A 57,671-nucleotide genomic window follows, 5' to 3' on the forward strand; every position below is an offset into this window, starting at 1 on the left:
ATGGAACATCAGTAACAGCGAAGTACAAACCTACAGTTACAAAAGTAACACCAACAGGAAAAGATACAACATCAACAGGACTTCAAGGAAAAGTACAAACAGGAACACCAGTGTTCACACCAGGTTCTCCAGAAGTACCAATGGATGATGAGTCACCAGCAACATTTGAAGATGGAAATGTAACTAAGACAGTTGATAAAGTCGGAACATATACAGTAGCAAAAGATGGTACAGTAACATTTACACCGGATAAAGAATTCGTTGGCGAAGCCCCAGAAGTAACGGTTAAACGTGTAGATAAGAATGGAACAGCTGTAACAGCGAAGTACAAACCAATAGTAGCTAAAGTATTACCAACAGGTGAAAGCTCAGAAACAGAAGGTGCAAAAGGAAAACCACAAACATCAGCAGTTATCTTCGATAAGAAGGATGAAGATAAATCAACAGTAAACTTCAATAAAGGTGATGAAACAGTAGCATTAAATCCATCAACATTAACATTAGTTGATAAAAATGGAAATCCATCTACGGAAGTGAAAGTCCCAGGTGAAGGAACCTATACATTAGCCAATAATGTTATTACATTCACACCAGAAAAAGACTTTGCTGGTAAAGCTACTGGAGTAACGGTGCAAGTTAAAGATATTAATGGTACATCTATTGAGAAAACTTATACACCTACTGTTCGTGCTGTTACAACGTTTGTAGATCCTTCAGGTAACCCAATTACAGTTGATAAGAACAATAAACCAGTTGAGTCTGAAGTAGATGGCTCTAAACAACCAACGAAAGATATCTATGGATATAAATTTGTTCGTACAGAAACTGATAATAAAGGCAATACAAAACATATTTATGAACAAGCTGAAGGTAAATCAGTTAAAGTAACTTATGTATCAACTACTGGTGAAACATTAAGTGATGCACAAACAGTAGAAACAAAAGATAAGTTCATTGGAACAGATTACGATGCATCGATTGAAGCATTGAAACTTGAACGTATTGAAAAAGACGGAAAAGTATATCTGTTGAAAGAAAGAAAAACTGATTCAGCTTCTGAAAATGGTAAATTAAGTGATCAAGAACAAACAGTTACTTATGTATACGAAGAAGTACAAGAACCAGCTTCAAATCAAAAATATGGTAATGTGGTTGTTGTCTATAAAGATAAATTTGGACGTCCAATTTCAGGTACTACTGAATCTGGTAAAGAAGTTACAAGCACAGTAATTGATACACCAAACTCTCCAATAGCGACTAAATATGATACGACTGATCATAAACCTCAAATGATTACGACAAAAGATGGTAAGAAATACAAACTAATTAAAGTATTGAAATCATCAGATGCAGAAAAATCAGGGGTTAAAGCTAGAACTTCGGTCATTACGTATGTTTATGAATCATTAGATAATACAACGGAATATCCTGAAGCACATATCGGATTAGTATTAGTAAACTATTTAGATGAAGAAGGAAATCCAATTGCTGGTAAAACACCAGAAGGTAAGGAAGTACCAAATGTTGTAATAGATACAGAAGCTGACCTGGTTGGTAAAGATTACGATACAACTGATCATAAAGTTTCAACAATTATTGTTGAAAACGGTGATGTATATGAACTTCTAAAAGTATCAGAAACATCAGTTGAAAAAGGTAAACTTACTGAAGGTGCAACAAATGTTAATTATATTTACCGCAAAGTAGTTACAAAATTTGTGGATGAAAATGGTAAAGAAATTAAATCATCTGAAAAAGGTAGAACAGACAAGAAAGATATTCCTGAATATACTTTCAAAGAAAGTAAGAAAGATGAAAATGGTAATACAGTATATGTATATACTAAGAAAACACCTTCAACACCAGAACAAAATAAAATAACAATCTGGACAGATAAAAATGGAAATCCAATTAAAGTAGAAAAAGGAATAAAAGGACATGGAACAGTTCCAGGATATGAGTTTGAAAGAACAACAACAGATAAAAATGGAAACACAGTACATATCTTCAAGAAAGTCTCATCTACACCAGAACAAAGTAAAATAACAATCTGGACAGATGAAAATGGAAATCCAATTAAAGTAGAAAAAGGAATAAAAGGACATGGAACAGTTCCAGGATATGAATTCGATAGAACAACAACGGATGAGAATGGAAACACAGTACATATCTTTAAAAAATCTACATCAACGATTTCAGTACCAACAAACTCACCAGAAGAAAAAGTTACATCTAAAGTTCAAACAAAACGTTTAGCAAATACTGGAACAACAGAAACAAATACTGGAGTAGCCGGATTAGGTTTAGCTATACTTGGTGGTTTACTAGCTGCAACAAAACGTCGTAAAAATAAATAGTTGCAATTAAAAAGCAAAAAAATTAGACGATAGAAATATCGTCTAATTTTTTTGGTCAATAAGAAAATAAGTGTCAAATAACAAGGTATATTAAATAAGAGCTCTTCGCCTAGTGCGGAGAGCTCTTTCTTTATCTACAAGTTTTTTTAATATTGGCAAATAAGTCTCTAAAATGTAAGTGTCTATAAATACAAGGTATCTATAATCCAAATGTAAATTCCTTTAAAAACACTATTAATTTTTTTGATTTTTAATTTTCATTATTCATTACAATTATTTATAATTTTTTGATTTTCTCTAACTTTTTTTCTACGTTTTTTCCATGTGTTTGCAGAGAAGAATACTATTAATGGCATCAGTTCTAAACGACCTAATAACATTGATATAGATAATACTATTTTTGTGAAGTAAGGTATCTGAGAAAAATTACTCATAGGTCCGTAGTGATTAAATGCGGGTCCTGCATTACTGATAGATGTAACAGTTAAAGAAATTGCATCTTCAAAATCGTTTATTTGGAATGTTACTAAAAATAAAATTATAACATATACGAAACCAAAAAGTAGTAGATAGTTAGAAAGTGGAGTAGTATCTTTAATAACTTTTCCATCTATTTTAAACATCGTTATTTTTCTAGGGTTTAGAGCTTTTCCGATACTTTGTTTAGCATTTTTTACGAAGAAAATTAGTCTAGGTATTTTTATTCCCCCAGCAGTCCCCCCTGTACAACCACCGACAATCATTAATATTAAAATTATCATTTTAGAAAATACAGGCCAAATATTAAAATCATTATAGGTAAAACCTGTAGTAGAAACAACTGATGAAACTGTAAAAAATACATCAAGTAAACTATGATTTGGTGTGTCATAAGATCGATAAATATCAAGGAACATTATAATGGAAAGTATAGAAATCATTCCAAAAAACCAACGTAATTCTTCACTTTTTAGTACTTTAAAGTATCTTTTGAATACGATAAAATATATTAAACTTAAATTCATGGAGAAAATAAGCATAAAAATAGCTATAACGACTGTTATATATGTACTATTATAATATACAATTCCTGAATTTTTTACTCCAAAACCACCTGTACCAGCAGTTGAAAATGCTAGATTTATACTATCAAATATACCTATGCCTCCTAAAAGAAGAAGACAAAATAGAATAATGGTAAGTGCAATATAGATTCCATAAAGATATATGGCTGTTTGTTTCATAGATGAGACAACTTTACCGAAATAAGGACCAGGTACTTCTGCTTTAGCAATATGTATTGTGTGAGGTGAACGAGGTAAGATTGCTAATGCAAAAACGATAACCCCCATACCACCGATAAAGTGAGTAAAACTTCTCCAAAAGAGTAAACTATTATTTAATTTTTCTACATCTTCAAGTATTGTTGAACCAGTTGTAGTAAATCCGCTAACTGTCTCAAAGAAACTATCAATATAATTAGGAATTTCTCCAGAAAGATAAAAAGGAAGAGCACCTAAGAGTGAAAATATTACCCAAGTCAAAGTCACAATAACATAGCCTTCTCTTTTGTAAAAATCACGTTCCTCGACATCTTTAGTTGTTAAGTGTAGTATGAATGATAATACAAAACATATTAAAATAGTGCTGAAAAAAGAATTGGTAACGTAATTAGGTTCTTTATAAATAATTGATACTATGGTTGGTAGAATCAATAATCCAGCCAAAAATATTAACATTTTTCCAAGTACATGAAAAATCATTTTAAAATTCATATGTTACCTCCCAACAAGAATATCATCGATATGTTCAAGTTTTTGTTGGTAATTAACTACTACAACATTATCGTTTACTTTTATTTCATCGTCCCCGTTTGGGAAGATTTGTTTATTATTTCTAATAATAAATGCGATTAACGTATTATTATTTATATTAAGATCTTTTAATTTAGTACCAATAACTCTAGAGTGATCACTAGTTATCTTAAACTCAATAACTTCAGCTTTACTGTTAGCAATACGATAGAAGTTTTCTATATCAGAAGCACGACTACCTTGTAATGATTTTGTATATTTTTTTATTATATTTCCAACGATTTCTTTAGGTGTTATATAGGAATATTGCTCTATATCTTCAGCAATTTGCTTTAGTGAAGCACGATTAACTTTTGCTACAGTTTTTTTGATACCGAGTTTATCAGCATATAGGTTTATAATAATATTTTCTTCATCAAGTCCAGTAAGTGAGATGCAACTATCAAATGTCTGAATTCCTTCTTCTATTAAAGTATCACGGTCACTACCATCAGCCCAAATGACATCAATTTCTGGATAAGTTTCACTTAAAGCTATTGCTTTTTCTTTGTCAATTTCTATAACTTTCGTATAGAATGATGCTTTTTGTAAGAAATCAACAAGATAATATGCTATCTTACTAGCTCCAATGATTAGAGAAGATGTTATTTTTTTCTCAAGATTATCTTTATTACCTAAAAGTTTATAGAATTTTTTTAAGTTTTTATTAGAAGCAGTGATATGTACCTTGTCTCCTACTTCGAATACATAGTTACCACGTGGTACAAAAACATTACCATGACGTTCTACTAAACAAACTAGAGAAGGGAAATCAATATAATTTTTACTTTCAATAAGAGAAATTCCCTTTAGAATACTGTTGTTATCTATAATTACCTCTAATATATTAAATTTATTATTAGAAAAACTTTCTACCTTAATAGCGGTAGGATATTTTAGCATATAAAATAATTGTTTAGCAGCTTCGAATTCAGGGTTAACCATAAGATCGATACCTAACGATTGTTTTATGAATTCTTTAGTTTTAGAATATTCAGGATTACGTATTCTTGCTATAGTGTATTTAGCACCGATTTGTTTCGCTGCTATACATGCAATCATATTGATTTCATCACTTGTAGTAACAGATATGAACATATCAGCATTTGCAGCATCAGCTTCTAGTAAAATATCAGAATTTGCACCATTTCCAATCAAACCGTTAATATCATATGTTTCAACAAGTTTTTCGACTCGTCTTTCATTTGTATCGATAATTGTCACTTCATCAAATGTGTTAGAAAAATCAGCACAAAGAAGTTCGCCAACTTTACCACCACCGACTATAATTACTTTCACATCTATGCTCCTTTTTTTTATGATATTCATATTATAACCTAAATTTGTGTAAAATGCTATACGTGTTCTTTTAAAGTATTTAGTTAAAGGTAAATAAGTGTATTATATTAGTATAAAATAAACATATTCTTTAAATTATATAATTATATTATAGAAATTGTAATATGTTATTTTAATATTTAACGATATATAGTATTAACATAATAATTGTAATTTTATATATTTTAAAAAAATATCAAGTATAGACCGATATGTAAATAATAAAATATTCTAATGATTGTTAAGTTTAACTTAATGATAGTATAATAAATATTATATGAAGCTATGTAAAAAAGCTACATTATATGTTATAATTATTGTTGGGAGATTATCTATTGATTTTATTCCTAATGGTAAATTGAGAAAGAGGAGGAGCAAGATGGCGAAATTATCTAAAAAGGATATAGACTATATTTTTGATAATATTGATATAGTTAGTCTAGTTAGCGAATATGTAAAGCTAGAAAAAAGAGGACAAAATTACTTAGGATTATGTCCGTTCCATAATGAAAAAACTCCATCATTTACTGTTTCTCCAGAAAAAAGAATAGCCCATTGTTTTGGATGTGGTAAAGGTGGTAATATATTCCAATTTTTATCACTGATTGAAAATATTACATATAATCAGGCAATCGTAAAGCTCGGCACGAGACTAGGACTAGATATAGAGTCAAATATTAATTTAGAAGCTGGTTACGATTTAAATAATGAGCTTGATTTGATGTATTATGGGCATATGCTGTTGGCAGATTACTATAACTACATTCTTTTAAATACGAAAGAAGCTGAGATTGCTTTGAAGTATTTATTGGATAGGGGATTAAGTATTGATGTTATTAAACATTTTAATATAGGATATGCGCCACGAGAGAATAATATTGCTCTAAACTTTTTCAATTCGAATCAAATCGCTTTAAATACAATGGTAGAAGCAGGATTATTAGGAAAAAATGACAATGGAGATTATTATGATGTTTTTAAAGACAGAATAATGTTCCCGATAAAAAATAATCAGAATCAAGTTGTAGCATTTTCAGGGAGAACTATGTCTTTAGATAAAAGTGTTCCTAAATACTATAATACACATGAAACAAAAATTTTTGAAAAGAGAACTGTCTTATATAACTTCTCAGATGCTCGTTCATTTATTGCTAAAGAAAATGAAGTGATACTTTGTGAAGGGTATATGGATGTAATTAAAGCTCATCAAAATGGTATAAAAAATGCTGTTGCTTTAATGGGTACTAATATAGACAGTAATAAATTAAATGAAATTCTATCGCTTGTTAGTAAAGTTACGTTGAGTCTAGATAATGATGAAGCAGGTTCCAAAGCACAGATAGAAATAGGTAATAGAATTATCAAAAAAACTGATAATGTCTATAAGTTAAAATTTTCAGGTGCGAAAGATTTAGATGAATTTTTAACTGATAAAAATTCTAAGAATCCAGATTTTGATATTGTTAATTATATAAAAAATAATAAAGATCACTTTATAAATTATAAAATTGATTATTGTAAAAATGATTCGAAGACAAACATAGAACAGCGTATTAGTTATAAAAATGAAATTTTAACTAATATTGCGTATATTGAAGATGAATCATTAAAATACATATTACTTACTAATTTGGCAGAGGAGTTCGGAATCGAACGTCAAGTTCTTCTTAAAGAATTAGGTCAAGTAAATGTGAAAAGAAAAAAGGCAGCTGAACTGTGGGTAGCACCAGCTAATACAGAAAAGTTGTTTAGAACAATAAATTATGATAAAAAAGTTTGTAGATTATTTAAATACTTTTTTGTCAATAGGGCATTGTTTGTAGAAAAATACAATGAATTAGAAAAATGCTATTTTCCTCAAGATATTTTTGAGAATTTATTGGATTATCTAGTTATTTATTATAATAATAATTTAGAATTTCATATACATAAATTTATTCATAGTATAGAGGATGAAGAAATTGTTAGACTTGCAACATATATTGATGAAACTGATTTTTTAATTGAAGAAAATCCAACGAGTGAAGTTGTAAGTGATTATATAAAGTATTTTTCTAGAAAAGAAATAACATTAGAAGAAATAAAAAATAGACTGAGAGTTGCTATTCAAGAAATGGATCTTGAAACTCAAAAAGAACTATTATTGCAGTTGAAAAATTATAAGAAATAGAAGGAGAAGAACATGGCTAAGAAAGTAAAAGATTTTGAGACAATAAAAAAAGAATTGTTAGAAAAAGGTAAAAAACAAGGTGAGCTGACACAAGAAGAAATTGTAGACGCATTATCAAAATTAGACATTTCTTCTGAAGCGATGGATGATTTTTATGAGGAACTAAATAATGAGGACATTATATTAATTAATGAAAATCACGTAGAGGAAGAGGAAGAGGAACTTGACTTAGAAGATTTATCAGTTCCAGCAGGGATTAGAACTAATGACCCTGTGAGAATGTATTTAAAAGAAATTGGTAAAGTGCCGCTATTATCAAAAGAAAAAGAATTAGAACTTTCTAAGATTATTGAGACTGGTACTGAAGCCGAAAAAGAGCAGGCTAAAAAAGATCTAGCAGAAGCAAACTTACGTCTTGTAGTAAGTATTGCAAAACGTTATGTAGGACGTGGTATGTTATTCCTAGATTTAATTCAAGAAGGAAATATGGGATTAATTAAAGCGGTAGAAAAATTCGACTATTCTAAAGGATTTAAATTCTCTACATATGCGACTTGGTGGATTCGTCAAGCGATTACTCGTGCTATAGCAGATCAAGCTAGAACTATTCGTATTCCTGTTCATATGGTAGAGACTATTAATCGACTAATTCGTATTCAAAGACAATTGTTACAAGATTTAGGACGCGAACCTAAACCTGAAGAAATTGCTAAGAAAATGAATATGACTCCAGAAAAAGTACGTGAAATCCTAAAAATAGCTCAAGAGCCTGTTTCATTAGAAACACCAATTGGTGAAGAGGATGATTCACATTTAGGAGATTTCATTGAAGACAAAGAAGCACAATCTCCAGTAGAGCATGCAGCAAATGAATTATTAAAAGAACAACTAGAAGAGATTTTAGAAACACTTACTGACCGTGAAGAAAATGTTCTAAAATTACGTTTTGGTCTGAAAGATGGTAAGACTCATACTCTAGAAGAAGTTGGTAGTGCATTTGGTGTAACTCGTGAACGTATTCGTCAAATCGAAGCAAAAGCTATAAGAAAATTAAAACACCCATCGAAGTTAAATAAGCTAAAAGGTTTTATGGAGTAAGTTTTGGCATAATCAATTTTATGGGAAGTATAATTTGAAAAGTTATTATGAATACTCATAGACATAGTGATTTATTGATATTTAAATTCATTTTTATAAAAAGTTTTTAGATATATAGTAAATTTTGTGGGAGTGACTTAACAAAATCGATTTCTAAGAAATCATGATTTTTGAGTCACTCCCTTTTTTTATTTCTTGGTTGTCTATATGCTAAATTTATAAATTTAATATATATTTAGTTATGAATATATATTAACTGGGATGTTTTTTTATTTACATATTATAGAATATATATAAAGTAAATATTAATATAATAAGGTAAATATAATTTTGTTATAAAACAAATTATAATAATTATATAAAAATATATCTTTGTAAACAAAAGTACTTGATTTTCAATGGATGAAATGTATTGATTTTAAAAAGGTGTTATTATACAATAAAAATGAAGATTGAAATAAAAATTTAAGGAGGAAATTATTATGGAGAAAGTAGAAAAAATGAAACATCCTAAAGGTCTTCATCTTGTGAATATAACTACTGTTATACAAAATTTTTATGCTTATGGAATAATAGGTTTTTTAGTATTATTCTTTACTACAAGTACAGCCGAAGGTGGTCTTGGTTTAGAAAAAGGTTTTGCTGTAACATTATATGGTTACTATGCAGCAGCAGGATATATGATGGCACTTGTCGGTGGTTGGTTAGCGGATAAGTACCTAGGTCTTCAGAAATCAATTATATTAGGGACGGTATTTAGTTGTGTTGGTTATATTGCTCTTTATTTTTCTACTGGTGAATTATGGACGGTAATAGCGAGCTTGATTTTATTACTTGTTGCAGCTGGTATAGGTAAAGGAAATATTAGTGCGATAGTTGGAGCATTGTACGAACGTGATCAAGTAACCTTGAAAGATGCAGCATATAGTATTTTCTATATGGCAATTAACATTGGTAGCTTATTCGGTCCTATTGTATTTGGATTAATTACGGATAGTTGGTTTGCTAATGTAGCAAATGATGGAAAAATCATTGCTTATGGGTATCGTGTAGGTTTCTTAGCAGCAGCGGCATTAGCATTTTTGCAGTTTGCAGTATTCACATTTTTTGCACCTACTTGGTTAAAAGATAAAGGAAAATACCCAACAGCTAGTAAAGGTGCTAAAAAATCTGTAAATCATCCATTAACAAAAATTGATATGGATAGAATGAAGGCTATGGCGGTAATGTTTGTTTTCTCAACGTTATTCTGGGCTGCTTGGTTCCAAACACAGACATCATTTACAATCTTAACTCAAAAAGCTGTAGATAGAAATATTTTCGGTTGGACAGTACCGACACCGTGGTTAGTATCATTTAATGGTTTATTGTGTGCTATTTTAGCTCCTGTATTTGGTGCTTTTTGGATTAAATTAAGTAAAACAAAACGAGGAGATTTAGATACTGGTACGAAAATGGGACTAGGAATGATTATTTCAGGATTAGCCTTTGTAGTAATGGTTTTAGGATTAAATACTATTAACGGAGATGTAGAAAGTGGAATGAAAATCAACATAGTATATATTCTTGTGACATATGTATTATTAACAGTTGGTGAATTATTCCTTTCTCCAATAGGTATGGCGATGTTTAACAAACTTGCACCAGCTAAATATGCTTCATTAGCAATGGGTATCTGGTACTTAACGTTCTCATTAGCAAATATTATCTCAGGATATTTAGCAAGTTTAACTGTAAAATTGAATTATACACAAGTATTTACATTTATTGGAGGGGTAGTAATTGTACTTGGTGTAGTTTTAGTTTTACTTAAAGGATATCTTAATAAATATATGCATATCGATAAACTAGAAGAAGAAGCTAAGGAAATGGCTGAAACTGAAGAAGTAGAAGTAACTGTAGAGTAAGAAATTTAAATAAAAATCAAGGTAGAAATGATATACATACATTTCAGTGGTTTATCCAATGAAAGAATATATATCATTATGAATACCTTGATTTTATTTTTTTATATAAATTTTGTATTATGTGTATTATTAATTAATAATGAATAAAAATATCACCATGTTCATTTGCTGGTTTGAATAATGTTATTATAAACGTAAAGAAAGCTATTATTGATGGTATAAAAGTCCAACAAAATAAAAGGCACATTATCCCTTTAAAGTTTTTTCCAATATAAAAGTATTGAATACCAATATGACCTAAAAAGAAAGTGATAATAAGAAAAACTACTTTATTAACATATCTTCCAGGAATATAACCTCGGTTCATGTTTGGATCGTAATAATATTTGGTCATGAAATGTCCTCCATTTAGGAATTATTTAAGGATAATACTAACACAAAATATAATAGTATTCAATAGATAGCTAGGAAATAATTTTCAAGTTTTGTTGATTAAATAATACATAAAGAAAAAGTACTTAACCAAATGAAATAGTTAAGTACTTTTTAGTATTTATCTTTTTGTTTTTAGATTTTCTTTCCAATCTTGAAGACCATTTTTTAACATGTATACATTAGTATAACCGTGCTTTTTAAGAGTTAATGCAGCACGAGGTGCTAAAGTTCCGTTTTTATCACAAAGATAAATCGGTTGATCTTTTCTTAAAGATGTATATAGGAAATTAAATTGAGATGAAGGCATATTACGAGCTCCATTGATATGAGCGTATTTAAAATCTTCTTTTTCTCTAACATCAATTAATTGAACTTTTCTAAGGTCTTTTCTAAATTCTTCATAAGGAAGTTTTGTAACTGCACCTTTTAATCTAAAGTAATTAAAAAGTCCAACTGCTCCTAAAACAACCACTAAAACTATTGTTGATAGTAAAAATGATGACATAATGAACTCCTTTATATTGTAATATCTGTAAATGAATTATATCATAATTTGAAAATTTCTTCAACATTGATTATAATTATATATGAATACTAAAAGTACAAAATTAATTTATTTGGAGATAAAATGATTACATCAGTAAGCAATAAGAAAATTAAAGATATACAAAAATTAAAAGAGAATAAAAATATAAAAAAATATGGATTATATTTGATAGAAGGGAGGCACTTAGTAGAGGAAGCGATAGAAGCTAATGTAGTAGAAGAAATTATTATCTCGGAAAATTATGAGGAATTTTCTTTGATAGAAGCTTTCAGTGGAGAAATAACAAAAGTATCAAATAGTGTCATGAAAAACATATCTGATACTATTACATCACAAGGAATAATAGCTATATGTAAAGTAGTAAATAAAGAACTAGAAATTAATAAATATAGTAAAGTTTTGATATTGGATAGGATTCAAGATCCTGGTAACTTGGGAACTATTATTAGAACAGCAGATGCATTTGATTTTGATTGTATAATACTTGGGAAGGGAACAACGAGCTTATATGGACAAAAAGTTATAAGAAGTACGCAAGGGAGTAACTTCCATATTGATTGTTTTGATAATGTTGAATTGGTAAAATTATTAGATGAAATGAGTGAATTTAATATTTTTGCAACAAGTTTGAAGGCAGATAAATATATAGAGCAATTAAATAATATTAGTGGAAAAGTTGCAGTAGTATTCGGAAATGAAGGTGCAGGCGTTAGTGAAGATATTTTAGAAAAGGTAAATAACTTACTTAAAATATCTATGCCAGGTCGAGCGGAGAGTTTAAATGTTTCTATTGCAGCTGGAATTGTTATGCATTATATTTCCACTAATTTGAAATAATAAATTTACTATTTATAGTAAGTGTGGTATTATTGTTAATGTGAAAATAATAAGAGAGGTGAAATCTAATGTTAAAAACTCTAGCAGTAGATAAAAAAGGAAATATTCTTACAGAAGTAAGTTTAGAAAGACTTAAAGAGCAAGATATAGCGTGGTATTGGGTTGATTTCGATAGTCCAACACGAAGTGAAATTAATTTACTATCAACATTTTTCAAGTTCCATGAACTTTTAATTGAAGACTGTTTAACTCTTTTACAAAGACCAAAAATTGAAATAACAAGACAACAAATATTCTTAGTATCGCATGTACTTAAAAATATTGATGATGACTACGAGACATTGAATATGTTTGTTGGTAAAAATTATATTGTAACGTTCCACCTCTCACACATACGTTACGTAAATAAAATAATACCAAAAGTACTTCAGCGTGGTGCAGAATATTCACCTTTACATGTAATGCACATGCTTGTATCAGAAATAGTAGAAGGATATATGCCGATTATCTCAAAAATTGAAAATCGTTTAGATGAAATCGAAGAGTCTGATTCATATACAGCAGGAAGTAAGATTATGGATGAGGTATTTGATCTTCGAAGTGATTTATTAAAACTAAGAAGAGGTTTATTACCAATGCGTGAGCTTATTCATAGATTTTTAGTTTCGCGTCGTGTAGAGATGACAGATAACGATAGAAAATATTTCCACGATATTTATGATGACCTTGTTCAACAGACAGAGATAATTGAAGCGAACCGTGAATTAGCCAGTGATATTCGTGAAAACTTCATGACATACAACTCACTTAAATCTAATAATATTATGATGACACTAACTGTTATATCTACGATTTTCTTACCATTAACCTTCATTGTAGGATGGTATGGTATGAACTTCAAGTATATGCCGGAATTAGAATGGGAATATGGTTACTTCTTAGTTGTAGCTATAATGTTTGGTATCGCGTTTGGTATGTTGTGGTTCTTTAAGAAAAAAGGATGGCTTGATATGTTTAAATAACATTATCAAGTAGGTTGAAACAATGCATATTTTTAAATTAATGATTTTATTTTTTATGATATTACTTGCGAATTTTTCAATGATACGAATAGATTTTGGGAAGTTTTTCAAGAAAAATAGTACAAAAGAAATCAAAGTTTTTGTGATATTAATTTCTTTTGCACTAGGGTATCTAGGATATATGACAATTATTACAATTTATGAGTTGTCTTTAAATTTAGTAAAATAATTTTAGGAAGGGGAATTATATGGGAAAAAATTTGGATAAACAGAAAGATGAAACTAGATCAGAAGTGTCGCGTGAAGACAAACTATTAGCGTTTATTGGTGGTAAATTTATAATTTATATATTACTAATAGTTATTTTATTAGGTATAGCAATATATCTATATACGGAAATTTCTTATATCTTCACACCTATAAGCACAATAGTATCAAGTATAATAACACCTATAATAGTAGCCTATGTATTCTATTATATGCTGAATCCACTAGTTAACTTTTTTTCTAAAAAAGTATCTAGATTTTCGGCGAGTTTATTAGCAATTTTAGTAGGTATAATTACAATTTTAATTGTTATCATTGGTGTTGTTCCAATAATTGTTGAACAAACGCAAAATTTGATAACAGCATTACCGAGGTATATTGAAATAGTAAAAGGTTACTTGGAAACATATTCAGATAATGCTTATGTTCAAGTAGTTGTAGAATATGTTAATACAAATTTAAATGTATCAAAAATAAGTGAAAGATTAGTTGGTATAGCAACATCTATTGCACAGGGAATAGTATCTTCAATTTCCTCTACTGCATCAGTATTAGTAACAATGCCATTTGTGCTTTTCTTCTTATTAAAAGATGCATCTAAGTTTAATAAATTCGTTATAAGTTTATTGCCAGCTAAATTAGAGAGATCAGTTGAGGAGACGATTGATGAAATTAATGAAAAAGTTGGATCTTATATTCAAGGGCAAATGCTAGTTTCATTATGTATTGGAGTTATGCTATTTATTGGATATAATATAATAGGACTACATTATGCGTTTTCTCTAGCTACAATAGCAGCATTTTTAAGTATAGTTCCTTACTTGGGACCGGTGATAGCTATTACGCCTGCTATGTTAGTTGCTGCATCAACAAGTTGGGTTATGATAGTGAAAATGCTTGTTGTATGGGGAATAGTCCAGTTCTTAGAAGGGAACATTATTTCACCTAATATTATGGGTAGAAGTATGAATATGCATCCTCTTACTGTGATTTTTGTAATATTGATAGGGGTCAATATTTCGGGTGTTGTAGGAGCGATTTTAGGAATTCCTGTATATTCTATTTTGAAGGTTTTAATTGTTAGGTTATTACTTTCATTGAAGGAAAGATACAATAAATTTTATGGCTAGGGACAAATAATAAATTTAAATTTTAAATATAATTTTAAGCAACTTTAGAAGTATAGTTTTCAACGAAACTATAATTTGAAAGTTGCTTTTTATTTATACTTATATTATTAAAGTTTGAATAAATATTGATCCAATAATAAAATTGGTTTGAAAATATTATATTTTAAAGTAGTAAATCAGTTTCAAAACATATGAAAATATGATATAATGATGTAGTTAAATATAAGTAAGTTGAGGTTTGAGAATATGAGTATGATGAAAAAATTCAATAATCTTTTTGTGAGTGAAGATGATTTTGAAGATGAAGTAGTAGAAAAAGAAGAAGTTAGAACAGAACAACCAAAGCCAAGAGTTGTTAAAAAGGAGAATCCAGTGGTTAGCAAACAAAATATTCAAAGTCAACCAACAGGTAGAACTAATAATGTAATACTAACAGAACCATTAGTTTTTGCGGATAGTAAAGATATTGTTGATGACATTAAACGCAATAAAGTAGTTATTATTAATCTAAGTAAACTAGATGTTGAGACTTCTGATAGATTATTAGATTTTATTTCAGGGGGGATTTATGCGCTAGGTGCAAGATTAAAAACTATTGGAGAGGATATTTACCTTTGTGTTCCTAATGGAGTTGAAGTATCAGGTGACTTTTACGAAGGAGAGTATTAATATTGCTAAATATAACAGAGTATTATTGGGTATTTAAATTTATAAGATATTTATTTAATTTCTATGAATATAGTATGTTTGCTTATATCTTAAGTTCATGGGTTCCACAAATAAAAAATAACATTATAGTAGAATTTCTTGAGGTAATCTGCGAGCCATATTTGAAATTATTTAGAAAAATTATTCCACCAATTGGAATGCTTGATATTTCACCAGTTGTTGCTCTTATAGTGTTAAGCTTGTTGCAAAATTTCATTGTAACTTTATTATTTAAAACAGTATAGATTTATGAAGAAAATAAGTTTTTTACAACAAGCATCTATTGAAGAAAGAGAAGTAGTGGAAAAATTACTTCAGAGTATTAGTTTTGTTGATAACAGAAATACTGTTACTAAATTTCTAACTAGTTTTGAACAAGTTATTTTAGAAGAGATAGTGGCATACAATTATCATGATTTTAGTGTGGAATTTTTTGGTGGATTTAAAGAAGCTGAAAGAAAAAGAGCAAAAATAATTTCTAACGAATATTATGATGTTGATTATGATATAGTTTGCTTAAGGGCAAAGTTTAACAATAAGTTTAATACTGTAGAACATAGAAATATTTTGGGAGCTGTTCATAATCTAGGTGTAAACTTTAATAGATTTGGTGATATTATAGTTTTAGAAGATGAAGTATATATTTTTGTAGATGAGGAAATTGCAGATTTTGTAGCGATGGAATTCACAAAAGCAGGAAGAGTTAATTTGAATTTTGAAAAAATTAATCTTACTGATGTAAGTATCGAGAAAAAATATGATGATTTTGAAGTAGTAAGTTCTTCTTTTAGAATTGATTCTATCGTTGCTAAAATTACGAATAAGTCACGTAGTAAGGTTAAAGAGTATCTCGAACAAGATTTTATAAAACTTAATCATGTTGTTATAAAAAATGGTGAAAAAAATTGCAGTATCAGTGATATAATTTCAATAAGAAAATATGGAAGATTTATTATAAAAGATCATAAGCAAAATAAGAAAACTCTAAAATACAGAATAACTATATCTAAATTAGTTTAATTAAAAATTGTAAAATAATATCCACTGTGGAACAGGTAATTATAATTGTTTCATAGTGGACTTTTTTATGTTAAAATACGCTTTTTAGAATAATATATATGAAGAAAGTATGGGATTCAGTGTTAAAAGGATTTAAAATGATATTATATGTCTCTATTTTTTATTTTTTATGTAAAAATACGAATATTATGCTTTACTATATGAAAATGTGTGGTATACTCATAGTATAAAAAAATTTTTAAAAATAAGAGGTAAGTAAAAATGAAAAAATTATTTTTAGCTATTTTTTCTGTTGTCTTAGTATTTTCTTTACTAGGTTGTTCACAAAAAAGTTCAACTAAAGAAGAAAAGGTTTTAAAACTTGGGGTAGTTCCTAGTAGTAATAGTGAAAAATTGGTTGACGATTTAGAACCATTTGCAAAAGCTTTAGGTGAAAAACTAGGAATGAAGGTAGAAGTATTTACTGCAAGTAGTTATATTGGTGTTATAGAAGGAATAGGAAGCGGTAGTGTTGATTTTGGTTTAGTTCCACCATTCTCTGCTGTTCTTTCAAATAAACAAAGTAATACTAAAAATATACTAGTAGGAACAAGTAGAACGGGAAAACCTGGATACTATGCTGAAATCTTTGTGAGAAAAGATTCGAATATAAAAAGTTTAGCTGATTTAAAAGGTAAAAAAGTAGCTTTTGTAGATCCATCTTCAGCATCTGGTTATATTTATGCTGGAGCAATGTTAAAAGATGCAGGTATTGATTTGGAAAAAGATATACAATATCAATTTAGTGGTGGTCATGATAAGAGTATGCAATTATTGTTAAATAAAGATGTAGATGCTATTGCTAGTTATGAAAATCTTATAAAAAAATATATAAAAGAATTTCCTACGTTAAATGAAGATATACATCCTATTTCAAAAAGTGAGTTAATTCCTGGTGTGACGGTGGTTGCTTCGAATAACCTTGATGAAGGAATGAGAAATAAAATAAAACAAGCTTTATTAGAAGTTCAAAAGGATAAAGAAGCACTTAAAATAATAACTGATCTTTACAATATAATTGGTTTTGAAGAACCTGATGAAAACTCATATAAAGCAATTGAGAACATATCTGAAAAGATGAATATAGATTTAAATAAGGTTAAATAAAGAAATAAAATTTAAAAGTTTAATTAATTTTATTAGGAATTAAATAACAAATCGTAATGTTAGGGTGACATTTCAAAGTTATTTAATTTTGTATAAAATTAAATTTAAAAATAAGATAAATTCCCAAAGTCAGTTCCGGTAAGAAATCAAAGTGGAAGTTACATTTGGAAATAAGGAAAATAACAATAAAAATATTCCCAAGGTAACTTCTGTTCAAAAAATAGGAAGCTATACTTTGGGAGTTTTTTTGTAAGGAATCAAAATAAATAAAGATATGACAAATAGACCTGCCAATCACTATTTGATGGTTAAATTCTAGTTTTTTATTTGAACAGAAATTTATTATGCTAACTAACAGCTATTTTTTTATTACTAATTTATGAGCGTTTTCATTTTATTTAAGGAAATAATGTGATATACTTTGCTTTATAAAACAAAATATATACAAATATGAGGTAAATAAAATGAAAAAAATATTATTGACTATTTTTTCTTTTTTATTGGTATTTTCTTTAATTGGCTGTTCTCAAAAAAGTACAACCAAAGAAGAAAAAGTTTTAAAACTTGGAGTAGTTCCAAGTAGCAATAGTGAAAAGCTAGTAGATGATCTGACACCATTTGCTAAAGCACTGGGGGATAAACTAGGGATGAAGGTAGAAGTCTTTACAGCGAGTAGCTATATAGGGGTTATAGAAGGAATAGGTAGTGGAAGTGTAGACTTTGGCTTAGTTCCTCCCTTTTCAGCAGTTCTTTCTAATAAGCAAAGCAATACAAAAAATCTTCTAGTGGGAAGAAGTACTAGTGGTAAACCTGGTTACTTTGCAGAAGTTTTTGTTAGAAAAGATTCTAATATAAAGAGTATAGCTGATTTAAAAGGTAAGAAAATAGCATTTGTCGATCCATCTTCAGCCTCTGGTTATATTTATGCGGGAGCAATGATGAAAGAAGCTGGTATTGATTTAGAAAAAGATATTCAGTACCAATTTAGTGGTGGGCACGATAAAAGTTTACAATTACTACTAAATAAAGATGTTGATGCTGTTGCAAGTTATGAAAATGTGATTAGAAAATACACTAAAGAATTCCCAACATTAAAAGAGGATATTCATCCAATTGCTAAAAGTGAATTAATCCCAGGAGTAACAGTAGTTGCATCAAATAATCTTGATGAGGAAACTCAGAAAAAAATTAAACAAGCTTTATTGGAAATTCAAAACGATAAAGAAACTATACAAATTTTAACAAATTTATTTAGTATTACAGGTTTTGAAGAACCAAATAATGATGCATATAAAGCTATTGAAAAAATCTCTGAAAAAATGAACATAGATTTAAATAAAGTTAAATAAAAAGGTTAAATAAAAAATAAGTTTAATTATTGTAAACATAATTAATAGATAATGAGGCTCTTAAACTTTGAAATATCAAAATTTAAGAGCCTTTTTAAAAATAAAGATTAGAAAACAGAAAAAAAGTTATACAAAAGTATTGACATTATGTTAATACTTTTGTATAATAAATATTGTTCATTAGGAACACAAATATTTATCCACAGTAGCTCAGTTGGTAGTAGCATCTGACTGTTAATCAGAGGGTCGCAGGTTCGAGTCCTGCCTGTGGAGTTGGAGTAGTACTCAAGAGGCTGAAGAGGCGCCCCTGCTAAGGGTGTAGGTCGGGAAACCGGCGCGAGGGTTCAAATCCCTCCTGCTCCGTTTTTTTTATTGGCCCGTTGGTCAAGTGGTTAAGACACCGCCCTTTCACGGCGGTAACACGGGTTCGAATCCCGTACGGGTCACCATTTGAATTAAATACATTGAGAATAAGAGTTAGGTCCCGTGGTGTAGCGGTTATCACGCCTGCCTGTCACGCAGGAGATCGCGGGTTCGATTCCCGTCGGGACCGCCATTTTTGCCTTGATAGCTCAGTTGGTAGAGCAATGGATTGAAGCTCCATGTGTCGGCAGTTCGACTCTGTCTCAAGGCATTTTTTTATTTAAACTTAATATTTTGGCGGCTGTGGCGAAGTGGTTAACGCATCGGATTGTGGTTCCGACATTCGGGGGTTCGATTCCCCTCAGCCGCCCCATTTTATGAAATTGATTGAAGAAGTAGTGTAAGAGACATTACTTCTTTTTTTATGACTGACTTATAACTTTTTTCATAATTTATAAGCAAAAAATTAGCATAATTTATAAAAGAGGAGTAAAATTAAATCTATAAAATATTAGGAGAAAAAAACATGGAAAAAACATTTGAAGAATATCTAGAAAATTTTAAAGTAATTGATTCAAAAACTGCTTTTGATAAAATTGATTCAAAAGAAAAATTTGTATTATTTATCGGAAGATCATCTTGCCCGTTTTGCAGAAGATTTATGCCAAAATTAAGTGAAGTAGTAGTTTCTAATAAAGTAGAAGCGTTCTTTATCGACTCTCAAGATTTTTCTGATGCATCAGGTATAGAATCATTACGTGATAAATACTCAGTAAGAACTGTTCCAGGTTTATTAGTTGCGGAAGCTGGAGAAGTTAAAGTAGTTTGTGATTCAAGTTTATCTGTCGACGAAATTACTACATTTATTAAATAATTTGTGCGCTCGTCTATTTTATGTAGGCGAGTATTTATTTTAATTTAATATGAGAATTTTAAGTTTTATGTTAATCGTTTAAATATTAAAGAAATTATAATAATAAAATACTGAAAATTTATAGTTTAAGTGATATAATAGTAATTATAAAATTTTACTAAGTAGTTTTACTTATCTATTTTATAATTCATTATTTAACTATGAGGTGATGATGTGAAAAATGAAAAGTTAGAAGTTAAAAATTTAGTTTTTAACTATGGGATGAAAAATATATTAAACGGTATATCGTTTGATGTGCCAAAGGGGGAGTTCATAGCGATAGTAGGCAAGAGTGGTGCAGGTAAATCAACTTTGTTGCGCTGTTTAAATTTGTTAAACAAACCTAACTCAGGGGAAATTAATATATCCGGGGAAAACATAATTAATTTTAATAAGAAAAAGTTGAAAATGATTCGTAGGGAAATAGCGTTTATTTTCCAAGATTATAATGTTTTAGATAATTTATATACTGTAGAAAATGTTTTGACGCCTTATTTGGTAAAAAAATCAATAGCAGGATTATTCCTTGGTTACACTAAAGAAGAATATGAAGAGGGTGTTGGTTACTTAAAACAAGTAGGATTGGAAGAAGAAGCCTTTAAGAAATCGAAATACTTATCAGGAGGGCAAAAGCAAAGAGTTGCTATAGCTAAAGCTTTGGCTCAAGATCCAAAATTGCTGTTAGCTGATGAACCTGTTAGTAGTTTAGATGAGAAAAATACTACGCTCATAATGGATACTTTTAAAAAATTAAATGAGCAAAATGGAATAACAGTATTAATAAATTTACATGACGTAAATCTTGCGAAGAAATATAGTACAAGAATTTTAGGATTGAAAGACGGAAAAGTTTTATTTTATAAAGATTCTGATAAGGTGACGAAAGATGAATTTGATGAACTTTATAATTAGAAAATATATTACCAAATTATTAACTATTGTATTTATTGGATTTATACTTATTATTGCTTATATGCAGTATGATACTAAAACATTTTTGCTAGGTTTCAAAAGAATACATAATTTACTTGGGAGAATGTATCCTATTGATTTTTCAATTTTACCGGAATTAAAACAACCAATAGTTGAAACAATAAATATTGCATTGTTTTCATCAATCTTAGCGTTATGTACAGCGTTATTGTTATTACCTATATTGACCAATGTGTTATTTAGATTGAAAATAATACCTAAGGTTTTCAGTGCATTTTTTTCAGTATTTAGAACGATGCCATTTCTGATTATCGCTGCTATTTTAGTTAGTCTTTTTAGTACAGGTGTATTTAGTGGTTTTGTAAGTATATATTTAATTAATTTACTAACCGCCGCCAAATTGTTAAAAGAGTATGCAGAAGAAGTGGAACTTAAACAACTTGAAGCTATGGAATCTTTAGGTAGTTCGAAGTTTGTTATTTATAAAAATGCAATTTTATCTAATTTAAAACCTCAGGTAATCTCTGTCTACTTTTTAACATTAGAATCGAGTATTCGTGGAGCTAGTGTTTTAGGATTAGTTGGCGCAGGTGGGATTGGTCAAAGATTATGGCAAGAATTAAACCATTTAAGATATGATAGAGTTTCTATCATTGTTATCACACTAGTAATTCTGATTTTTATAATAGATCTAGTAAGTTATTATTTTAGAAATTTACAAAATACATCACAATTAACATTTGAAAGATTTATACTTAGAAAGAATGTAGTGAGAGTTGCAATTCCTTTAATTATACTGGGAAGTATTGTTTATGTCACTAAGTTTATAAATATTTCTCACGAGAGATTTTTTATAGGGGTAAAACAATTGTCAGTATTAGGAAATGGTATAATAACTCCAGATTTAGCTTATTCTACTAAAATGTTTAGTGAGCTACTAGTAAGTATAGAAATAGCATTTAGTGCTACGATTTTTGCTGCGGTAACAGCAATATTTACTTCGTATTTATCATCAGTAAACCTTTTTGGGAAATATAAAGCTCTTAGTATGAAAGTCTTTATAAATATACTAAGAACATTTCCGCCTATTATTGTGGCATTAATATTCTTTAGAGGATTTGGACCAGGAGCGATAAGTAGCTTTTTCGCATTATATATATATACTGTGGGTGTAATGACGAAAATGTATAATGAAGTATTAGAAGGTATCAATAATAATGTGCTGCTAATGACTAAAAGTTTAGGACTTGGAAGTTTTGTTAGTTATGTAAAAATAATATTTAACGGATATTTTCCTGAGTTTGTAACTATTGTACTGTACAGATTCGAAGCAAACATTAAAAATTCAACTATCCTAGGTATGGTAGGTGCAGGTGGAATTGGACATTTGCTTGTAAATAATATAGAATATAGAAATTGGAACAGAATATCTACATTATTAATTGGATTATCTTTATCGATAATTATTATTGAAAATATATCTTATTTCATACGAATGAGAGTAAAAAAATAAAAATATAAGATCAAGGAGACATAAATGCGATTAAAAGTTGGAAAAATAGTTAATACGCACTCATTAAAAGGAGAAGTAAAAGTAATTTCATCTACAGATTTTGAAGAACAAAGATTCAAAAAAGGTACTGAACTATTAATAACTAGAGGAAATCAAGTTGTAAAGGAAGTAGTTGTAGAAAGTTATAGAACTCATAAAAATAATCTTTTAGTAAAATTTGAAGGAATTGACACAATAGAAGAAGCGGAAAAATTAAAAAATCTACAAATAAAAATTGATTCTGAGAATATTGGAGAATTAGAAGAAAACGAATTTTATTTTCATGAAATTATCGGATGTGAAGTCTTTGATGAAAACGAAAAAACATTAGGAGAAATCGTTGAAATTCTTACACCTGGCGCAAATGATGTTTGGGTTATAAAATCTCAAAATGGAAAAGAAATTTTAATACCTTACATTGAAGATGTAGTTAAGAAAATAGATGTTACAAATAAAAGAATCGACATTGAAGTAATGGAAGGATTAATCGACTAATGAAAATTGATATACTTACATTGTTTCCAGATATGTTCGATTCACTAAATCATTCAATATTAGGAAAAGCAAAAGACAATAAATTATTAGACATAAATATAATCGATTATCGAAAATTTTCTGGTAATAAACATAATCAAGTAGATGATTATCCATTCGGTGGCGGTCAAGGAATGGTATTGAAACCAGAACCGATATTTAACGCTGTTGAAAGTTTAGATAAAACAGATAAAACACGTATAATATTATTATGTCCACAAGGGGAAAGATTTAGTCAAAAAAAAGCGGAAGAACTATCGCAAGAGGATCATTTAATTTTTATCTGTGGTCACTATGAAGGTTATGATGAAAGAATTAGAGAATTTCTAGTAACTGATGAATTGTCTATTGGTGATTTTATTTTAACCGGTGGGGAATTTGCTGCTATGACAATGGTTGATAGTATAGCAAGACTTGTTCCAGATGTACTAGGGAAAGAAGAATCTCATAAAGACGATTCATTTTCTACAGGTCTTTTGGAATATCCACAATACACAAGACCGAAAGATTATAAGGGAATGTTAGTTCCAGATGTATTAACTAGTGGTCACCATAAAAACATAGAGATTTACAGAAAAAAAGAAAGTTTACGAAGAACACTGACTAGGCGTCCAGATTTACTGGAAAATTATGAATTAAGTAAAGAAGAAGTAAAATTACTTGATGAAATAAAAAAAGAATTAAAAAATTAACGTAAAATAAATGACATAACTATATTTTTGATGTATAATATTAATATAGTATGTATTGTAAGCACAGGAGGATTAGAAGTAATGACAACTTCATTTGAGGAATTATTAAATAGCTCAGAAATGCTGAAAAAAGGAGACAAAGTAACTGGTACAGTATCTAAAATAGATAATGACAAAGTATACGTAGATGTTGCAGGAGCACAATATGACTGCGTAATCTTACGTAATCAAATCACAAGAAAACCATTCGAAAATATTGAAGAAGTGTTATCAGTTGGTGATGAAATCGAAGCTCAAGTAACAGGAATTAGAGCTGATCGTGAAAAAAGATCAGAAGATGTTCCAGGTGTAATCTATTTATCGCACAAAATCTTAGAAAACGCTGAATATAAAAAATTAGTAGAATTATCATGGACTGGATTAATCGAAAAATTTGAAAATGGTGAATTAATTCAAGCAACAGTTTCAGGACAAACTAAAGGTGGATTATTAGCCGATGTAGAAGGATTACGTGCGTTTATTCCTGGTTCATATATCGACACTAAATTTAGAAAAGATTTATCTAAATTTGTAGGAAATGAATACACATTCAAAATTGAAGAAGTAGATAAAGCTAAAAACAAAATTATCTTAAACAGACGCGTTATTTTAGAAGAAGAAAAAGCTAAAAAGTTAGCAGAAGTTTATGGAAACATTAATGAAGGTGATGTAATTGAAGGTAAAGTTAGTCGTATTACTGACTTTGGAGCATTCATTAACATTGGTGAAGTTGATGGATTATTACACATCTCAGAAATTTCTCACGCTCGTGTAGAAAAAGTTTCTGATGTTCTATCAGTTGGAGATACTGTTAAAGTTGCAGTTATCGCTGTTGATAAAGAGAATGAAAAAGTTTCACTTTCTGCAAAAACATTATTACCAACACAATGGGAAGTTGCTCGTGCTACAATCAAAACTGGTGATGTATTAGAAGGTGTTGTTCGTAATACAACAGCATTTGGAGCTTTTGTAGAAGTATTACCTGATGTAGAAGGGTTAGTACATATTTCTCAAATTTCTCACGACAGAGTGACAAAAGTAGAAGACGTTCTTAAAAAAGGAGATAAAGTTACAGTTAAAGTTTTAGAATTTGATTTTGAAACAGAAAGACTATCTTTATCTATTAAAGAGTTATTAGAAAAACCAGTTAAAGAAGAAGTTAAGGAAGAAGCTGAATACGATACTTCTTACTTAAAAGATGAAGATACTTCATTTAGCTTAGGGGACAAATTTAAAGATATCGAACTTTAATTTGAAAAATAAAGAAATAAAGGCAGTAGATAGGCTTGTCTATTGCTTTTATTTTTTAGGTATTAAAGCAAGTTGAATGTACTAACGTTTTTTATAAATAATATAGTTTTTAATAAAACTTTAGGTAATTCGAATAAAAATATATAGATATGGAGGTAAAAACATGGCAAAACCAACAGTTGCGATTATTGGTAGACCTAATGTCGGTAAATCTACAATCTTTAACAAGATAATTGGTGATAGACTTTCTATTGTTGAAGATGTAGCAGGTGTAACTCGTGATAGAATTTATTCAAAAGCAGAATGGTTAAATTATTCATTCTTTATGATAGATACAGGAGGAATCGAGTTGGAAGATACTCCGTTCCAAAAACAAATTAGAGCACAAGCAGAGCTAGCAATCGATGAAGCTGATGTTATAATTTTCTTAACAAATGGTCGTGATGGAGTAACTAGTGATGATGAGGAAGTTGCTAAGTTATTATATAAGACAGACAAACCAGTCGTGCTTGCAGTAAATAAAATTGATAATTTCGATATGAATCATATGATTTATGATTTTTATTCACTAGGATTTGGAGATCCATTCCCAATTTCAGGTTCTCATGGATTAGGTATCGGAGATTTACTAGATGAAGTTTGTAAAAACTTTAAGGTACTAGATGAAGAGGAAGAAGATGAAAAAATTAGATTCTCTCTTATTGGACGACCAAATGTCGGAAAATCTAGTTTAATTAATACTATTTTAGGTGAAGAGCGTGTTATTGCATCTGATATTGCTGGAACTACGCGTGATGCAATCGATACTGATTTCAGACATAATGGAGATGAGTACGTTGTAATTGATACAGCAGGTATTAGAAAACGTGGTAAAGTATATGAAAGTTGTGAAAAATATTCTGTATTACGTTCACTAAAAGCAATAGAACGTTCAGATGTCGTGTTAGTTGTTCTTAATGCCGAAGAAGGTATTATTGAACAAGATAAGAAAGTAGCTGGATATGCACATGAATCTGGTAAAGGGGTTATTATAGTTGTAAATAAATGGGATGCAATCGCAAAAGACGATAAGACTATGAAAGAATTTGATGAAAAAATTCGTGATAGTTTTGCGTACTTAGATTATGCAAAAATTATATATGTTTCTGCAAAAACTAAACAGCGTGTATTTAATATCTTCCCATTAATTAAAGAATCATATGAAAATAGACAACGACGTATTCAAAGTTCAACTCTAAATGAGATTGTTGTTGATGCTGTTGCTATGAACCCAACACCGCAAGATAAAGGTAAGAGGCTTAATATTTTCTATGCTTCTCAAGTTGCTATTAATCCACCAACATTTGTATTCTTTGTAAATTATCCAGAGCTTATGCATTTCTCTTATGAGAGATTTTTAGAGAATAGAATTCGTGATTCATTCAATTTTGAAGGAACGCCTATTAAGCTATTAGCACGTCAAAGAAACTAATAATAAGAGTTAAATTTTATAGTACGATCTAGAAGTTAATTTACTTTTAGATCGTATTTTTTATACTTAAACGATAATATGAAGAGAAATTGAAAATAAACTGTAAAGAATAGAAAATTAATTACTTTTATTATCAATGGTAAAATTTAGTCAAAATACTAGAAAATAATTTTAGAACATGGTATAATTCTTCTTATATACTTTACTAATTAGGAGGTAATCTATATGCCATTAGGATATTATGGAATGTCAGGAAGTTATATAATTTACTTTTTACTAATTATGTTGATTCCTTTATGGGCACAATTTAAAGTAAAAAGAACATACGAAAGATATAAAAAAGTAAGAACAAAATCAGGTTTAACTGGAAAAGAAGTTGCAGAAATTATAATGCAAGCAAATGGAATTACAGGTGTTAAGGTAGTAAGAGGTGAGGTTGAATTATCAGACCACTATGATCCAACTAATAATATAGTTGTACTATCGCCTATAGTTCATGATCAACCTACAGTTGCTTCAGTAGCGATAGCAGCACATGAAATTGGTCACGTTATTCAAGACAAGGTAGCAGACTATAAACCAATGAGATGGAGACACGCTTTAGTGCCTTTAGCTAATTTTGGTGGAAACTTATCAACAATTCTTATTATGGTAGGATTCTTATTAACAGGATTAATCGGAAAATTTGGTTATACAGTTGCTTGGATTGGTGTAGGATTAATGCTATTTGCAGTTCTATTCCAAGTTGTAACATTGCCAGTTGAGTTCGATGCATCAAAACGAGCATTAGAACAAGTGGTTGATTTAAATATCGTAGACGATCAAGAACATAGACATTGTCGTAAGGTTCTAACGGCAGCAGCCTTAACTTATGTTGCGGCGGCAGTTGTAGCTTTAATGGAAATGTTAAGATTCGTCTTCATATTACTAAATAGTAATAATAGAGATTAATGAATATTAGATTGTCAATGGAAATTGGCAATCTTTTTTGTTATACGTAAAAATAAGTACTATATTGAAGCTATTATGAGACTATATTGTAAAGGAATATCAGAAAATTTATGTAAATAATAAAGATAGATATTAAACTAATATTTCTTTCATAAAATCTATATTAGTGATATAATAATGTAAGACTATATAATCAAGAGGTAAAAAATGATTTACGGAATCGGTTGTGATATCGTCGATATTCATCGCTTTGAAAAATATGTTGATGATAAAAAACGACTTGAAAAATTATATACAGAAAATGAATTAAATGAATTTTATAAAATAACAGATCATAGAAGGAAAATGGAATTTCTAGCTGGACGTTTTGCAGTTAAAGAAGCTACTTCGAAAGCACTAGGAGTTGGAATTTCTAAAGATTTTTCTTTTCATGATGTAGAAGTAAAAAAAGACGATAAAGGAAAACCTTTTATAGAATATAAAGACTTTATAACTCATCTTACTATAAGCCATACTGATACAACGGTTGTGGCATTTGTTATTTTAGAAAAAGGGGACAAGATTGATGATTAATGATAGACCGACTCAATTAAGAGTAAACTTGGATGCTTTACTAAATAATTATAATAAGTTGAATGAACTTAATAATAATAAAATCGGTTTAGCAATAGTTAAAGCTGATTCATATGGATTAGGAGCTAAAGTAATTGCCAATCATCTTTATCAAAATGGAGTTAGGCATTTTGCTACAGCGACATTAGAAGAGGCGCTAGAGCTAAAAGAAGTAATTCAAGACAGTATGGTGCTTGTATTAGGTGTCACAAATCCTAAAAATATAAAATACGCAATTGAAAATAATATTTCTCTAACTTGTCCATCTATTACTTGGCTAAGAGAATGTCTTTCTGAATTAGAAACTTTAGATAAAAAATTAAAAATACATGTAAAGATTGATACAGGAATGGGTAGAATAGGAACTTCTGATGTAGAGGAATTAAAAAGTATTGATAGGCTACTAGATTCAGAAAAAATTGACTTTGAAGGAATCTTCTCGCATTATTCAAATGCAGATGGTACAGATGATATTTATGATGATTATCAAACAGAAAATTTTGAAGAAAAAATAAAAATTTTTACTCGTAAACCAAAATATATTCATATAGAAAATTCAGCAGGGACTGTAAAATATAGTAATAGAGATGATTGCTATAATATGACGAGAATAGGAATTGCTCTATATGGATGCTATCCGAGTGAAAATATAGAAAAATTAGATAAGGTTCGGTTAGAACCAGTAGCTACATTACTAAGTAAAGTAACTCATGTCAAGAAATTTTCACAAGGTGAAAAATTAGGATATGGTGTTAGTTATGAAGCTAAACAAGATGAATATATAGCAACTGTTCCTATCGGTTATGCAGATGGTTTATTAAGGCGTGCACAAGGTTTTAAGATTAAAGTAGGAACAGAAGATTGTGAAATAGTAGGACGTGTTTGCATGGATCAACTTATGGTACGTTGCAACGAAAATGTAAAAGTAGGGGATACTGTTTTATTTTATGGGGAACACAATGGTCAAAGAGTATCAATAGATGACTTTGCATCATACCAAGATACCATAAGTTATGAAATATTTTGTTGCATAAGTAAACGTGTTCTAAGAATTTATTATAAAAATAAAATGGAGTTATAGTATGTACGAGAAAATCACAAAGAACTTGGCAGCTAAGCTTAAAATACAAGATAAGTATATAGTAAATGTATTGAACTTATTAGAAGAGGGAAATACAATTGCATTTATAGCCAGATATCGAAAAGAATTAACAAATTCTTTAGATGAAGTTGCCATTAAGCAAATTCAAGATGAATTTAATTATTTAAAATCACTTGAAGAAAGAAAAGAAGAAGTAATTAGATTAATTTCAGAAAAAGGTCTACTTACTGAGGAATTAAAAAAAGATATTTTAGCTCAAGAAAAGCTACAAAGGGTAGAGGATTTATATCGCCCATTTAAAGAAAAAAAACGTACAAAAGCTACGATAGCAAAAGAAAAAGGTTTAGAAAAACTAGCTAATTATATTCTAAAGCTTCCAAAATCATTAGAAGATTTAGATAAAGAAGCTACTAAGTACATAAATCCAGAAAAAGAAGTTAATAGTGTTGAAGAAGCTATCAACTATGCATTAGATATTATTGCAGAAAATATTTCTGATAGTGCAAAATATCGTGAATATGTATTAGAAAATACTAGAAAGTTTGGTCAAATTACTTCAACACTGAAAAAAGATGGCGAAGAAAAAGACGAAAATTCTACTTATAAAAACTACTATGAATTTGGTGAGCAAATTTCAAAAATTGCATCTCATAGAATTTTAGCTTTAAATCGAGCAGAAAAAGAAGGAATAATTCGTGTTGGTATAGAAAATGATAAAGATAGATTACACAATTTTATATTACGTGGATTAACAAAAAATCGTCAAACTGTGATTAGTGATTTATTATTAGAATGTATAGCTGATAGTATGAAACGATTAATCTTTCCATCTATAGAAAGAGAAATACGAAGTGATTTAACGAAAAAAGCGGAGGAAGACTCAGTAGTTATTTTCTCAGAAAACTTAAAGCAACTTCTAATGCAAAGTCCATTAAAAAATAAAAAAGTACTAGGAATAGACCCAGCCTTTAGAACTGGTTGTAAAATGGCGATTGTAGATGAATATGGTAATTTTATTGATAAAATGGTAATTTATCCGCATAAACCAGCTTCACTAGATAAACAAGAAAAGTCAAAAAAAGATTTAATCAAATTTATTAATAAGCATAATATTAATTTAATTGCTATTGGTAATGGAACTGCCTCTCGCGAAACAGAGAAATTTGTAGTAGAAAACTTAAAAGAAGCGGGATTAAAAATAGATTATGTAATTGTGAATGAAGCAGGGGCAAGTGTGTACTCAGCAAGTGATGTAGCACGTGAAGAATTTCCTGACTTTAACGTAGAAGAAAGAAGTGCGGTATCTATTGCTCGTCGTATTCAAGATCCATTAAGTGAACTTGTGAAAATAGATCCTAAATCAATAGGTGTAGGACAATATCAACATGATATTACACCTAAGTTCTTAGAAAAAGAACTTAGTTTCGTGGTAGAAACTGCAGTTAATAAGGTTGGAGTTAATATTAATACGGCTTCAGTTTCATTATTATCTTATGTTTCTGGAGTTAATAAACAAATTGCTAAAAATATAGTGGCATATCGTCAAGAGAATGGTAAAATAGAGACAATCAAAGATATTGCCAAAGTGCCTAGACTTGGGAAGAAAACATTTGAGCAATGTGTAGGTTTCTTTAGAATACCAGATAGTAAAAATATTTTTGATGCTACAGGGATCCATCCAGAAAGTTATAAAGCAGCAGAAAATCTATTAAAAGAATTGAATTTATCAACGAAAGAAGTTGGAACTGAAGAGTTTGTAACTAAAGTAGAGACAATAGATAAGAAAGTGTTATCTGAAAAAATTGGAGTTGGATTAGAAACACTTGAAGATATAATCAAAGATTTAAAACAGCCGTTAAGAGATGAACGAGAGTCGTTTGCAAAACCGTTGTTAAAATCTGATATTTTAACTATCGATGATCTTCAGATTGGTGTTAAGCTAGCAGGAACTGTTAGGAATATTACACAATTTGGAGCATTTATAGACATAGGTCTTAAACAAGATGCGATGGTTCATATTTCGAAAATTAGTAAAAGTTATATAAAAAACCCACTTGACGTTCTTAGTGTAGGTCAGATTGTCGATGTTTATGTAATAGATGTAGATAAGCAAAGAGGTCGTGTTGCACTAGCAATGTACAAAGATTAAAGGAGGTAAAAATGACTAACAACAAATCGAGATACCTTCCAAGTATAGACAGCTTGAGGGCATTAGCAGTTTTAGCTGTTATTATTTACCATGTAGATGTAAATTACCTACCAGGTGGATTTTTAGGTGTAGATTTATTTTTTGTATTATCAGGATATTTAATAAGTTCATTAATCATTAAAGAGTATAGGAAAACAGGTAGCATAAATCTATATAATTTCTATTTAAGAAGAGCAAGACGACTATTGCCAGCAGTTTATTTCATGATTACTGTTGGAATAATATTAATGGTAATGTTTAATGAAGTTCTTCTTAAAAAGAGTCGTTTAGATGCAATTTTTGGATATATATATTCAAGTAACTGGTGGTATATTTTTCATAAGTTAGACTACTTTGATAGTTTCGGATCACAGAGTCCATTTAAACATTTATGGTCACTTGCCATTGAAGAACAGTTTTATATGATTTTTCCATTGTTATTTTTATTAATTAATAGTAAGAAAAAAGGGAAAGACGGTACGTATAAACTAAGTAAAAGTTTCTTATATATTGTATTAGGATTAATATTTGTTTCATTAATAACACATATATTATTATTTGATATTAATAATATTAGTCGTATTTATTTTGGTACAGATACAAGAGCATTTTCACTTCTTGTAGGTGTAGTAGGTGCAATATTGTATCCAATGGATAAATTAAATAAAAAAATAACACCACAAGAAAACATAGTGTATAGTGTTGTATCTTTAATATCAATTACGACTTTAATAACTATTATGATATACACATCTGAATATAACACTTGGTTGTATAGAGGAGGATTTTTACTAGTAGCAATCTTAGGTATAATAATCATAATTAGTAGTGGAAAACAACATACTGTAATGGCAAAATTATTATCATTTAAGCCTGTTGTGTTCATAGGGAAAATTTCATATAGCTTATATTTATGGCATTTTCCAATATTAGTACTAACAACACCTGTATCTGAAATAGGTAATCCTAATATTTTTTACGTAATATTACGTGTTATTCTAACATTTATCGTTGCTATAATTAGTTATGTTTTTGTAGAAACACCGATAAGAAAATTAGGATTCAAAAACTACGTTAGTGTAATTTATAAAAAAATTGTTATAAAATCAAAGAAAACGAAAAAAATTGTAGCAAGTATTGCTGTAATCGTATCTTTATTGTTCGTTATGGGGATTTTAGGTAAGAGTGTTCCTTATCTTTCTACTGCTTTTGTGAAAGAAGTAGAGTCTAATAAAGAGAGTCAGTTTGTTAATAAGGGTGAAAATAATAAAGATAACAATCAAAATCAAGATAATAAGAAAGCTGAAAATAAAGATGATAAAAATGATAACAATAATACTGAGAAAAAATATAGTTCAGTTGTAGTTATCGGGGATTCATTAACTGTAGATATTGGAGAAAAATTCCAAGAAATATATCCAGGAGCAGTGATCGATGGAAAAATCGGCAGACAGTTGTATGTAGCCGTTGACGAAGCGAAAGGGTACTCTCAATACAATAATGAAAATTCGGCTATTATCTTTCAATTAGGAACAAATGGACCATTTACAGAAAGTCAAATAGAAGATCTATTAAAAGTTTTTGATAAGGCGGACATATATTTTGTTAATATAAAAGTTCCAAGAGCTTGGGAAAAAACAGTAAATACTGCATTACAAGAAGCAAAAGAAAAACACGCTAATGTGAATATTATAGATTGGTATTCTGTTGCTAACAGTGGCAAAGATTTATTTGAACCAGATAGAGTTCACTTAAACCAAACTGGTGTTACAGAAATGGTAACGTTGATTCAGAAAAATTTAAAACGTCCAGTAGATATTAAACAGTAAGAATTAAAGATTAAGTATAGAGAATTAAGTGGGAGTGATTCAAGAATTGCGATTTCGTAGAAATCGACTTTGTTGAGTCACTCCCTTAACATTTATTAGATATTTAAAAAGCATTTTAAGAGTAAATTTATATATAAATAAGCTACTGCGTATATGAGTTATCATATACTCTTTTTTATTTAAGACTTTTGAGACAATCCTATTCAGCATAACAAGTAATCTAAAATATAATTTATGATTTAAGCAAGGTTTTCTTATTGAAATATAAACTTTCATTGAAATATGAATATAGTTTATGTTATAATGATTTAGTATTATAATTTAATTAATGATGAAAAAGGAGATAACTATGACAAAAGTAAGAGTAAGATATGCACCATCTCCAACAGGAAATTTACATATCGGTAATGCACGTACAGCATTATTTAATTATCTTTTTGCAAAACATTACGGTGGAGATTTTGTATTAAGAATAGAAGATACTGACTTTAAACGTAATAAAGAAGAAGGTGAAAGAAGTCAGTTAAAATACATGGACTGGTTAGGTCTTGATTATGATGAAGGTATTGGAAAAGAAAAAGAATTCGGTCCATACCGCCAATCAGAAAGAATTGATATTTATCAAAAATATGCCGATCAACTTATTGCAGAAGATAAAGCATATAAATGTTATATGACTGCTGAAGAATTAGAAGCGGAAAGAGAAGAGCAAATTGCTAATGGATTACCTCCTCGTTACAGTGGAAAACACGCTCACCTTACTAAAGAAGAACAAGAAGCTTTTGAAAAAGAAGGTAGAAAACCATCAATTCGTATTCGTGTTCCTCAAGATAGAACTTATAGTTTTGATGACATGGTTAAAGGTGAATTATCATTTGAAGGTCGTGACTTCGGTGATTTTGTGATCATAAAAAATGATGGAGTTGCCACTTATAACTTCGCAGTAGTAATTGATGATTATCTAATGAAAATTTCTCACGTATTGCGTGGAGATGATCACGTATCAAATACACCAAAACAGCTTGTTGTGTATGAGGCATTAGGATTCGAAGCACCGAGATTTGGTCACATGACTCTTATCGTAAATGAAAGTAAGAAAAAATTATCTAAACGTGATGAAACAATTATCCAATTTATCGAGCAATATGATGAACTAGGATATCTTCCAGAAGCATTGTTTAACTTTATTACATTATTAGGTTGGTCTCCAGAAGGTGAACAAGAAATCTTTACTAAAGAAGAATTCGTTAAAATCTTCGATGAAAAACGTCTAAGTAAATCACCAGCATTCTTTGATAATAATAAACTAACTTGGATTAACAACCAATACATTAAAGCTCAATCTTTAGAGAGAATTGTAGACTTAGCTTTACCATTCTTTGTAAAAGAGGGTGTTGCAACAGCAGAAGAAGTAGAAAGTAACAGAGCTTGGTTTGAAAAATTAATTTCGTTATATCAACCACAAATGAGTTATGGTGCTGAAATTGTTGAATTAACAAAACAATTCTTCGTAGAAGATGTAAAATTTGCTGAAGAAGAATTAGAAATCTTAAAACAAGAAACAACAGCAACTGTATTTGAAGACTTTTTAACAAAAGTAACAGCAGTTGAAGAATTTACAGCAGATAATATTAAAGGATTAATTAAAGAAATCCAAAAAGATACTGGAGTAAAAGGTAAAAACTTATTTATGCCGATACGAATTGCTTCTACTGGATCAATGCATGGACCAGAATTAAACACAAGTTTAGAATTATTAGGTAAAGAACGTGTAGCAGCTAGAGTAAAAGCAGCATTAGAACTAATTAAATAATCTATAAAATATTACAAAAAAAGTTAAGGGAGAAATATAAAACAATAAATTATAGAGTATCCCTTAATTTTAACTTTAATACGGAAAAAACTGAAGAAATATAAATAAAAGTAAAGAAAATATCTTGACATTTAACGTCAAATAATGTATTATTACTTATGATATTGTTTATATATCTTCACGAGTAAGCCCCGGAAAACTTAGTCGTTATGACAGATTAACAAACAACATCTAGGAGGAAAAAAGACATGCGTCAAACATATATGGCAAAGCCATCAACTGTAGAAAAAAAATGGTATGTAATCGATGCTGAAGGACAAACTTTAGGTCGCTTATCATCAGAAGTAGCTTCAATTTTAAGAGGGAAACACAAACCTACTTATACACCACATATCGATACTGGGGATAATGTTATCATTATCAATGCTGAGAAAATTGTGTTAACTGGTAAAAAATTAACTGATAAAATTTACCGTCGTCACACAATGCACCCAGGTGGGTTAAAAGAAAGAACTGCTGGATTAATGGTAGAAAAATATCCAGAAGAACTTTTAGAATTATCTATTAAAGGTATGTTACCAAAAAATACTTTAGGTAGAGCTCAAGGAATGAAACTTCACGTATACCGTGGAGCTGAACACCCACACGCAGCACAAAAACCAGAAAAATACGAATTACGTGGATAATATAGGAGGAAATAATTAAATGGCACAAGTAGAATATCGCGGTACAGGACGCCGTAAAAGCTCAGTAGCACGTGTAAGATTAGTACCTGGAACAGGGAAAGTTGTTATTAACAACAGAGAAATGCGTGAATACTTACCATTAGAATCATTAGTATTAGACTTAATGCAACCTTTAGAAGTTACATCTACTACAGGTAACTATGACGTTTTAGTTAACGTTAACGGTGGAGGATACACAGGACAAGCTCAAGCAATCCGTCACGGAATTGCACGTGCTTTACTAGAAGTAAACCCAGAATACCGTAAAGATTTAAAACCAGCAGGATTACTAACTCGTGACCCTCGTATGAAAGAACGTAAAAAATACGGTCTTCGTGGTGCGAGACGTGCTCCTCAATTTTCAAAACGTTAATATTGGTCTTATACCAATTTGCACGTCAAGACAACAGAGAAATTTCTCTGTTGTCTTCTTTTTTATACAGAAAAGTAAAAAACTGAAAATCAATATCTAATGGATAGTTGATTTTCAGTTTGAAAATATAAATTATTCGTATATCTCCGAGTCCTTAAGGGTAAAAACTACTTCTGTACCCGCTGGATAGTTATCTAATGAAAGTAAAAGTATTTTTTCTTCTATCTTTTTAGGTTTTATCTCAGCACTCACTTGAGCGATTTCATTTAATTCATCATAAAGATTTTTAAATAGTTTTGCATCTTTTACGTTGATTTTTGGATTTATTTGGTAAATAGGTGTCTCTCCAAACCAAGTATCTTCATTTTTAAAATCAATTTCGGATTTCTCATTTATTTTTAACTTTATTGTAATATCATAATCGAAAGTATATCTGTCAAAAAGTTTAGCAAGATTACTAATATAATCATGTGATCCTTTATTAGAACGATTAATAAATTTTAATTTAGCACTATAATCGATAGCATTTAAATCAAAGATTTCAGCCATTTTAAATACATCAAATTCATCATATACTTCAGAAGTTACAAAATTAACTTTTACATCATATCCTACACGTTGAAATTCTTGGTATTTTTCTAAAAGTTCTTCAGCTGTAACATCCTCAATATTTTCTTTGATATTTGTAACAGATTCCTTTCCATCTTCTATAACTTCTTGTTTAGGATATTTAACAGTCAATAAATAATTCATCTAATTATTCCTCCTTTTAATTTAGAACAATTATTATTATACATATCTTTAGCAATAATTACAACAGTGTAATAAGTTATAAGATGATTTGCTATATGTTTTAAAGAATCAGTTGAATAATTAAATTTAACTAAAATTTCTGAAAATAAAGAAAAATCAATCTTGACATTTTTCAATAAAGTTTATATAATTAAAAACATAAATTGAAAAAAGGAGGGCATTGCACATGAAAATAATAGCAATTTCAACAAGAAGCACGGACTATAAATCCGATGCAGGTATAGATAAAAGAAGACTGTATATTAATGGTTATTTTTCAGAAATGGCAGAAAAAGCAGGATTTATATTATTTCCAGTTTGTTCACAAAATGGAATAGAGGAAATTGCAGCCATGTGTAGTGGTCTAATAATTGCAGGTAGAGATAGGGATATAAATCCTAAATATTACGGAGAAGTACCACTTAAAGGATTAACTTACCCTGAAGATAGTTATGAAGACGAATTGGACTTTAGACTTATAGAGTTATTCGATAATGCAAAGAAGCCTATTTTGGGAATTTGTAGTGGATTACAAAGCCTTAATATTTTCTTTGGGGGAACATTAAAGCAACATATTGATGAACATACTAGCAAAGAAAAATTAGTAAGACATTCAGTAAAAATAGACAAAGATTCATTTTTATATAGTTTATATGGACAAGAAAATAATGTTAATTCAATACATCATCAGGCAATTAATAAACTAGCAGAAGGTTTTAAAGTTACAGCAATGGCAGAGGATGGAACTATTGAAGCAATAGAACGAGAAAACCTTATAGGCGTTCAATGGCATCCTGAGGTTGATGGAGAATATAATACTTTTAAAAAATTTGTAGAAATGTGTTAATAAATACATCAAAATAGTTGACTTATTATTTAAATAATGTTAAACTAATCTTTGTGTAAAATAATAGCAGTGGATTAATTGTTATTGCCTCTATGTTATACATTTTTTAATGTGGCAACTCGTAGCCTATGCTGCTAGGCGAAGTTCCAGTTTTATAACATATACAACAACGATAATCGTGCTTTTTGTTTTCACAAAAATAAAAACAAAAAGATATAAGGAGGAGCACATAATGGCTCGTTTTACAGGTTCAACTTGGAAAAAATCTCGTCGTTTAGGAATTTCACTAAGCGGTACTGGTAAGGAGTTAGCTAAACGCCCTTACGCACCAGGACAACACGGTCCTAACTTAAGAAAAAAACTATCTGAGTATGGTTTACAATTACAAGAAAAACAAAAACTTCGTTACCTACACGGTATGAATGAAAAACAATTCCGTAAATTATTCGATAAAGCTGGTAAATTACAAGGTCTACACGGTGAAAACTTCATGGCATTACTTGCTACACGTTTAGATTCAGTAGTATACAGCTTAGGTTTAGCAAGAACTAACCGTCAAGCTAGACAATTAGTAAACCACGGACACGTTCTTGTAGATGGTAAAAAAGTAGACATCGCTTCTTACGCTGTTAAACCAGGTCAAGTAGTTTCAGTAAGAGAAAAATCTAGAAACCTTGAAATCATTAAAGAAGCTGTTGAAGTAACTAACTTCGTTCCTGAATACTTAACTTTTGATGCTGACAAATTAGAAGGATCATTAGTAAGACTTCCTGAAAGAAGTGAATTACACCCAGAAATCAACGAACAACTTATCGTTGAGTACTACAGCCGTTAATAAGACAAAGCCCTTTAAACTAACGTTTAAGGGGCTTATTTTTATTTTCTGCGTAAAAAAAAAGGGCTCTTTGTCAAGTTCGGGGCATGGGGAAAATTCACTCTAGAAATCTAGGCAGCACTTTGCTGCTTAGATTTTTTCTTACTTTCTTTAAGTTTAATATTATTTTTATATTCAGAAACAAATAATCTAGACATAATTAAAATGCGTAATCTGAAATTACTAAAGCTAGAATATCCATAAGATACTCTCTTTAGTAGTTTTATTTTATTATTAAATCCTTCTAATGGGCCATTAGAATACTCATATTTAACAGCGTTAAGCATATACTCTTTGTGCTTTTTCATAGTATTTATAGCTTTAGATACACCTTTAGATAATCCTTTAGTATCCATATCTATATACTTTTCTAATTCTACAGAGTCTTTAGCTTTAATAGCTTCTCTTATCTCATGAACTCTCTCATAACTAGCTGTAAATTCAGCATCTATAGCTAATATATAATCTAATACTTCTTTTCTAGTTACATAGCGTTTAAAGCTTCTAGAATAGAATGTTTTTGTTGAATTTACTTTATCTCTATCTTCTAATATTACTTTCCAGAAGTTCTTTAGAATAGTGTAAGTAGAGCCTTTTTTATTCTTATATTGATTCATTAGTTTTACTCTAGCTTTATTTAATTCTCTATTAATATTTTGAACCATGTGGAATCTATCTATTATTATCTCAGCGTTAGGGAACATCTCTTTAATCATACTCATATAAGGAGGGTAAATATCTATACAGATCGTTTTTACTTTCTTTCTTACTTTTCTTGGATATCTCATAAAGTATTGTTTTAATATATGTTGTGTTCTACCATCTACAATATCTATAAAGTCATGTGTTCTAGCATCTAAGAATACGAAACTCATTCCATTTTTACTATCTTTAGTTGATTTTATTTCATCGAAACATAGGTGCTCTGGTAAGTTTGAATGAGTCTTAACTTCTACAGCTTCTCTACATGATTTCATTACTCTTACTACTGTAGATACTGATACATTACTTAATTCAGCTATATCTTTAAAAGACAATGTTTTAGATAGATTCTTCATTATGTAAAATATAAGATTTTTAGATATACTACAGTGCTTTTGTACAAATGATGTTTCAGCACAAAACTTAGAATTACATTCTCTACATTTAAAGCGTTGTTTCTTTAGTCTAAGGTATGTAGGGCATTCTGACATCTTTAATAAAGCTATTTTTAATGGATCTGTGAATCCATTTTTAACTATATTATTTCCTTCTTTTATACATCCGCAATTTGTACAACACTTTGGATTGTATGATAAAGTCCCATGAAATACGAATGTATCTTGCCCATCCACATTAATTAAATCAAGTTTATCCTCCATAGTTATATTTTGGTCTTTTATTAATAGTAAATTTGTGATAAAATTAGACATGACAAATATCCTTTCTTAGTTAATTATTTTTCTACACTTTAATTATATTGGATATTTGTCTTTTTGTATATAAAAATTGAAATCCGGGGATGGAATTTTTCCATGCCCCGGATTTAGTATACAACCAAAAAAAGATACTAGTTATAATACATAATAATAAAGTGTATTACTAATAATTAATGTTTTTCATAAAAAATTGATTATGTATATGCAACTATTAAAAGAAAATAATTTATTAAAATTTTTATAATTTTTGCGTAAAATATAAAATATAGACGAATAATTTTTTATAAAATATAGTTTGATATGCTATAAATATTCGTTTAAAATTTGAAACAGATTTTTATAGAAAATAATACAGGTGTTTTTCAAGTTTCTTTTCTTTAGTAAATTTAACACTTATTTTCACGAAAAAAATGTTAAATAGATTCTAAAAAAGCTTATTTTTAAGTTATTAATAAATATAAAATATTACAAAATAAAGAAAATATTTTCATCATAACTTTCATTAAAAAAAACGCTTTCATTTTGTAAGATTGTATGTTATTATATAAGTACAGAGAAAAACTAAGGAGGTAAGGGAAATGATTATCGGAGTACCAAAAGAAATAAAAAACAATGAAAGTAGAGTGTCTGCTATACCTGGAGTAGTAAATGAGTTAGTACTAGATGGACACACTGTTTACGTGGAAAAAGGAGCAGGTTTAGCTTCAGGAATTACGGATTCGGAGTATGAGAAAGCAGGAGCAATTTTATTAGAAAATGCAGAGGATGTTTGGAATAAATCAGACTTGATTTATAAAGTAAAAGAACCTATTTCATCAGAGTACAAATATTTTAGAAAAGGACTAATAATTTATACTTATTTACATTTAGCAGCAGATTCAGAATTAACAAAAGCGATGGTAGAATCAGGTACTATCGGTATTGCGTTTGAGACAGTAAAAGTAGGAAGAACATTACCATTATTGAGACCAATGAGTGAAATAGCAGGAAGAATGGCTATTCAAGAAGGAACTAGATTCTTATCTAAAGTACAAGGCGGTAAAGGTAAGTTATTACAAGGTGTACCTGGAGTGCAACCAGGGCATGTGGTTGTTATAGGAGCAGGTGTAGCTGGAACTGCGGCAGCAACAGCAGCAGCAGGTCTTGGAGCACGCGTTACAATGCTTGACGTTAATTTAGATCGACTAACAGAATTGTCTCATATCTTTGGAGGTAAAGTAGAAACAGTTTACTCTAATAAATTAAATATTGCTAATGCTATAAAAACAGCAGATCTAGTAGTAAGTACAGTGTTAATTCCAGGGGCTAAAGCACCAAAACTTGTAACGAAAGAGATGATTAAAGATATGCCAGATGGTGGTGTTATTGTAGACGTAGCGATTGACCAAGGTGGAACAACTGAATATACTGAAGGTCGTCCTACAAGCCACGATAAACCTATTTTCGTAGAAGAAGGAGTACTTCATTATTCAGTGGCTAATATACCTGGTGCTGTAGCAGAAACTGCAACGTATGCATTGTGTAACGCAACTGCTAAGTATGTAAAAGTTATAGCGAAACTAGGAGTTAAAGAAGCAGTAGTAAGATTCCCAGAGTTAGTACCTGGAGTAAACGTAGCTAATGGGAAAGTAACATTTAAAGCTGTTGCAGATGATTTAGGATATGAATACACTCCAGTAGAGCAAGCTTTGTAATATAATAATAAAAATCAAAAATATAAAATAGTTATATTGTAGAGAAAGTGGGATTGACTCTAAAGTACTAGATTTTGAGATAGTTTACATAAAGACTCATAGACGCAGTGATTTATTGATATCTAAATTCCCTTTATAAAAGCTTTTTAGACATTTAATACGCTTTGCGGGGGGTGACTCAACAAAATCGATTTCTGAGTCACTCCCACTTCTTTCTTAGAAGCATATAGCAAATAAAATATAAAGTTCAATATATTATTTTATTAAGTTATTTATTAATCTTTTTTTCTTTACTTACATAAGTAGAAGACATAGTAGTAAATATTATTTAACTATGGTATAATTAGTAAATAATATTAATAGGGGAGAATATTTATTTAAAATTAGGAGGATATTTATGAGCGTTTTTAGAAAAAAATCAATTGACTCAATTTTAGCAGAATCTAAAAACAAAACGTTAACTCCAACGATGAAAACTATGGACTTGGTTTTATTCGGAATTGGAGCGATTATTGGATCGGGTATTTTGGTATTAACAGGGAAAGCTTCAGCAGAAGCCGGACCGGCAGTAGTGTTCTCATTCTTAATCGCAGGGTTAGCGTGTTGTTTAGCAGCACTTTGTTATGCAGAATTAGCATCAACAATACCATCAAGTGGTAGTACTTATACATATTTATATGTTTCAGTTGGTGAAATTGTAGCTTATACTATAGGATGGGTGTTAATAGGAGGATATGTCTTAACAGCCGCAACGGTAGCTAATGGATGGTCGAGTTACTTCTCACGTTTATTAGCGGGATTAGGAGTTGAAATTCCAAAAGAGTTTTATACTTTACCTGCATTAGGAGGCTATGGAAATATTCCAGCTATTATCATTGTACTTTTAATTACTTTTATACTATCTAAAGGAACATCAAGTAGTAAACTTGTTAATAACTTGATGGTAGCAGCAAAAGTTGGTATTGTAGTTCTATTCATCGTTGTAGGAGTATTCTATGTAGAACCAACAAACTGGACTAATAACTTCGCACCTTCTGGGTTTTCTGGAGTTATGTTAGCAGCAACTACAGTGTTCTTCGCATATTTAGGGTTTGATGCGATTTCGACTTCAGCAGAAGAAACAATCAATCCAGAAAAAGCTTTGCCAAAAGCTATTATTATCACAATGTTAATTTGTACAACATTCTATATCTTAGTATGTTTAGTACTTACTGGTGTTGTTGAGTATAGCAGACTTGGTACTGGAGATGCATTAGCATTCGTATTAGAAGAAGTAGGACAAAACAAAGTAGCTGGTATCGTTTCTCTTGGAGCCGTTATTGGTCTTATGGCTGGTATCTTATCATTCATGTATGCTGGAATCCGTATTACATATACAATCGCACGTGATGGACTATTACCAGAAGGATTAACAAAAGTTAACTCTAATAAAGTACCTAGTACGGTAACATGGGGATTAGGAATTCTAACGGCTTTACTGGCAGGATTCTTACCTTTAGGAAAACTAGCAGATCTTGCTAACGTTGCATCAATTATTGCATTTGCATTGGTAAGTTACACAACTATTGTTTTCTACAAAAAATTCCCAGATTTAAAACGTGGATTTAAAGTTCCTGGTATGCCAGTATTACCAATTATTTCTATAATCCTATTTGGTGCATTATTATATAGTGTAACATTAACAACATGGATTATCTTTGTTGTATGGGTTATTGTAGGTATGATCGTTTACTTCACATTCTCATATAAAAATAGTAAACTAAGATAACAAAATAGAGAGGCTATAGCGTTTGGCTATAGTCTCTTTAAATAATATTACTAAAATTATTATCTTCTACAAATTAGACCAAAGGTTACGTTTGTTACTTTTGGCTTTATTTTGTGCTTTCTTATAACGTTCAAGATATCTAACATCTGGTGGATGAACATATTTAATTTCAGCTAAACCTGCAGTTAATAGTTCTTCTTGGACACTTTTTCCATCGGCATAAACATAACATAAACCTCTATGATACTTATCTTCTTTTTGATATACATCAAATTCAATTTCTACAGTCTTAGCATTCTGTAAAAGTTTACCATTAAGTTCACTTGCTTCTGGTCCATATTTTTGCACTTTGACACCAGGTTTAACAGTTTCAGGAGTATCGATTAGTAAATATCTAATTTTCAAATCTTTATTATTAAATTTCACTATAATTGTATCTCCATCAATTTTTTTTATGAATTTGACCTTATACCTAGTATTATCTCCCTTAACTAGAATACCATTTATAGTTGTTTCCTTATAGTTTTCCCCGTGTGAATTATAAATGGTTAGTATTAATGATGAAATACCAACAAATAGTATAAAAAATATTATAAAAACTTTCTTATTCATAAAAACACCTCCCTTATTAATAATTTTAGCACTTTTGATTGAGGTTATAAAGGGATAGGATATAAATAAATTGTAAAATTCAAACTAAAAGAGAATGGAAAAAACAATAAAGGACTTACCTTAATCATAACTCAGGTAAATCCTTTTTATATATTTCTACTTCATTATCTCCTCAATAATCATTTCTAACTTCATAGATCGACTAGCTTTGAATAAGATAACTTCGTTTTTATGTTTGTTATTTTTTAGATATTCACTGACTTCTGCAGTTGTAGGGAAGTGTAGTGTTTTTATTTTATCGTTTTTAATTTGTTTAGTAATGTTTTCAGCTAATTCTCCAACGCTAATTACTAGGTTAATATCTTTTGTATTGTTAGAAATGTATTCACCGACATCTCCATGGAAGTTAATTTCATTTGGGCCAAGTTCAAACATACTTCCTAATACTAGAGTTTTATAATCAAAATCATCAAAGCTATTTACAACATCAACAGCAGCTTTCATAGATGTAGGGCTAGCATTATAAGCATCGTTGATAATTAGAGAATCCTCTTTGTAAGAGATGCTTTGTAGACGCATTCCTGTGATTTCAACTGTATTTTCAATAGTTTTTCGAATTTCTTCGTTTGTTAATCCGATTTTACTTGCGATTGCTATTGCGAACATAATGTTATATAAATTATGTTTACCTTTTAATTTAGTAAAGTAATGTTCCTCACTTATATTTAGTTTGAAATCAATCTTATCACGAGCAATAGTATAATTTTCTAAAATAATATCATTATAGCTATTTTCACCGCAAGCTGTAGCCTTAACATCAGATGATTCTACTAATGTTTTTAGAAGTATCTCATCTCCATTATAAACGAAATATCCGTCTTTTTTCATGCTGTTAGTAATTTCAAACTTAGCTTTAGCAATTCCTTCTCGTGATTTGAAGAATTCAATGTGACTTTCACCGATATTAGTAATTACTGTATAATCAGGTTCAACCATTTTTGATAAGAAGTCTAATTGACCAAATCCATCGGCTCCCATTTCAAGTACTAGTATTTCACTGTCCTCTGGTGCTGCAAGAATAGTTAATGGTACTCCAAGTTCATTATTAAAGTTTCCTTGTGTTTTGTGAACTTTAAATTTTGTAGAAAGGACACTAGTAATAATATCTTTTGTCGTAGTTTTTCCATTGCTACCTGTAATAGCGACAGTTTTAGCTTTTAAGCTATTTAGATAGTGTTTTGCTAAAGTTTGAATAGCTTCATAGCTATCATTAACATAGATAATATTATTATCAGATTCAAAATCCTCTTTTAGCGATAAACATGCTGCTGCACCTTTTTCAAAGGCACTTTTTATATAATTGTGACCATCTACATTTTCACCTAAGAAAGGGATGAATAAATCCCCTTTTTTAACTTTTCTGCTGTCAATAGCGATGCCAGTAATTTCTACGTCTCTAGTAATATTTACCTTTTTTGCATTTAATATTTTTTCTAAATCTGTAACTAAATATTTCATGGTTAATCCTATTCTTCAGTTAATAAGTTTTTACGATCTTCATAACGTTCAACAGCTAGTGCGAATAGTTCTTCGATAATTTCAGAATAACTTACATTCATATTTGCCCATAGCGAAGGGAACATTGAGAATGGAGTAAATCCTGGCATTGTATTTACTTCGTTAATGAAAATTTCTCCTTCTTTTGTATAGAAGAAGTCAGCACGTACTAATCCAGACCCGCTAATTGCACGGAAAGCAGTTGTTGCCATTTCTCTAAATTTAGGATATAGGGTAGTATCTATAGGAGCTGGAATATCCATACGTGATTGTCCATCAGTATATTTTGTCTCATAATCGTAGAATTCAGTAGTTGAAATATTTACGATTTCTCCAGGATCTGTAGTTTTAATCTCATTATAACCTAAAACTGCAACCTCGATTTCTTTAGCACCTACGGCACCTTGTTCTACTACGATTTTTTTATCAAATTTAAGAGCTTCTTCGATACCGCTAACTAAAGCTGCTTCATCGTTACAACGACTAATACCTACTGAAGATCCTAAATTTGCAGGCTTAACAAACACAGGATAATTTAGTTTTTCAGTAATTTCAGAAATAATAGCTTCTTTTTTATTTTTCCATGTATACTCGATAAAGTGAACGTAAGGAAGTTGAGGTAAATCATATGCTGCGAATAATTGTTTCATAACGACCTTGTCCATACCAGCAGCACTAGATAGAACGTTATTACCAACATAAGCAATGTCCATTATTTCTAATAGTCCTTGAATAGTTCCATCCTCACCATTTGGTCCATGAAGAACAGGGAATACAATATCAAACTTGCGTCCATCTTCGAATAGTAATCCGCTAATATCATTATCAAAATTTGAGAATACTAGGTTGTGTTGATCTGTTACTTCAGAAGTTATTTTTTCTCCACGAGCCCAAGCGCCTTCTAATGAGATAAAGATTGGGAATACATTGTATTTTTCTTTGTCAATTGCGTTAATTATAGATTTTGCTGTTAATAGTGATACAGAGTGTTCAGCACTTTTACCACCGTATATAATTCCAATATTTTGTTTAGTCATGTTTTAATCTCCTAAGAAATAAAAATTGTATTTGTTTTATTAGTTTTCATAGTGGTATAACACTATGATTTTCTTTTAAATTGAATTTTTTACTAACTAATGTAATATCAATCAAAAGTTATACCACTTATTATATCACAAAATTTAAAAAGTAGAGTAGTTTTATAAGTTATCTAAAGAAATTTTTTAAAATTATTAGAATATTTTGCTAAAAGTTATAAAAAAGAATGATTCAAAAATAAATTTTTATATTCGAATCATTCAGTATCAATTAGATAATTGTTAAATATTTTATATGATATATGAGAAAAATAAGTTTATTATTTAGTAATACTTTGGTATTAATAGTAAAGTAAAATGTTTTCTATTTACTAAATCTGAATTTATAATATTTGAAATAATATGCTTATTCTAATTTATATAGTCGCTTAGAGTTTATATTTTTCCTTAAGTTCTGCAATAGTATCACGTAGTTTCGCAGCTTGTTCAAATTCGAATTTTTCTGCTGCAGCAAACATTTGTTGTTCTAGTTCTGCTAAATGTTCTTCAATATTGTCATCAGTAATGTTAGTAGTTTCTTCAAGTTCCAGAACTTCTTCGTCTTTAATGACCTCTTTTTTAGGGCTAATAGAATCTCGAATATCTTTGATAATTGTTTGAGGAATTATTCCGTGTTCTTCATTATAAGCCATTTGAATCTCACGACGACGATTTGTTTCATCGATTGCTTTTTTCATACTTTTTGTAATATTATCAGCGTACATAATTACTCGTCCATTAGCGTTACGAGCAGCACGTCCAATGGTTTGAAGAAGTGCCTTATCCCCACGTAAAAATCCTTCTTTATCAGCATCTAAAATAGCAACAAGAGAAACTTCAGGAATATCTAAACCTTCACGCAGTAGGTTGATACCGATAAGAATATCAAACTTACCTAGGCGCAGATTTCTAATTATTTCTGTACGTTCTAATGTTTTTATATCAGAATGAAGATATTCAACTTTTAGTCCATTTTCTTTCAGATAAGCAGTAAGAGATTCTGCCATTTTCTTCGTAAGAGTAGTGATTAGAACACGTTCGCCCTTAGCGATAATTTTCTCAGCTTCTTTTGTTATGTCAAATACTTGATCACTAACTGGTCGTATATCTATGATTGGATCTAACAATCCTGTAGGACGAATAATTTGTTCAGTGATTTTTGAGCTATTTTCTAATTCATAATCACCGGGTGTTGCAGATACAAAAATTGCTTGATTAAGTTTTTTCTCAAATTCCTCGAAGTTTAGTGGTCTATTATCTAAAGCTGTAGGTAATCTAAATCCATAATCTACAAGTACTTGCTTTCGAGCTCTATCTCCATTAAACATACCACGTACCTGAGGAAGGGTAACATGCGATTCATCAACAACTAAAAGCCAATCATCTGGGAAGTAGTCTAGTAAAGTATAGGGTGTACTACCAGGTTCACGTAATGTAAGATGAAGAGAGTAGTTCTCTATACCAGAACAAAAGCCCATTTCTTCCATCATCTCTAAGTCGTAGTTAGTGCGTTGTTCAAGACGCTGAGCTTCTAAAAGTTTATTTTCCATATTTAATACTTTTAATCTATCTTCAAGTTCAGCTCGTATTCTCTTAATAGCCTTTTTAGTTTTTTCGTCTCCAGCTACGAAGTGACTGGCAGGATAAATTGCTATATGCTCAAGTTCACTTAACACTTCTCCAGTTAATGGATTAATCTCACGAATGCGATCGATTTCATCACCGAACATCTCAATACGAACAGAATTTTCACTACGAGAAGCAGGGAATATTTCGATTACATCACCACGAACTCTAAATGTACCACGCGTAAATTCAATATCATTTCTCATATACTGAATACTTATAAGTTTTTCTAATATTTTATTACGAGAAATTTCATCACCAACTCGCAATGAAAGCACAAGAGAAGAATATTCCTCAGGAGATCCAAGACCATATATACAGCTAACACTTGAAACAATAATTACATCATCACGATCAAATAGAGAAGATGTTGCGCTATGGCGTAGTTTATCGATTTCATCATTTACTGATGAGTCTTTTTCTATATACGTATCTGTCGAAGGAACATACGCTTCTGGTTGAAAGTAGTCATAGTATGAAACAAAGTACTCAACTCGGTTGTTTGGGAAAAATTCTTTTAGCTCATTGTATAATTGTCCAGCTAGTGTTTTATTATGAGCTAGAACTAAAGTAGGTTTTCCTACATTTCTGACGATATTAGCTATAGTGAAAGTTTTTCCCGTACCAGTAGCTCCAAGTAATGTTTGATATTTTTCTCCATTATTTAATCCATCTGTAAGTTCAGCGATAGCGTTTATCTGATCACCTTTTGGATCATACTTACTCTGAAGATCAAAATCAACGTGTAATCTATTAATTTCCAAAAAATCACTCCTTATCAAGTATATGTTTGTTGAGAATCTGTAGCTAACTCAACAATTTTTCTAAATTTTCATTTTTAGTTACTACAATATTATAATATAGATAGTTTGATAGTTAAAGTGAAAGAAATTAACAATTTATATTTATATTTTTAAAAATCAAATCTGAATAAATATCTATAAACATTATATATCAATGGAATAGCTAGTATTACTATGTTATAATAATTATATAGGAGATTAAAATTAAACATATTTGGGAGGTATGTAAATATGAGAAAAGTTAGACATGAGCATGTAAAACCAACTGAAGATTTAGTAGCGAAGAAAATATTCTCAAATACTGAAATAACATCAGCCTTTGTCAGTGATATTCTAGGATTATCGGTTAAATGTTCGAAAATATTAGATGGTACTCAGATTCATTCAAGTTTTGAAGATGAGATATTACTATATAATACATCATTAGATGTTTTAGCTGAGTTAGATGACGGTACACAAGTTATTATAGAAATACAAGTAGCTAAGCAGTTGGAATTTTTAAAAAGATTGTGGGTATATATATGTAATCAGGTATCAAAAAATATGGATACAATAAGATTACAACTAGGACGAACTAATCCAATATATTCAGAATTGATACCAGTATATTCAGTTTCAATTTTGGAAAAAAATTATTTTGATGATGATAGAGCTATACGAAGTTTTAGTCTAAGGAATGATGATACAAATGAACAACTAAAAGTCGATGTAAAAGGAATAAAAGAAAAAAGAAGTTTAATAACTATGGCATTTTTGGAGTTAGATAAATATAATCCAGATATAAATGAGAATTATAATAAAAAGAGATGGTTAGAGTTGTTTTCTAATCAACCGTTTACGCAAGGACAGGATGAAATTATCGAAAGTGCAGATAGTTTAATGGAGTATAAAAATTGGAGTGAGGAGGAAAAAACTATGTATGATGAGAAGACAAGGAAATATGATGCATATGTTGATGCATTGCAATATAAGTTTGTAGAAGGAATAGAACAAGGAATAGAACAAGGAAGAAGTGAAGAGCGAAAGAATTCAATAGCTAGATTTATAAAATACGTAAAATTAGGAGTGATTTCCAAAGAAGATGCCTGCCTAGATTTAGGAATGACAGAAAAAGAGTTAGAACTATATTTGTAGTGAGAAATCTGTAAAATTGTGGTTATAATTTATTGTATGATCAAAAATTGTATATAAAAATTGAGAGTAATATAGAGTTATAGTTTGAACAAATTAATTCTAATAGTTACTCTCATTTATTTGTAGACTGTGAGAATCTGTTCTTAAATAAAGAAGCGGAATTAATTCATTATTTTAATTACAATTGAAGTTTTTATCAATATATCACAAATGGCAAAATTAATACCATAATTTCAATCATTTCTACTATATTTTATTTTGTTTTTTTGATTGTATATGTTAATATAGTATAGTATGAAAAAAAGGAGGAAGTAATGGATACACAAAAAATTATATATACTTCACCAAAAAGTGAGAGAATTGACAAATTTATACAACAAGAATTAGTAGATGTTTCAAGAACTAATATCCAAAACTTAATTTCTGAAGGTTATATAAAAGTAGATGGGAATAATATTAAAACAAATTTTAAATTAAAAGATGGGAATGTTATTACTATTGATTATAAAGAACCTGAGGAATTAGATGTAGTGAAACAAGATATTCCTATAGATATTGTTTATGAAGATAATGATTTAATTATCGTAAACAAAGCAAAAGGTATGGTTGTTCATCCGTCGGTTGGGCATAAAGATGGAACTCTAGTAAATGCGTTATTATTCCATAGTGAACTATCAAGTATCAATGGTACTATCAGACCAGGTATTGTTCACAGAATTGATAAAGATACATCAGGTTTATTAATAGTTGCGAAAAATGACAAAGCTCATGTTAAGTTATCGGAAATGATTGCTAATAAAGACGTTAAGAGAAAATACTATGCGTTAGTTCATGGTAGTATCAAACACGACTATGGAACGATTGATGCACCGATTGCTCGTAATCCGAAAGAACGAAAAGAAATGGCGATTATCGACGAAGGGAAACCATCTATCACACATTTCAAAGTTGTAGATAGGTTCGAAAAATATACGCTTATCGAATGTGAATTAGAAACTGGACGTACTCACCAGATTAGAGTACATATGAAATATATTAATCACCCATTAGTAGGAGATCCAGTTTATGGTCCAAGAAAAACATTAAACACTAATGGGCAAGCACTTCATTCAAAAAGTATTGAATTTAATCATCCAATCACAGGTGAACACTTATACTTCGAAACAGAAATACCAGAGTATATGGTAGAAACAATGGCGAAGTTAGATAAATAACTATTTATTAATACAGAAATTACTCCAAAAGTTAAGTATTTGCTTGATTTTGGAGTTTTATTTAATTAGTATGTGTACTAGTATAATGAAGTATAAATTATTATAAATTAAAAAAGTAAAAATTTTAAAAAAACTTAATATTTAAAACATGTAATTTAACTATAATAATTGTAAAACTAACTATGTATACGTTAACAAAGAAGCTTGTAATATCAAAGTTTTTGGAGATTAATGTGTTAAATCAAAATAAATAATTTATTAAATTGAAAATTATTGTAGAAAATAGTTTATTTTTTCTAAAAAGTGTAGTATTATAATATATATATTAGTAGTTATTTAAGGAGGACAAATAACATGGTATTAGTACCAGCAAAAGATATGCTTGTAAAAGCAAGAAAAGAAGGATATGCAGTAGGGCATTTCAACATTAACAACTTAGAATGGACAAAAGCTATTTTAGCAGCTTGTGAAGAAGCTAAAAGTCCAGTGATCCTAGGAGTAAGTGAAGGAGCAGTTAAATACATGACTGGATTCAGAACTGTAGCAGCTATGGTTGAAGCTATGGTAGAAGAAATGAAAATCACAGTTCCTGTTGCATTACACTTAGACCACGGTTCATACGAAGGAACTCAAAAAGCAATCGAAGCTGGATTTAGTTCAGTAATGTTCGACGGATCTCACTATCCATTCGAAGAAAACATTGCTAAATCTAAAGAAATGATCGCTTTAGCTCACTCTAAAGGTCTTTCAATCGAGTGTGAAGTTGGTTCAATCGGTGGAGAAGAAGATGGAGTTATCGGTAGCGGTGAATTAGCTGATCCAAACGAATGTAAAACAATGGCTGACTTAGGAATTGACTTCCTAGCTGCAGGTATTGGTAACATCCACGGTAAATACCCAGAAAACTGGGCTGGATTAAGCTTTGAAACATTAGAAAAAATTTCTAACATTACTGGAGGAATTCCTTTAGTATTACACGGTGGTTCAGGTATCCCAACTGAGCAAATCCAAAAAGCTATCTCTCTAGGAGTATCTAAAGTTAACGTTAACACTGAATGTCAATTAGCGTTTGCTGAAGCTACACGTAAATATATTGAAGAAGGTGGAGATCAAAAACCTAAAGGTTTCGACCCTCGTAAATTATTAAACCCTGGATTTGAAGCTATTAAAGCTATGGTTCACGAAAAAATCGACATCTTCGGTTCAAGAAACAAAGCATAATAACTACGCAATAGATTAAGAAAGGCTCGTGCTTTGCATGAGTCTTTTATTTTTATAAAGTTTGGAGGAAATTCTATGAAAGAAACGATAAATTATTTGAAAAAATTGACTAGTATTGTATCGCCAACAGGTTATACTAAAGAAATTGCTGATTATTTAGTTAAAGAATTAAGTGAATTAGGTTATTCACCTGTTCGTACTAATAAAGGTGGAGTGAATGTAGTAGTTGAAGGAGAGGATAATACAAAACATCGTGTAGTTACGGCTCATGTAGATACATTAGGAGCTATGGTAAGAGCAATTAAACCAGATGGACGCTTAAAAATGGCAAAAATTGGTGGATATCCTTGGAATATGATAGAAGGAGAAAACTGCTTAGTTCACGTAGCAAGTACTGGTAAAACAGTTAGTGGAACAATCTTAGTTCATCAAACTAGTACACACGTGTATAAGGATGCCGGAACTGTTGAACGTTCAGAGGATAATATGGAAGTTAGATTAGATGAAAAAGTGAGAAATGCTCAACAGACACGTGACTTAGGAATAGATGTAGGTGATTACATTAGTTTTGATCCTCGTACTGTAATTACTGATACAGGATTTATAAAAAGTCGTTTCTTAGATGACAAAGTCAGTGCAGCCATTCTTCTAGATTTATTAAGAAAATATAAAGATGAAAATATTAAACTACCATATACTACACATTTTATGTTCAGTGTGTTTGAAGAAGTAGGTCATGGAGCGAACTCAAATCTACCAAAAGAAGCTGTAGAATATCTTGCAGTAGATATGGGAGCTATGGGAGATGATCAACAGACAGATGAATATACGGTATCAATCTGTGTGAAAGATGCGAGTGGTCCTTATAACTATGAATTCCGTAACCACTTAGTTGAGCTAGCTAAGGAAAACAGTATAGATTATAAATTGGATATTTATCCATATTATGGTAGTGATGCGTCAGCTGCGATGCGTGCAGGAGCCGAGGTAAAACACGCACTGTTAGGAGCTGGTATAGAATCAAGTCACTCATATGAGAGAACACATATAGACTCAGTATGTGAAACATATAAGTTAGTTGATGTGTATTTAAGAAGTGAATTAATTAAGTAGATATTAATAATATAACCCCGAATTGTTAGATTGAAAATTCTAGCTTTTTGGGGTTTAATTATTGGAAGTAACATGAAAATCATGTTTTAGTGAAAGTGATTTATAATGTCTTTCACAAAGTTAATAATAAAATATGAAAAACTTACTACTAATAATAATATAAACAAGATTATATAAATAGCAGAATATTTTATACCGGTATATTTAAAGTTAGGTATGTAGTTGATTAACATTCGCATTAATTCTTTATATATGCTATACTTTAAGTAATAAGGCAAGGGAGTGAATAAAATGGAAGAACGACATAAAAATATAAAACCAATTTATGATTTGGTTGTTAAAAAAGTATTTTGTAACGAGGCAGTAGCATTGCAATTTGTACAAGATATTTTCGATCTATCGGCAAAAAGCGCAAAACTAATTGGTGGCGATAAAATATTTCGAGCTAATAGTAATGTAGAAGATGATTTTAATATAGCTGTTGATATACTTGTTGAACTAGATAACCACGCACAAGTTATAATCGAAGTGCAATTAGCTAAGCAGGCATTCTTTATGAATCGCATCTGGGCTTACCTATGCAAACAGGTTAATGACAATATCGAAAGGTTAAAACAAAACGAAGAAGAAAGACACGCTATTTATAAAAAACTACCACCAGTTTATGTAGCTGCAATAGTCGATAGAAACTACTTTGAAGGTGATGATCCTATAAGTACTTTTTTAATCAAAGAAGAAACAAGAAACACCGAGCTGAAAATGTATGTAGACAATGACATAAAAGAGATGCCGTTATTAAAAATCGTATTTTTAGAACTTAAAAAATACAAACCAGAATTAAAAGAAAGTTATAATAAAGTTCGCTGGTTAGAATTTTTCGGCAACAAGAAGTACACAAGTGAACCTGGTGAAGTAATTGATCAAGCCGATGATTTACTTAATGTTAGAAACTGGACTAAGGAGGAAAAAGATATGTATGATGAAAGAACAAGACAATTAGATCATCAATGGGCGACGTACGCATATGCACGTGAAGAAGGAATAGAATATGGTATGCAACGAGGAATGGAGCAAGGAATTCAACAAGGAATGCAACGAGGAATGGAACAAGGAATTCAACAAGGTATGCAACAAGGAATGGAGCAAGGAATGGAACAAGGAATTCAACAAGGAATGGAACGAGGGAAAATAGGTACAATAGTAAACCTAGTGAAAGAAGGAATAATAGCAAAAGAAGTAGGAGCAGAAAAGCTAAATATAACAGAGAAAGAGTTTGAATCCTATTTGCAGGAGATGTAAATATATGTATGATGAAAGAACAGGACAATTAGATCATCAATGGGCGACGTACGCATATGCACGTGAAGAAGGAATAGAATATGGAATGCAACGAGGAATTCAACAAGGTATGCAACAAGGAATGGAACGAGGGAAAATAGGTACAATAGTAAACTTAGTGAAAGAAGGAATAATAGCAAAAGAAGTAGGAGCGAAAAAGCTAAACATAACAGAGAAAGAGTTTGAATCCTATTTGCAGGAGATGTAAATATATGTATGATGAAAGAACAGGACAATTAGATCATCAATGGGCGACGTACGCATATGCACGTTAAGAGTAAGTAAGATCGCGATTGATTTAGTGTTAGCCTAAGCTAGTTCAGAAGTCGAGGTAAAACACGCTCTATTAGGTGCTGGTATAGAATCGAGTCACTCATATGAAAGAACACAAATAGACTCAGTACGTGAAACACCTAAGTTAGTTGATGTGTATTTACTAAGTAAGTTAATAAAACAAATATAAACAATAATGAGTACTTTAATATAATGTTTAGTTTAGTTAGATGATAGTACATATTAATTACCTAAGCTATAGCATAGGGATTAGTTAATTGATAAGTATTATATAAAAAAACTAAAACAGTTAGTAAATAGCACTTTTGTATTATATTTTAGCAAAAAATAATAAAAAACTTAAGAAAAAGCCTTGACTTTTAAAGTGAAAATCAATATAATAACTATATACGATAATCTGTCGTATAAAAATCAAAAAAATTATTATTTAAAAGGAGACTTAATACTATGAAAAAACAAGTATTATTATCAGTATTTGCTGCTTCTCTTTTTGCAGCACCAGTAGCATTAGCTAATGGAGAATTAGGTGCAAACCGTACTACAGAAACAGCAGGTTTCTACGCTGACACTACTAAAGAAGCTACAGTTGGAGAAATCAAAGCAGAAAACGATAAAGATTTAGGACGCGTTGCTGAAGAGTTAACTCGTGGAGCTAACAAACTTAAAAACGGTGAAAACCTTAAAGTTGACAAAGGTGAAGCTGTTAAAGCACCTGCTGCAAAAGCTGGACAAAAAACTTTACCAAAAACTCACGCAGTTAAATAATACTGATACAAGTATATAGAAAAGGATGTTTGTAAATTCAAACTCCTTTTTTTATTTCGCAAAATTTTGGTTGTAGGTTGTATTGGGAGTGACTCAAAAATTATATTTTAAAGAAATTGATTTTGTCGAGTCACTCCCTTTCAACCATAAATTTAATATATAGCAAAAAACCAGATAAGCATATGCTCTATCTGGTTTCTTTTATTTTTGTTGCTACTATTGTTCCAAGTGCAGCTATTATAGCTGAAGCATAGAATACATATGATGTACTAATATCCCAAATTGCACCCATTAAATATAGCCCTACAGCCATGCTTAGTTGGAAGCAAATTGCAGTATATAAATTTTGCATATCGATAATTTCTTTATTATCATAATCTTTATTAAGTATTAAGATAAATGCGATGTGCGCTACTGCGAATGTTATCGCATGAAATGTTTGCATAACGGTAAAAATATAGATATTTTGAAACATTGCTAATGCCGCCCAACGTACAACAGCTCCAACTCCTGCGAAGATTAGTAAACTTTTTGGTTTAATTCTTTTAACTAATCTTCTTGAGAATATAAAGAAAATTATTTCTGCTATTACCGATACATTAAGAATTACTCCAGATAACCATTTTGCTGATATATTCATACTTTCTAGATATAGGGCATTGTAATTATTATATGCCGTATGAGAAAGTTGATACAAGAATATAGTTATAATAAGTAATATTGCGTTTTTATCTTTCAATACCCAAGCGTATAAGTTTTCATTGCTATGCGATGAACTATCATCTAAGTTAATATTTTTTACAAGTTTTGGTTGTGGAAGGAACATAAATATAAAGAAGATTCCAATTAATATTATTAGAATATAATATAATGCACCGTTTCCTACATAACTAAGGATACCCCCGATAAAAATACCGATAACGGTATATCCGAGAGATCCATAAGTTCTAGCCTTACCATAGTCAATGTTTTCTTCTCGCAAAAATAGTGATGCTAAACCTTCGACAAGAGGATTGACCAT

At 29.9% G+C, this 57,671-nt stretch carries 50 protein-coding genes and 6 tRNA genes (1 of these 56 running past the window's edge); 45 read left to right on the forward strand and 11 right to left on the reverse strand.

Features of this window, described 5'->3' with window-relative positions:
• A partial coding sequence (locus tag RWL85_RS01435; RefSeq protein WP_314084113.1) for a MucBP domain-containing protein occupies positions 1–2,357 on the forward strand: 2,357 nt, incomplete at its 5' end.
• A gap of 260 nt (positions 2,358–2,617) precedes the next feature.
• Here RWL85_RS01435 and RWL85_RS01440 read toward each other — a convergent pair.
• Together RWL85_RS01440 and trkA are read right to left on the reverse strand one after the other, a co-directional pair.
• Entirely contained in the window at positions 2,618–4,111 is a 1,494-nt protein-coding gene (locus RWL85_RS01440; protein ID WP_314084115.1) for a TrkH family potassium uptake protein, read from the reverse strand.
• 3 nt (positions 4,112–4,114) lie between these two features.
• The gene (trkA, locus tag RWL85_RS01445; protein ID WP_314084117.1) at positions 4,115–5,488 is read right to left on the reverse strand and encodes a Trk system potassium transporter TrkA; all 1,374 of its coding nucleotides are present in this window, start codon (positions 5,486–5,488) and stop codon (positions 4,115–4,117) included.
• Between the two features lie 418 nt (positions 5,489–5,906).
• Between trkA and dnaG the strand changes: the two genes are divergently transcribed.
• The 3 genes from dnaG (at position 5,907) to RWL85_RS01460 (ending at position 10,702) form a co-directional block, all read left to right on the forward strand.
• On the forward strand, positions 5,907–7,697 hold the full coding sequence (dnaG, locus tag RWL85_RS01450) for a DNA primase (protein ID WP_314084119.1): 1,791 nt from the start codon (positions 5,907–5,909) through the stop codon (positions 7,695–7,697).
• A gap of 12 nt (positions 7,698–7,709) precedes the next feature.
• Positions 7,710–8,795 carry an RNA polymerase sigma factor RpoD gene (gene rpoD, locus RWL85_RS01455; protein WP_314084121.1) on the forward strand — a complete coding sequence of 362 codons (1,086 nt, stop codon included), beginning with the start codon at positions 7,710–7,712 and terminating at the stop codon, positions 8,793–8,795.
• 482 nt (positions 8,796–9,277) lie between these two features.
• Positions 9,278–10,702, forward strand: coding sequence for a peptide MFS transporter (locus RWL85_RS01460; protein WP_314084123.1), 1,425 nt, complete (start codon positions 9,278–9,280; stop codon positions 10,700–10,702).
• 133 nt (positions 10,703–10,835) lie between these two features.
• On the opposite strand, the gene RWL85_RS01465 is transcribed toward RWL85_RS01460, so the two are convergent.
• Positions 10,836–11,096, reverse strand: coding sequence for an NINE protein (locus RWL85_RS01465; RefSeq protein WP_314084125.1), 261 nt, complete (start codon positions 11,094–11,096; stop codon positions 10,836–10,838).
• A gap of 159 nt (positions 11,097–11,255) precedes the next feature.
• Positions 11,256–11,642, reverse strand: a complete 387-nt coding sequence (locus tag RWL85_RS01470) for a rhodanese-like domain-containing protein (RefSeq protein ID WP_314084126.1) — start codon at positions 11,640–11,642, stop codon at positions 11,256–11,258.
• Positions 11,643–11,765: 123 nt separating this feature from the next.
• Here RWL85_RS01470 and RWL85_RS01475 point away from each other — a divergent pair, with 123 nt between their 5' ends.
• The 30 genes from RWL85_RS01475 to rpsI all read left to right on the forward strand — a co-directional run bounded on the left by RWL85_RS01475 (position 11,766) and on the right by rpsI (position 36,504).
• Positions 11,766–12,521, forward strand: a complete 756-nt coding sequence (locus RWL85_RS01475) for an RNA methyltransferase (RefSeq protein WP_314084128.1) — start codon at positions 11,766–11,768, stop codon at positions 12,519–12,521.
• Between the two features lie 68 nt (positions 12,522–12,589).
• Complete coding sequence (corA, locus tag RWL85_RS01480; RefSeq protein ID WP_314084130.1) at positions 12,590–13,543, forward strand: magnesium/cobalt transporter CorA; 954 nt, start codon at positions 12,590–12,592, stop codon at positions 13,541–13,543.
• Positions 13,544–13,598: 55 nt separating this feature from the next.
• Entirely contained in the window at positions 13,599–13,772 is a 174-nt protein-coding gene (locus RWL85_RS01485) for a DUF1146 family protein (protein ID WP_314084132.1), read from the forward strand.
• A gap of 19 nt (positions 13,773–13,791) precedes the next feature.
• On the forward strand, positions 13,792–14,940 hold the full coding sequence (locus tag RWL85_RS01490; protein WP_314084134.1) for an AI-2E family transporter: 1,149 nt from the start codon (positions 13,792–13,794) through the stop codon (positions 14,938–14,940).
• Between the two features lie 252 nt (positions 14,941–15,192).
• Positions 15,193–15,609, forward strand: a complete 417-nt coding sequence (locus tag RWL85_RS01495; RefSeq protein ID WP_314084136.1) for a cell division protein SepF — start codon at positions 15,193–15,195, stop codon at positions 15,607–15,609.
• 2 nt (positions 15,610–15,611) lie between these two features.
• Entirely contained in the window at positions 15,612–15,893 is a 282-nt protein-coding gene (locus RWL85_RS01500) for a YggT family protein (RefSeq protein ID WP_314084138.1), read from the forward strand.
• 4 nt (positions 15,894–15,897) lie between these two features.
• Entirely contained in the window at positions 15,898–16,668 is a 771-nt protein-coding gene (locus tag RWL85_RS01505; protein ID WP_314084139.1) for a YlmH/Sll1252 family protein, read from the forward strand.
• A gap of 261 nt (positions 16,669–16,929) precedes the next feature.
• Positions 16,930–17,814: a phosphate/phosphite/phosphonate ABC transporter substrate-binding protein gene (locus RWL85_RS01510; RefSeq protein WP_314084141.1), complete on the forward strand. Its 885-nt coding sequence runs from the start codon at positions 16,930–16,932 to the stop codon at positions 17,812–17,814.
• Positions 17,815–18,278: 464 nt separating this feature from the next.
• The gene (locus RWL85_RS01515) at positions 18,279–19,163 is read left to right on the forward strand and encodes a phosphate/phosphite/phosphonate ABC transporter substrate-binding protein (protein WP_314084143.1); all 885 of its coding nucleotides are present in this window, start codon (positions 18,279–18,281) and stop codon (positions 19,161–19,163) included.
• Between the two features lie 199 nt (positions 19,164–19,362).
• Positions 19,363–19,436: transfer RNA gene (locus RWL85_RS01520), tRNA-Asn, on the forward strand.
• 2 nt (positions 19,437–19,438) lie between these two features.
• Positions 19,439–19,526: transfer RNA gene (locus tag RWL85_RS01525), tRNA-Ser, on the forward strand.
• A gap of 11 nt (positions 19,527–19,537) precedes the next feature.
• A tRNA-Glu gene (locus RWL85_RS01530) sits at positions 19,538–19,612 on the forward strand.
• Positions 19,613–19,643: 31 nt separating this feature from the next.
• Positions 19,644–19,719: transfer RNA gene (locus tag RWL85_RS01535), tRNA-Asp, on the forward strand.
• Positions 19,720–19,724: 5 nt separating this feature from the next.
• A tRNA-Phe gene (locus RWL85_RS01540) sits at positions 19,725–19,797 on the forward strand.
• A 26-nt stretch (positions 19,798–19,823) separates the two neighbouring features.
• Positions 19,824–19,899, forward strand: a tRNA-His gene (locus RWL85_RS01545).
• Between the two features lie 153 nt (positions 19,900–20,052).
• The gene (locus RWL85_RS01550) at positions 20,053–20,400 is read left to right on the forward strand and encodes a thioredoxin (RefSeq protein WP_314084144.1); all 348 of its coding nucleotides are present in this window, start codon (positions 20,053–20,055) and stop codon (positions 20,398–20,400) included.
• 213 nt (positions 20,401–20,613) lie between these two features.
• Entirely contained in the window at positions 20,614–21,351 is a 738-nt protein-coding gene (gene phnC / locus RWL85_RS01555; RefSeq protein WP_314084146.1) for a phosphonate ABC transporter ATP-binding protein, read from the forward strand.
• The gene (locus tag RWL85_RS01560; protein WP_314084147.1) at positions 21,326–22,885 is read left to right on the forward strand and encodes an ABC transporter permease subunit; all 1,560 of its coding nucleotides are present in this window, start codon (positions 21,326–21,328) and stop codon (positions 22,883–22,885) included. Before phnC ends, RWL85_RS01560 begins: the two co-directional genes overlap by 26 nt.
• Before the next feature lie 24 nt (positions 22,886–22,909).
• Positions 22,910–23,419 (forward strand): ribosome maturation factor RimM, encoded by a 510-nt coding sequence (rimM, locus tag RWL85_RS01565; RefSeq protein WP_314084149.1) that lies wholly within the window; start codon positions 22,910–22,912, stop codon positions 23,417–23,419.
• Complete coding sequence (gene trmD, locus RWL85_RS01570) at positions 23,419–24,150, forward strand: tRNA (guanosine(37)-N1)-methyltransferase TrmD (RefSeq protein WP_314084150.1); 732 nt, start codon at positions 23,419–23,421, stop codon at positions 24,148–24,150. Before rimM ends, trmD begins: the two co-directional genes overlap by 1 nt.
• Positions 24,151–24,231: 81 nt before the next feature.
• Positions 24,232–25,440: a 30S ribosomal protein S1 gene (rpsA, locus tag RWL85_RS01575; RefSeq protein WP_314084152.1), complete on the forward strand. Its 1,209-nt coding sequence runs from the start codon at positions 24,232–24,234 to the stop codon at positions 25,438–25,440.
• A 163-nt stretch (positions 25,441–25,603) separates the two neighbouring features.
• Complete coding sequence (gene der, locus RWL85_RS01580; protein WP_314084153.1) at positions 25,604–26,911, forward strand: ribosome biogenesis GTPase Der; 1,308 nt, start codon at positions 25,604–25,606, stop codon at positions 26,909–26,911.
• Positions 26,912–27,136: 225 nt separating this feature from the next.
• Entirely contained in the window at positions 27,137–27,862 is a 726-nt protein-coding gene (locus RWL85_RS01585) for a zinc metallopeptidase (RefSeq protein WP_399533384.1), read from the forward strand.
• 207 nt (positions 27,863–28,069) lie between these two features.
• Entirely contained in the window at positions 28,070–28,435 is a 366-nt protein-coding gene (acpS, locus tag RWL85_RS01590; protein ID WP_314084155.1) for a holo-ACP synthase, read from the forward strand.
• A complete protein-coding gene (alr, locus tag RWL85_RS01595) occupies positions 28,428–29,555 on the forward strand; it encodes an alanine racemase (RefSeq protein WP_314084157.1) in 1,128 nt (375 codons plus the stop codon). The genes acpS and alr overlap by 8 nt, the downstream gene beginning before the upstream one ends.
• Position 29,556: 1 nt before the next feature.
• Positions 29,557–31,725, forward strand: a complete 2,169-nt coding sequence (locus RWL85_RS01600) for a Tex family protein (protein WP_314084158.1) — start codon at positions 29,557–29,559, stop codon at positions 31,723–31,725.
• Between the two features lie 11 nt (positions 31,726–31,736).
• Positions 31,737–33,593: an acyltransferase family protein gene (locus tag RWL85_RS01605; protein WP_314084161.1), complete on the forward strand. Its 1,857-nt coding sequence runs from the start codon at positions 31,737–31,739 to the stop codon at positions 33,591–33,593.
• Between the two features lie 349 nt (positions 33,594–33,942).
• Positions 33,943–35,406 carry a glutamate--tRNA ligase gene (gltX, locus tag RWL85_RS01610; protein ID WP_314084162.1) on the forward strand — a complete coding sequence of 488 codons (1,464 nt, stop codon included), beginning with the start codon at positions 33,943–33,945 and terminating at the stop codon, positions 35,404–35,406.
• A gap of 248 nt (positions 35,407–35,654) precedes the next feature.
• The gene (gene rplM, locus RWL85_RS01615; RefSeq protein ID WP_003144827.1) at positions 35,655–36,092 is read left to right on the forward strand and encodes a 50S ribosomal protein L13; all 438 of its coding nucleotides are present in this window, start codon (positions 35,655–35,657) and stop codon (positions 36,090–36,092) included.
• 19 nt (positions 36,093–36,111) lie between these two features.
• Complete coding sequence (gene rpsI / locus RWL85_RS01620) at positions 36,112–36,504, forward strand: 30S ribosomal protein S9 (RefSeq protein ID WP_003145894.1); 393 nt, start codon at positions 36,112–36,114, stop codon at positions 36,502–36,504.
• A gap of 132 nt (positions 36,505–36,636) precedes the next feature.
• Here the strand turns inward: rpsI and RWL85_RS01625 are convergent, their stop codons facing one another.
• Complete coding sequence (locus RWL85_RS01625; RefSeq protein ID WP_314084165.1) at positions 36,637–37,257, reverse strand: hypothetical protein; 621 nt, start codon at positions 37,255–37,257, stop codon at positions 36,637–36,639.
• Between the two features lie 226 nt (positions 37,258–37,483).
• Here RWL85_RS01625 and RWL85_RS01630 point away from each other — a divergent pair, with 226 nt between their 5' ends.
• Positions 37,484–38,143, forward strand: coding sequence for a gamma-glutamyl-gamma-aminobutyrate hydrolase family protein (locus tag RWL85_RS01630; RefSeq protein WP_314084167.1), 660 nt, complete (start codon positions 37,484–37,486; stop codon positions 38,141–38,143).
• A 232-nt stretch (positions 38,144–38,375) separates the two neighbouring features.
• Entirely contained in the window at positions 38,376–38,978 is a 603-nt protein-coding gene (gene rpsD / locus RWL85_RS01635; protein WP_004632201.1) for a 30S ribosomal protein S4, read from the forward strand.
• A gap of 110 nt (positions 38,979–39,088) precedes the next feature.
• Here rpsD and RWL85_RS01640 read toward each other — a convergent pair whose 3' ends face one another.
• Positions 39,089–40,378, reverse strand: a complete 1,290-nt coding sequence (locus RWL85_RS01640) for an ISL3 family transposase (protein WP_314084170.1) — start codon at positions 40,376–40,378, stop codon at positions 39,089–39,091.
• Positions 40,379–41,013: 635 nt separating this feature from the next.
• Here RWL85_RS01640 and ald point away from each other — a divergent pair.
• Both ald and RWL85_RS01650 read left to right on the forward strand, forming a co-directional pair.
• Positions 41,014–42,129: an alanine dehydrogenase gene (ald, locus tag RWL85_RS01645; RefSeq protein WP_314084171.1), complete on the forward strand. Its 1,116-nt coding sequence runs from the start codon at positions 41,014–41,016 to the stop codon at positions 42,127–42,129.
• 397 nt (positions 42,130–42,526) lie between these two features.
• The gene (locus tag RWL85_RS01650; protein ID WP_314084173.1) at positions 42,527–43,897 is read left to right on the forward strand and encodes an amino acid permease; all 1,371 of its coding nucleotides are present in this window, start codon (positions 42,527–42,529) and stop codon (positions 43,895–43,897) included.
• A gap of 66 nt (positions 43,898–43,963) precedes the next feature.
• Here the strand turns inward: RWL85_RS01650 and RWL85_RS01655 are convergent, their stop codons facing one another.
• The 4 genes from RWL85_RS01655 to uvrB form a co-directional block, all read right to left on the reverse strand.
• On the reverse strand, positions 43,964–44,509 hold the full coding sequence (locus RWL85_RS01655; RefSeq protein ID WP_314084175.1) for a thermonuclease family protein: 546 nt from the start codon (positions 44,507–44,509) through the stop codon (positions 43,964–43,966).
• Positions 44,510–44,665: 156 nt separating this feature from the next.
• Positions 44,666–46,027: a UDP-N-acetylmuramoyl-tripeptide--D-alanyl-D-alanine ligase gene (gene murF / locus RWL85_RS01660; protein WP_314084177.1), complete on the reverse strand. Its 1,362-nt coding sequence runs from the start codon at positions 46,025–46,027 to the stop codon at positions 44,666–44,668.
• Between the two features lie 8 nt (positions 46,028–46,035).
• Positions 46,036–47,103 (reverse strand): D-alanine--D-alanine ligase, encoded by a 1,068-nt coding sequence (locus tag RWL85_RS01665; protein WP_314084178.1) that lies wholly within the window; start codon positions 47,101–47,103, stop codon positions 46,036–46,038.
• Positions 47,104–47,531: 428 nt separating this feature from the next.
• Positions 47,532–49,532 (reverse strand): excinuclease ABC subunit UvrB, encoded by a 2,001-nt coding sequence (gene uvrB, locus RWL85_RS01670; RefSeq protein WP_314084179.1) that lies wholly within the window; start codon positions 49,530–49,532, stop codon positions 47,532–47,534.
• A gap of 270 nt (positions 49,533–49,802) precedes the next feature.
• On the opposite strand from uvrB, the gene RWL85_RS01675 reads away from it, so the two are divergent.
• From RWL85_RS01675 to RWL85_RS01705, 7 genes are all read left to right on the forward strand, one after another.
• Complete coding sequence (locus RWL85_RS01675) at positions 49,803–50,705, forward strand: Rpn family recombination-promoting nuclease/putative transposase (RefSeq protein WP_314084181.1); 903 nt, start codon at positions 49,803–49,805, stop codon at positions 50,703–50,705.
• Between the two features lie 314 nt (positions 50,706–51,019).
• Positions 51,020–51,919 carry an RluA family pseudouridine synthase gene (locus RWL85_RS01680; protein ID WP_314084183.1) on the forward strand — a complete coding sequence of 300 codons (900 nt, stop codon included), beginning with the start codon at positions 51,020–51,022 and terminating at the stop codon, positions 51,917–51,919.
• 354 nt (positions 51,920–52,273) lie between these two features.
• The gene (gene fba / locus RWL85_RS01685; RefSeq protein WP_003145913.1) at positions 52,274–53,140 is read left to right on the forward strand and encodes a class II fructose-1,6-bisphosphate aldolase; all 867 of its coding nucleotides are present in this window, start codon (positions 52,274–52,276) and stop codon (positions 53,138–53,140) included.
• Positions 53,141–53,215: 75 nt separating this feature from the next.
• A complete protein-coding gene (locus tag RWL85_RS01690) occupies positions 53,216–54,253 on the forward strand; it encodes a M42 family metallopeptidase (protein ID WP_314084185.1) in 1,038 nt (345 codons plus the stop codon).
• 291 nt (positions 54,254–54,544) lie between these two features.
• Complete coding sequence (locus RWL85_RS01695) at positions 54,545–55,552, forward strand: PD-(D/E)XK nuclease family transposase (RefSeq protein ID WP_314084187.1); 1,008 nt, start codon at positions 54,545–54,547, stop codon at positions 55,550–55,552.
• Between the two features lie 4 nt (positions 55,553–55,556).
• Positions 55,557–55,799, forward strand: a complete 243-nt coding sequence (locus RWL85_RS01700; RefSeq protein WP_314084188.1) for a hypothetical protein — start codon at positions 55,557–55,559, stop codon at positions 55,797–55,799.
• A gap of 533 nt (positions 55,800–56,332) precedes the next feature.
• Positions 56,333–56,650 carry an LPKTxAVK-anchored surface protein gene (locus tag RWL85_RS01705; RefSeq protein WP_314084190.1) on the forward strand — a complete coding sequence of 106 codons (318 nt, stop codon included), beginning with the start codon at positions 56,333–56,335 and terminating at the stop codon, positions 56,648–56,650.
• Positions 56,651–56,837: 187 nt separating this feature from the next.
• Here the strand turns inward: RWL85_RS01705 and RWL85_RS01710 are convergent, their stop codons facing one another.
• Positions 56,838–57,671 carry the 3' portion of an MFS transporter gene (locus RWL85_RS01710; RefSeq protein WP_314084192.1) on the reverse strand. The gene runs 321 nt beyond the window's last position, so 834 of the gene's 1,155 nt are visible here — the last part of the coding sequence; the start codon falls outside the window, past its right edge; the stop codon is at positions 56,838–56,840.

The sequence above is a fragment of the uncultured Gemella sp. genome, from assembly GCF_963515875.1.
Taxonomy (GTDB): Bacteria; Bacillota; Bacilli; order Staphylococcales; family Gemellaceae; genus Gemella.

Bases quoted from the DNA above. Each gene is read 5' to 3' on its own strand.
- rpsD (WP_004632201.1), top strand. From the start codon at position 38,376: ATGGCTCGTTTTACAGGTTCAACTTGGAAAAAATCTCGTCGTTTAGGA.
- RWL85_RS01665 (WP_314084178.1), bottom strand. From the start codon at position 47,103: ATGACTAAACAAAATATTGGAATTATATACGGTGGTAAAAGTGCTGAA.
- dnaG (WP_314084119.1), top strand. From the start codon at position 5,907: ATGGCGAAATTATCTAAAAAGGATATAGACTATATTTTTGATAATATT.
- RWL85_RS01515 (WP_314084143.1), top strand. From the start codon at position 18,279: ATGAAAAAAATATTATTGACTATTTTTTCTTTTTTATTGGTATTTTCT.
- RWL85_RS01705 (WP_314084190.1), top strand. From the start codon at position 56,333: ATGAAAAAACAAGTATTATTATCAGTATTTGCTGCTTCTCTTTTTGCA.
- rpsI (WP_003145894.1), top strand. From the start codon at position 36,112: ATGGCACAAGTAGAATATCGCGGTACAGGACGCCGTAAAAGCTCAGTA.
- RWL85_RS01650 (WP_314084173.1), top strand. From the start codon at position 42,527: ATGAGCGTTTTTAGAAAAAAATCAATTGACTCAATTTTAGCAGAATCT.
- rplM (WP_003144827.1), top strand. From the start codon at position 35,655: ATGCGTCAAACATATATGGCAAAGCCATCAACTGTAGAAAAAAAATGG.
- RWL85_RS01490 (WP_314084134.1), top strand. From the start codon at position 13,792: ATGGGAAAAAATTTGGATAAACAGAAAGATGAAACTAGATCAGAAGTG.
- RWL85_RS01625 (WP_314084165.1), bottom strand. From the start codon at position 37,257: ATGAATTATTTATTGACTGTTAAATATCCTAAACAAGAAGTTATAGAA.
- RWL85_RS01680 (WP_314084183.1), top strand. From the start codon at position 51,020: ATGGATACACAAAAAATTATATATACTTCACCAAAAAGTGAGAGAATT.
- RWL85_RS01630 (WP_314084167.1), top strand. From the start codon at position 37,484: ATGAAAATAATAGCAATTTCAACAAGAAGCACGGACTATAAATCCGAT.
- RWL85_RS01655 (WP_314084175.1), bottom strand. From the start codon at position 44,509: ATGAATAAGAAAGTTTTTATAATATTTTTTATACTATTTGTTGGTATT.
- rimM (WP_314084149.1), top strand. From the start codon at position 22,910: ATGCGATTAAAAGTTGGAAAAATAGTTAATACGCACTCATTAAAAGGA.
- RWL85_RS01695 (WP_314084187.1), top strand. From the start codon at position 54,545: ATGGAAGAACGACATAAAAATATAAAACCAATTTATGATTTGGTTGTT.
- RWL85_RS01460 (WP_314084123.1), top strand. From the start codon at position 9,278: ATGGAGAAAGTAGAAAAAATGAAACATCCTAAAGGTCTTCATCTTGTG.
- corA (WP_314084130.1), top strand. From the start codon at position 12,590: ATGTTAAAAACTCTAGCAGTAGATAAAAAAGGAAATATTCTTACAGAA.
- ald (WP_314084171.1), top strand. From the start codon at position 41,014: ATGATTATCGGAGTACCAAAAGAAATAAAAAACAATGAAAGTAGAGTG.
- RWL85_RS01700 (WP_314084188.1), top strand. From the start codon at position 55,557: ATGTATGATGAAAGAACAGGACAATTAGATCATCAATGGGCGACGTAC.
- RWL85_RS01485 (WP_314084132.1), top strand. From the start codon at position 13,599: ATGATATTACTTGCGAATTTTTCAATGATACGAATAGATTTTGGGAAG.
- RWL85_RS01440 (WP_314084115.1), bottom strand. From the start codon at position 4,111: ATGAATTTTAAAATGATTTTTCATGTACTTGGAAAAATGTTAATATTT.
- RWL85_RS01690 (WP_314084185.1), top strand. From the start codon at position 53,216: ATGAAAGAAACGATAAATTATTTGAAAAAATTGACTAGTATTGTATCG.
- RWL85_RS01470 (WP_314084126.1), bottom strand. From the start codon at position 11,642: ATGTCATCATTTTTACTATCAACAATAGTTTTAGTGGTTGTTTTAGGA.
- RWL85_RS01550 (WP_314084144.1), top strand. From the start codon at position 20,053: ATGGAAAAAACATTTGAAGAATATCTAGAAAATTTTAAAGTAATTGAT.
- RWL85_RS01640 (WP_314084170.1), bottom strand. From the start codon at position 40,378: ATGGAGGATAAACTTGATTTAATTAATGTGGATGGGCAAGATACATTC.
- RWL85_RS01585 (WP_399533384.1), top strand. From the start codon at position 27,137: ATGCCATTAGGATATTATGGAATGTCAGGAAGTTATATAATTTACTTT.
- murF (WP_314084177.1), bottom strand. From the start codon at position 46,027: ATGAAATATTTAGTTACAGATTTAGAAAAAATATTAAATGCAAAAAAG.
- rpoD (WP_314084121.1), top strand. From the start codon at position 7,710: ATGGCTAAGAAAGTAAAAGATTTTGAGACAATAAAAAAAGAATTGTTA.
- RWL85_RS01605 (WP_314084161.1), top strand. From the start codon at position 31,737: ATGACTAACAACAAATCGAGATACCTTCCAAGTATAGACAGCTTGAGG.
- RWL85_RS01510 (WP_314084141.1), top strand. From the start codon at position 16,930: ATGAAAAAATTATTTTTAGCTATTTTTTCTGTTGTCTTAGTATTTTCT.
- RWL85_RS01675 (WP_314084181.1), top strand. From the start codon at position 49,803: ATGAGAAAAGTTAGACATGAGCATGTAAAACCAACTGAAGATTTAGTA.
- rpsA (WP_314084152.1), top strand. From the start codon at position 24,232: ATGACAACTTCATTTGAGGAATTATTAAATAGCTCAGAAATGCTGAAA.
- trmD (WP_314084150.1), top strand. From the start codon at position 23,419: ATGAAAATTGATATACTTACATTGTTTCCAGATATGTTCGATTCACTA.
- RWL85_RS01560 (WP_314084147.1), top strand. From the start codon at position 21,326: ATGAATTTGATGAACTTTATAATTAGAAAATATATTACCAAATTATTA.
- der (WP_314084153.1), top strand. From the start codon at position 25,604: ATGGCAAAACCAACAGTTGCGATTATTGGTAGACCTAATGTCGGTAAA.
- fba (WP_003145913.1), top strand. From the start codon at position 52,274: ATGGTATTAGTACCAGCAAAAGATATGCTTGTAAAAGCAAGAAAAGAA.
- RWL85_RS01600 (WP_314084158.1), top strand. From the start codon at position 29,557: ATGTACGAGAAAATCACAAAGAACTTGGCAGCTAAGCTTAAAATACAA.
- RWL85_RS01465 (WP_314084125.1), bottom strand. From the start codon at position 11,096: ATGACCAAATATTATTACGATCCAAACATGAACCGAGGTTATATTCCT.
- RWL85_RS01505 (WP_314084139.1), top strand. From the start codon at position 15,898: ATGAAGAAAATAAGTTTTTTACAACAAGCATCTATTGAAGAAAGAGAA.
- gltX (WP_314084162.1), top strand. From the start codon at position 33,943: ATGACAAAAGTAAGAGTAAGATATGCACCATCTCCAACAGGAAATTTA.
- acpS (WP_314084155.1), top strand. From the start codon at position 28,070: ATGATTTACGGAATCGGTTGTGATATCGTCGATATTCATCGCTTTGAA.
- RWL85_RS01475 (WP_314084128.1), top strand. From the start codon at position 11,766: ATGATTACATCAGTAAGCAATAAGAAAATTAAAGATATACAAAAATTA.
- RWL85_RS01495 (WP_314084136.1), top strand. From the start codon at position 15,193: ATGATGAAAAAATTCAATAATCTTTTTGTGAGTGAAGATGATTTTGAA.
- alr (WP_314084157.1), top strand. From the start codon at position 28,428: ATGATTAATGATAGACCGACTCAATTAAGAGTAAACTTGGATGCTTTA.